Below are 57,671 nucleotides of genomic sequence, written 5' to 3'. Positions count from 1 at the left end.
CCGCGACCGCGCCCGGAACCGGGCTCCCCCGCGCAACCCCCGCCGCACGCGTTTCCGCCCGCCCACGGAGAACGCGGAGAACGCAGGGCACGACGGGACCGGGAAGCCGCCCCCGTCGCCGGAGCGGAGCCGGGCGACGACGAGGACCTCGCCGGCACCACCCCGCGCAGCGTCGCCCTGGCCGCCCGTATCAGCGCCGCGGTGGCCCGCGAGGCAGCGGCGGCCACCGCGCGGGCCGCGGCGGCCCCGGCCGCGAGCGCTCCGACGCCCCCGACGGGTCCGGGCACCCCGATCACCCCGGCCCTGCCGCCCGCGCCGACGGACCCCGCTTTCCTCCGGGACGACCGGGCGCTGCCCCTGCTCCCCCTCCAGCCCTCGCGCACCGGCCGCGAACTGCTCGCCGACCACATCACGGCGATGGTCTGCTGTGCCGCCATGGACACCGCGGGCGCGACCCCCGGGCTCGACTGGCTCGACGGACCGTCCCTCCTCGTGGGCGGCGTACGCGTCACGGACCTGCTCGCGCAGGTCATGACGCTGATCGAGGAGGGTGACCCCACAGCCCTCCGCCTGTGGCTGGCCCGGCAGGGCATACGCCCGGAGAAGCCGGTCCGGCTCGTCTGAGCCGGACGGGCGGGGAAGCCGGCTCGCCCTCCCGGCCCTCACCGGAACCGGATCTTCCGCTTTTGGCCGGTTCACGACGAAGGGTGACGCGGCGCGTGCGCAATGTGATGTGCTTGGGCTGATCGAGCTCCTTGGCCAGGGCTTGCGACACACGACAAGCACATTGCTGACCGCCGGCGACGGGGCCTGCGGGAGGGGAGCGACCATGGGCGTGCAGCAGGGGCACCGCCGGATCGAGGGGTTCAGTTCCACCGGCGGGGTGGCCCCCGGAGAGACGATCGACTTCCACGTCGCCGTCGACCCGCCCCAGGAGTTCCGCGTCGACGTCCACCGCGTCGGCCACTACGACGGCCGGGGCGCCACCCGGATCATGTCCAGTCCCCGGCTCGCCGGCATCGCGCAGCCCCCACCGCTCACCGCCGACCGGACGGTCTCCTGTCACCACTGGTGGCTGTCCTGGCGGCTGCCGGTCCCGCCGGACTGGAACACCGGCGCCCACGTGGCCGTCCTGACCACCGCCGACGGCCGCCACCGCTCCCGGATCCCCTTCACGGTCCGCGACCACCGCCCGGCCGACCTGCTCGTCGTCCTGCCCGACATCACCTGGCAGCTCCACAACCGGTACCCGGGGGCCGACGGGTCGGGCACGACCGACGCCGAAGCCGACGCCGACGCCCGCATCACGACCACCGTCTCCTTCGACCGTCCGTACGCGGGTGCCGGCCTGCCCCCGTACGCCGGTCACGCCTACGACGTCATCCGCTGGGCCGAGCGCTACGGCTACGATCTCGCCTACGCGGACGCCCGCGACCTGCACGCCGGCCGGGTCGATCCCACCCGCTACAAGGGCCTGGTCTTCCCCGGCCCCGACGCGTACTGGTCCCAGGCCATGCGCGGCACCGCGGAACACGCCCGCGCCCACGGCACCTCCCTCGTCTTCCTCTCCGCCCGGACCCTGTACGGACGGGTGGAGCTCGCGCCCTCTCCGTCCGGAGCCCCCGACCGCCTGCTGACCTGCCGCAGCGGCAGACGCCGGGGTCCGGACCGCAGGGCCCCGGACCGCGGGGCCCCGGACCGCGGGGCCCCGGACCGCGGGGTGCCGGACCGCGGGGTGCCGGACCGCGGGGTGCCGGACCGCGGGGTGCCGGGCAGACCTGCGCTGTGGCGGGAGACGGACCGCGCGGAACAGCAGCTGATCGGCGTCCAGTACGCCGGAGAGGTCCCCGTGCCGCACCCGCTCGTCGTGCGCAACGCCGGTCACTGGCTGTGGGAGGCGACCGGGGCCTTCGAGGGCGACGGGATCGAAGGGCTGGTCGCCGACGGGGCCGACCGTTACTTCCCGCGTACCCCGCTGCCCGAGCACGAGGAGCGGGTGCTGCTCGCACACTCCCCGTACACCGACCGGGCGGGCGCCGGACGGCACCAGGAGACCTCGCTCTACCGGGCGCCCTCCGGTGCCTGGGTCTTCGCGTCGGGCACGCTCGCCTGGCCCCCGGCCCTGGGCCGCCCCGGCCGGACCGACCCGCGCATCCAGCGCGCCACCGCCAACCTCCTCGACCGCATCTGCAAGAGCGACTGACCCGACCGCACGAACCACCCCGCCCCGACCGGCGGGCGCCGCGGTTCGTGCGGGACAATCGGAGGCACCCGTCCCGCCGTCTCCCACCCCGTGCGAGCCCCGCGGGCGCCCTGTCTGTTGCTGTGAAACACGCGGAGGAACCGTGTCCGGATTCGTCGAGAAGCCCGAGCCGATCCAGGTTCCGGGTCTGGTGCATCTGCACACCGGAAAGGTGCGCGAGCTGTACCGGAACGAGGCGGGTGACCTCGTGATGGTCGCCAGTGACCGCGTCTCCGCCTACGACTGGGTGCTGCCGACCGAGATCCCGGACAAGGGCAGGATCCTCACCCGGCTCTCCCTCTGGTGGTTCGACCAGCTCGCCGACCTGGTCCCGCACCACGTCCTGAGCACCGAGCTCCCCGCGGGTGCCCCCGCCGACTGGGAGGGCCGCACCCTCGTCTGCAAGTCGCTGCGGATGGCTCCCGTGGAGTGCGTGGCCCGCGGCTACCTCACCGGCTCGGGCCTCGCCGAGTACCAGGAGACCCGTACGGTCTGCGGCCTCGCGCTCCCCGAGGGGCTGGTGGACGGATCGGAACTGCCCGCCCCGATCTTCACCCCGGCCACCAAGGCCGCCGTCGGCGAGCACGACGAGAACGTCTCCTACGAGGAGGTCGCCCGCCAGGTCGGCGCGGAGACCGCGGCGCGGCTGCGGCAGACCACCCTCGCCGCGTACACCCGGGCCCGCGACATCGCCCGGGAGCGGGGGATCATCCTCGCGGACACCAAGTTCGAGTTCGGCTTCGACGGCGACACACTGGTCGTCGCGGACGAGGTGCTCACCCCGGACTCCTCCCGCTTCTGGCCGGCCGAGCAGTGGGAGCCGGGCCACGCGCAGCCGTCGTACGACAAGCAGTACGTGCGGGACTGGCTGACCTCCGCCGAGTCGGGCTGGGACCGGGCGGGCGAGCAGCCCCCGCCGGCGCTGCCGCAGCACGTCGTGGACGCGACCCGGGCGAAGTACGTGGAGGCGTACGAGCGTCTGACGGGCGTCCCCTGGAGCTGACGCCCGGAGCCGGGCCGTCCCCGTGCGTGCCGCACCGCCCGGCCCCCGCGCCCGGTGCGCACGAGGAAGACCCCGGTCCATTGGACCGGGGTCTTCCTGTTGCCCGAGCGGACGACGAGGTTCGAACTCGCGACCTCAACCTTGGCAAGGTTGCGCTCTACCAGCTGAGCTACGTCCGCATGCGCCGTGGCGCGAGAGCAACTATACCCAACCCCGCTCGCGTGCGAGCCGCACTGCGGCGTGCCGGTTCTCCGCACCGAGTTTCGTGACGGCGGACGACAGGTAGTTCCGTACGGTCCCCTGGGACAGCGCGGCCCGCTCCGCGATCTCCGTCACGGGTGCCCCGTCGGCCGCGAGTTCCAGCACCTCGGCCTCACGCGAGGTCAGCGGCGAGTCACCGGCGGCGATCGCGTCGGCCGCCAACTCGGGATCCACGTAACGGTTTCCCGCGTGCACGGTGCGGATGATCTCCGCGAGGTGCTGTGCGCTGACGGTCTTGGGGACGAAGCCGCGCACCCCTGCCGCGAGGGCCCGCTTCAGATGTCCGGGACGCCCGTGACTGGTCACGATCAGCACGCGGCAGCCGGGGAGTTCCGCCCGCAGCGTTGTGGCGACCTTCACACCGTCCGCGCCGGGCATCTGCAGGTCCAGTACGGCGACGTCGGGGGTGTGCGCCCGCGCCATCGCCAGCGCCTCCGGTCCGGAGGCCGCCTCGGCGACGATCAGGAGGTCGTCCTCCAGGGACAACAGGGTGGCGAGCGCCCCCCGGATCAGATGCTCGTCGTCGGCGAGCAGCAGCCGGACGGGCCCGGGCGGTGTCGTCGTCATGGGGTGACCTCGTTTCCAAAGTCCGTGGAGCCGGGTGCCGCCGTCCGTGCCCCAGGACCCGTGGGCGCAGGGGATCCGGCGGTCCTCGGCGCCACCACCCCGGCCCTCGGTCCCGCCGCCGCTCCTGGCCCCGCGGGCGCCGACGACGGCACCTCCGCAGTCAGCAGGAACCGCCCGTCCCCGGTCGGTCCGGCCCGCAGTGTGCCGCCGATCTCCGCCAGCCGCTCGCGCAGTCCGACGAGGCCGGAGCCCTTGCCCGGCCCACCGGCGCCGTCCGGCACCCCGTCGTTGTCCACCGTCAGCACCGCACGCCCCTCCCGTACCCGTAGGTCCACCGCGCACTGCCGCGCGTCGCCGTGCCGCAGCACGTTGGTCGCCGCCTCCCGTACCACCCAGCCCAGCGCGGACTGCACCTGTGCCGGGAGTCCGACCGGGGGGCCGGTGACCGTGCAGTCGATGCCGGCCGCGGTCAGCACCCCCTTCGCGCCCGCGAGTTCGCTGTTCAGATCGGCCTCGCGGTAGCCGCGTACGACCTCACGCACCTCCCGCTGGGTCTCCTGGGCCAGCCGCTGCACCTCGACCATCTGTGTCACCGCCTCCGGCCGTTCGCGCTGGGCCAGCTGGACGGCCAGCTCGCTCTTGAGCGCGATCACGGCGAGGTTGCGGCCCATGACGTCGTGCAGGTCCCGCCCGAACCGCAGCCGCTCCTCCGCGACGGCGAGCCGGGTACGGGTCTCGCGGGCCTCGTCGAGCTCGTGGACGACGTTGAGCAGCCAGAGCGAGAGGACGTAGGTGGCGGTGACGAACCCGGCGCTGAGCAGGACCACCGCCGCGACGATCAGCGCGCTGGGGGCGGCCATGCCGAAGGCGGAGGCTACCAGTCCCGAGCCCGCGGCGAAGCCCGTGGGAGAGGCGAGCATCCGCCGTCGGTCGCGCAGGCCGAGCGTGATCGTTCCCGCGCCGAAGGCCAGGACGACCACGTAGACCCCGAGGGCCGTTCCGTCGGCGTCCCGGCCCGCCCGGTCGTGTTCGACGAGCGAGACGGCCGCCGTCGCGACGGCCGCGGTGACGACCCCGAGGGCCCACAGCAGCCGCACCGGCTTCGCCCGCCGCCCGCGCTGCCAGTCCAGCGACCGCGAGGCGATCACGCCGCAGAGCACGCAGTGCCCGGCGACGAGCACCATCAGCGCAGTCGCCGCTCCCGGCCCGCCCGCTCCGGGGTGCTCGCCCCGCACGAGCAGTCCGAGAAGCTGCCCGCCGGCCGTCACGAACTCGACCAGCACCATGAAGTGGAACGACCACCGCGTGTACGCCTCGACCTTCGCCGGGGTGCTCTTGCGCCGCCACCAGCGCCCCGGCCCGCGGATGTCCCCGCCCGGCCTGCCCATGTCCTCGCCCGCCCCGCTCTCCGGTCCGCCCTCGCGCCCGCGTCCTTCGTGTCCGCGTGCCTCAGCGCCGCGGTTCCCAGCGGAACCACCGGCGTACAGCAAACACCGACACCAGGGTCCAGGCCACACCGGTCGCCAGGGCGAACAGCGTCTCGGAGCCGGACAGGTTCCCGGTGAGGCCGCCGCGCACCAGGGTCATGACGGGGGTGAAGGGCAGCAGTTCGCAGAGGGAGGCCAGCCGTTCGGGCAGGATCTCCAGAGGGACGGTCATGCCGGAGGCGAGCATCGAGACCAGGATCACCGGCATCGAGGTGACCTGCGCGCTCTCGGTGGTCCGGGTGAAACTCGCGGTGGCGGCGGCGAGTGCCGCGCTCAGCACCAGACCCAGCAGCAGCCCGAGAACGGCCAGATGGACGGCGTTCGGCGCCGCCATGTCCAGGAGGAGCGTGCAGCCGACCGCCAGCAGCAGCGACTGCGCCAGTCCGATCGCGGCGGACGGCAGCGAGGACGCGGCCAGGATCTCGACGTCCCGCAGCTCCCCGGTGCGCAACCGCTTCAGCACGAGCTCCTCGCGCCGGGTGACGAAGACGCCGACGAGCGCCGCGTAGACGGCGAACAGCAGGGAGAAACCGATGGTGGCGGGCAGGATCAGTGTGCCGACGCTCAGCCCCGCTCCGGCGAGGTCCATCTCGTCGGCCGCCGTGCGGAGGCTGAACGGCACCACCGCCGGGACGAACAGCGCGGCGAAGAGCGTGCCCTTGCTGCGCCCGAGCAGGGTCAGCTCGGCGCGGGCGAGGGCCCGTACGCGGCCCGCGGGGGTGCTGACCCCTGTGCCCCCGCCGCGTGTTCCCTCGGCCGCCCCCTCGGGCGTGATGACCGTGCCGCTCATGCCGCGTACTCCCTTCCGGTGGTGGTGGACGCCTCGCCTGCCGAGGCTCCGTGCGCGTCCTCACGCGCGGAGACGTCGTGGGCGATGCCCAGGAAGGCCTCCTCCAGCGACGCCGAGCGCACGTCCAGCCCCTTCAGTTCCGTTCCGGACCGCTCGGCCCACACCAGCAGGCGGGTCGCCGCCCGCTGCAGCTCACGGGTGTGCAGCTTGACGGTCCGTCCGTCCAGTTCGTGGCCGGTCACGCCCAGCTCGTCGAGCGGCGGCAGGTCGCCGGGGAAGTAGCCCTGGGGCAGTTCGAAGGTGATCCGGGACGGCTGCGCGGCGGTCACCTCGGCGGGTGTGCCGGTGGTGGCGATGCGTCCCTTGTGCATGATCGCGAGGTGGTCGGCCAGTGCCTCGGCCTCCTCCAGGTAGTGGGTGGTCAGCAGCACGGTGGTGCCGTTGTCACGCAGCTCCCGCACCAACCGCCAGGTGTCGCGGCGCCCTTCGGCGTCCAGGCCGGTGGTCGGCTCGTCGAGGAACAGCACCTCGGGGTCACCGAGCAGCGCGAGAGCCAGGTCCAGGCGGCGCCGCTCACCCCCGGACAGCTGCTTGACCCGTACGTCGCCCTTGCCGCCCAGCCCGACCAGCGGCAGCACCTCCTGCGGCGGACGGGCCCCGCTGACGGCGCCGGCCCACATCCGCGCGGTCTCCGTGACGGTCAGGTCGGACGGGAAGCCGCCCTCCTGGAGCATCACGCCGGTGCGGGGCCGTACGGCGGCGCGGTCGGTGTACGGGTCGTGCCCGAAGATCCTGACCTGCCCGGCCGTCGGTGCCGCGAGACCCTCCAGCAGTTCGAGGGTGGAGGTCTTGCCCGCGCCGTTGGTGCCCAGCAGCGCGAAGACCTCCCCCCGCCGTGCGGAGAAGCTGACCCCGCGCACGGCCTCGAACCCGCCCCCGTACACACGGCGCAGGTCGGTGACCTCAATCACGTGTTCGTGTCCGTTTGCTCGCATGCTTCGATCATTCCGCCCGTACGGGCCGGACAGCAGTGCACGCTGTCATCACCCGGGATGACAAATGTCAGACGGCCGGCACCGCCGGGAGCGCGGAGGACGCGGGCCGGTGACACGGGGCACACGAAAAGACCCCGGTCCCATGGACCGGGGTCTGATTCCCGAGCGGACGACGAGGTTCGAACTCGCGACCTCAACCTTGGCAAGGTTGCGCTCTACCAGCTGAGCTACGTCCGCATTGCCTCCGACCGGCTTCACCGGTCGGTGCGAGCACCAGCCTACCTGATCGACTCGGCCGACCGGTACGGCTGCGCAGAGCGGGTGACAGGAATTGCACACTGCGCCTTCCCCCTGGAAGGGGGATGTTCTACTACTGAACTACACCCGCATGTACTCCGTGAGCCGGGCCTTTCGGCCTTGCCCCTCGGCGTGCTCCAGACTCTAGCTGATCAGCGGGGGTGTTGCGCAAGTCGGCTGTTCCGGGGGGCCGATGGCCGGCCGGGTCCCGGCGCGTCGGGACCCGGCCGCCCGCCCCGGGGGGCCGCCCCCGGGCCCCGCCCCCCCGGCGGGGGGGCCCCCGCCCGCCCGCCCGGGCGGGCCCGCCCGGGCCCCGACCACCGGAGGTGATCACGGCCCGGCCCGCAGGGCGTTCACCGCGCCGCGGCGAACGCCTCGTAGACCCGCTTGGGGATCCGCCCGCGCGCGGGGACGTTCATCTGGTTCGACTGGGCCCAGGCGCGCACGGCCGCCGGGTCGGGGGCGACCTCCGTCTGCTTGTACGTCCGTCCCGAGCGGGAACGCTTGCGGCCGGCCTCCACGTAGGGCGCGAGCGCCTTCCGCAGCCCGTCGGCGTTGTCTTCGTTCAGGTCGATCTCGTACGACTTGCCGTCGAGTCCGAAGGCGATCGTTTCCGCCGCTTCCGAGCCGTCGATGTCGTCAAAGAGAGTGACCACGACCTTCTGCGCCACGAATATCGGTCCCTTCGTGCGACACCTCTGTCGACGTCCGTGATGACGTGCCGGGGCGTCGCTGAGATGTCGGCTGTTCGCCTGTTATCGGGCAAAGTATCTGCTAATGACAATTCATTTGTACAGTGCCCGGCATTGCATGGTGGAGCTCGACTAAATCTGTCCGCGTGTCCTGTGCGCAATAGAGATGCGCGACAGAACGCGGATCTTTCCCGGATCTTTTCCCGCAGGCCTCCCCGAGATGCCGAATCGTGATCGGGGTCACGTAGATTCCTCCAACTCTACTCGCGTAGAAATTTTGTACGGGTAGTCTGAAGGAACCTGCTCAGCACCACACACCGGGAGTGCCAGTGGCACGCGTCGTAGTCGACGTCATGCTCAAGCCGGAGATCCTCGACCCCCAGGGCCAGGCGGTGCAGCGCGCACTGCCGCGGCTGGGATTCGAAGGGATCTCGGACGTCCGCCAGGGAAAGCGATTCGAACTGGAAGTTGACGGGCCGGTCGACGAGACCGCGCTCGCCCGCATCCACGATCTTGCGGAATCCTTCCTCGCCAACACCGTGATCGAGGACTTCACCGTCAGGGTCGAGGAAGTCGCGGAGGCCGTGAAGTGACCGCTCGTATCGGCGTCGTCACTTTCCCGGGCAGCCTCGACGACCGTGACAGCCGGCGCGCGATCCGGCTCGCGGGTGCCGAGCCGGTCGCCCTGTGGCACAAGGACAAGGACCTCCACCAGGTCGACGCCGTGGTGCTCTGCGGCGGATTCTCCTACGGCGACTACCTGCGCGCCGGGGCCATCGCCCGTTTCTCGCCGGTGATGGACACCGTCATCGAGCAGGCGAAGGCGGGACTGCCCGTCCTCGGCATCTGCAACGGCTTCCAGATCCTCACCGAGGCGCACCTGCTCCCCGGCGGCATGCTGGGCAACGACCACCTGCACTTCATCTGCCGTGACCAGAAGCTGCGGGTGGAGAACGCGGACACCGCCTGGACCGGCGACTACACCGCCGGGCAGGAGATCAGCATTCCGCTGAAGAACATGGACGGCCGCTACGTCGCCGACGCGCGCACGCTGGACGAGCTCGAGGCCGAGGGCCGCGTCGCCTTCCGCTACGTCACCGGCGGCGAGGCCGCCGACGGCTACGGCAACCCCAACGGCTCGCTCAACGACATCGCCGGCATCACCAACGCGGCGGGCAACGTCGTCGGTCTGATGCCGCACCCCGAGCACGCCGTCGAGCCGCTGATCGGCACCGGCCGCACCGACGGCCTCCCGTTCTTCACCTCGATCCTCAAGAAGCTGGTCAACGCATGAGCCGGACGCCTCTGGACACGGTCGAGCACGCGGCGAAGACCCCCGACGTCGAGCTGCCCTGGGCCGAACTCGGCCTCAAGAAGGACGAGTACGAGCGAGTGGTGGAGATCCTCGGCCGCCGCCCGACCGGCGCCGAGCTCGCCATGTACTCGGTGATGTGGTCCGAGCACTGCTCGTACAAGTCCTCCAAGGTCCACCTCCGCCAGTTCGGCGAGAAGGCCCCGCAGTCCGACGCGATGCTCGTCGGCATCGGCGAGAACGCCGGTGTCGTCGACGTCGGCCAGGGCTACGCGGTGACCTTCAAGGTCGAGTCGCACAACCACCCGTCCTACGTCGAGCCCTACCAGGGCGCCGCGACCGGCGTCGGCGGCATCGTCCGCGACATCATCGCGATGGGCGCCCGCCCGGTCGCCGTCGTGGACCCGTTGCGCTTCGGCGCCGCCGACCACCCGGACACCAAGCGCGTCCTGCCCGGCGTCGTCGCCGGCATCGGCGGCTACGGCAACTGCCTGGGCCTGCCGAACATCGGCGGCGAGGTCGTCTTCGACGCCTGCTACCAGGGCAACCCGCTGGTCAACGCCGGAGCCATCGGCGTCATGCGGCACGAGGACATCCACCTCGCCAAGGCGTCCGGCGCGGGCAACCAGGTCATCCTGTACGGGGCCAGGACCGGCGGCGACGGCATCGGCGGCGCCTCCATCCTGGCGAGCGAGACCTTCGACGCTGCATCCGACGGTGCCTCCGGCACGGGGAAGCCCGCCAAGCGCCCCGCCGTGCAGGTCGGCGACCCCTTCCAGGAGAAGCTCCTCATCGAGTGCACTCTGGAGGCGTTCCGCGAGAAGCTGGTCGTCGGCATCCAGGACCTGGGCGCCGCGGGCCTCTCCTGCGCCACCTCCGAGCTGGCCTCCAACGGCTCCGGCGGCATGCGCGTCACCCTCGACGACGTGCCCCTGCGCGACTCGACCCTGTCTCCCGAGGAAATCCTCATGAGCGAGTCGCAGGAACGCATGTGCGCGGTGGTCGAGCCGGGGAAGGTCGACCGTTTCCTCGAGATCTGCGAGAAGTGGGACGTCATCGCCACCGTCATCGGTGAGGTGACCGACGGCGACCGCCTGGAGATCTACTGGCACGGCGGCAAGATCGTCGACGTCGACCCGCGCACCGTCGCCCACGACGGCCCGGTCTACGAGCGCCCCTACGCCCGCCCCGACTGGCAGGACGCGCTCCAGGCCGACGACGCCGGCAAGCTGCCCCGCCCGGCGACCTCCGAGGAGCTGAAGGACCAGGTCCTGAAGCTGGTGGGCTCGCCCAACCAGGCCTCGAAGCAGTGGATCACCCAGCAGTACGACCACTTCGTCCAGGGCAACACCGTCCTCGCCCAGCCCGAGGACTCCGGCATGATCCGCGTCGACGAGAAGACCGGCCTCGGTGTCGCCATCGCCACCGACGGCAACGGCCGGTACGCCAAGCTGGACCCGTACACGGGCGCGCAGCTGGCGCTCGCCGAGGCCTACCGGAACGTGGCGACGACCGGCGCGAAGCCGCTCGCCGTCTCCGACTGCCTGAACTTCGGCTCGCCCGAGGACCCGGCCGTCATGTGGCAGTTCGCCGAGGCCGTCCGCGGTCTCGCCGACGGCTGCCTGCAGCTCGGCACCCCGGTGACCGGCGGCAACGTCTCGCTCTACAACCAGACCGGCGAGGCCGCCATCCACCCGACCCCGGTGGTCGCGGTCCTCGGCGTCATCGACGACGTGGCCCGGCGCACGCCGGTCGCCTTCCAGGAGGAGGGCCAGCTGCTCTACCTCCTCGGCGACACGCGTGAGGAGTTCGGCGGCTCGGCCTGGTCCCAGGTGATCCACGACCACCTCGGCGGCCTGCCGCCCGAGGTCGACCTGGAGCGCGAGCGGCTGCTCGCCGAGATCCTGATCTCCGCGTCCCGCGACGGCATGATCGACTCCGCGCACGACCTGTCCGACGGCGGTCTGGTCCAGGCCGTGGTCGAGTCGGCGCTGCTGGGCGGCAAGGGCGCGCGGCTCGTCGTACCGGACGGGCTGGACGCGTTCACCCTCCTGTTCTCCGAGTCGGCCGGCCGCGCGGTCGTGGCCGTGCCGCGTTCCGAGGAGACGCGCTTCACCGACATGTGCGGTGTGCGCGGCCTCCCGGCGACGCGCGTCGGCGTCGTCGACGGGGACACGGTGGAGCTCCAGGGCGAGTTCACGCTCACCCTCGCGGAGCTGCGCGAGACCCACGAGGGGACGATCCCGGCCCTGCTGGCCTGATTCCCCCGCCTTCCGCCGTTCCGCTCCCCGTACGAAGCCCTCCGCCCGGTCCGCCGGGCGGAGGGCTTCGGCGTGCGCGGGGGCGGACGGGGCGGACGACTCTTGCGCGGGGTTACGTAATTACGTAATCTCGAACGCGTGGAACTCGAAGAGCGCCTCGCCGACCTCGAACGCCGGCTGACGGACCTGGAAGCGGAGCGCCGCGGCGCACCCCGCCTCGGCGAGGGCGACTTCTGGGCGCTGGAGGGGCTGAAGAACCAGCTCGCCGAGCTGACGGCGGCCGACGGGGGCGTGCTGTTCACCGGCGCGGTCCGGCTGCCGACCGGTGAGCAGTACGAATGGCAGCACGCCGCCCTCACCGGGGGACTGCTCGACGACGACTGGCCGGCCGCCGCCGAGCCGCTCGCCGCCCTCGGCCACCCGGTCCGGCTGCGGCTGCTGCGCGAGATCCTCGGCGGCCGGCGCACCGCCGCCGAACTCGCCGAACTGGACGGGGTCGGCACGACCGGCCAGATCTACCACCACCTGAGCCGGCTCACCGGCGCCGGCTGGCTGCACACCTCCGGCCGGGGCCGTCACGAGGTGCCGCCCGGCCGGGTCGTACCGCTGCTGGTGGTGCTGTCCGCGGCGCGGCCCTGACGGGCCGGCCGCGCCGCACCCACGACGACCAGGGGGAACCATGTCCGCACGCAAACTCGCCATGACCGTCTTCCGCGGTCTGCAGCTGGGCTTCATCGCCCTGGTGACCGCCCACATCTGCCTCGGCTGGGGCTACCCGGTCCTGTGGAACCTGCTGCCGCTGCTCCTGGCCTACGTCCTGATCACCGTGGTCAACCGGTGGGGCGGCGGCGCCCCGGACGACCCGCGCGTCGCGCGTGCGCCCGTCGAGGTCGAGCCGCCCGTGACCGGCCGCTGGTCCGCGCTGAACAGCCCCGCCGACCGCACTCCGAGCCACGGCGTCCACGCCTACGGGCAGACGTACGCCATCGACGTCGTCGCCGAACCCGAGCCGGGAGCCCGCCCCGCGTTCTCCCCGCTGCGGCCGCTCGCCCGCCGCCCCACCGACTTCCCCGCGTTCGACGCCCCGTTGCGGGCGGTCGCCGACGCCACGGTCGTACGGGTCTCGGACGGGCAGCGCGACCACCTCGGCCGCACCTCGCTGCCCGCACTGCTGTACCTGATGCTCGTCGAGGGCTCGGTGCGCGAGATGGGCGGCGTCCACCGGATCATCGGCAACCACCTGGTGCTGGACCTCGGCGACGGGACGTATGCCGCCTACGCGCACGTGCGGCGCGGCTCGTTCACCGTCCGCGAGGGCGACAGGGTGCGGGCCGGACAGGTGCTCGCCCGCTGCGGCAACTCGGGCAACTCCTCCGAGCCCCACCTGCACTTCCAGCTGATGGACGGGCCCGACCCGGACACCGCGCGGGGCGTCCCGTTCACCTGGCGCGGCATCGGCGTCCCCCGGGGCGGCGAGGTGTTCGACGTCCCCGGACCGGCGCCGGTCACCCCCGCATAGGCTGCCGCCATGCCCCCGGCCAAGAAGCGCACCCGCTCCTACGACCCCGCCAGGACCCGGGCCGCCGTACTGGCCCAGCTCAAGAACGTACGACAGGCGGTCCACTCCCTGGACGAGCAGCAGCTCGCCCTGCCCACCCGCCTCGGCGACCGGACCGTGCGGGAGCTGATCGCGCACCTGTCCCTGACCGTCGCGAGCGTCGGCCGGGCCCTGGAGCGGGACGAGCCGGCGAAGCCCCGACTCGCGCTGCCGGACCACCCCGCCGCGACCGCCGCCCACGCCGGTGCCGCCGCCGGGGAATCCCGGGAGCTCGCCGGGGCGACCCCCGACCTCGACGCCCTGCTCGCCCGTACCGAGGAGGACCTGGCCCGGCACCTCGCCGCCGCCCCGCCCCACCGCCTCCTCGCGCTGCCGGCCGGCGCCATGACCCTCACCGACTACCTGGTCACCCGCGCCGTCGAGCTCGTCGTCCACACCGACGACCTGGACGCCGCCGTGCCCGGCCTCGACGTCCGCTACGACCGGCAGGCCCTGGCCACGTGCACCCGGCTGCTGGCCGACACGCTCGCCGCGAAGGCGCCCGGCGGTTCGACGGAGGTGCGGATCCCGCCGTACGCGGTCGTCCAGTGCGTGGAGGGGCCGCGGCACACCCGGGGCACCCCGCCCAACGTCGTCGAGACCGACCCGCTGACCTGGATCCGCCTGGCCACCGGGCGCACGGCATGGCGGGACGCGGTGGCGGACGGCACGGTCGGCGCGAGCGGGGAGCGGGCGGACCTCGGGCCGTACCTGCCGCTGACCCGGTGAGCCCGCCGGGCTCACCGGGAAAGGGGAGCCGGCTCCTCCCTCCTCCCGTCGAATCAACATGTACAGGCAAAAGCAGCAGCAGCGCATGCCCCTGGCGGTGGCCGCAGCCGTGCTCGTCCCGTTCGCGGCGGCCTGTGGCAACGAACAGGCGGGCGCGGGCAGCGGGTCCGCCGGGGCAGAGAAGCCGGTCACCGGCATCCGCTGGACCGTCGACAGCGTCACCGTGGACGGCACCACCCACCGCGCCACCTCCGACGCGTACATGACCCTGAGCGAGGGCGGAAAGGCCGAGGGGCACTACGGCTGCAACGGCTTCCGGGCCGATGCCGCCCTCGACGGCGACCGCGTCCGGTTCGCCGCCGTCGAGACCACCGTCAAGGCCTGCGACGAACCGCTCATGGACTTCGAGCACCTGCTCGGGAAAACCCTCACGGACGGGGCCCTTCGGACCGAGCCCGGCAACGACCGCCTCACCCTCACCTCCGAGGGCGGCGACACCGTCCGCCTCAGCAGGGGCGGCGGGAACACTCCGCTGTACGGCACGGAGTGGAGGATCACCTCCCCCGACGCCGCGGGCCGTGCCCACCTCACCTTCGACGAGGAGAAGGGCACCGTCTCCGGCAGCCTCGGCTGCAACCGGGCGAACGCCGACGCCACCGTCCGCGACGGCCATATCACCCTCGGCACGCCCGCCACGACCCGAATGGTGTGCGAAGACTCACTCATGGAGGCCGAGAAGCGGCTGCTGCGGCTTTTCGACACCACGCTCAGCTATCGGGTGGACCACCGGAACATGACGCTGACCAGCGAAAACGGGACAACCGTCGAAGCCTTCGCCACCGGATGACCCGCAGAGGGGGCCGCGTAGCCAATTCGGACCAGCACTCGACCTCGCCTACACTCGGTGGCGTGCCACGTGGTGACGGACGACTCAACCACGACCTGCTCCCCGGAGAGAAGGGCCCCCAGGACGCCTGCGGCGTCTTCGGTGTCTGGGCTCCGGGCGAAGAGGTCGCCAAGCTCACGTACTTCGGGCTCTACGCCCTCCAGCATCGGGGCCAGGAATCCGCGGGTATCGCGGTCAGCAACGGCTCCCAGATCCTCGTCTTCAAGGACATGGGCCTGGTGTCCCAGGTCTTCGACGAGACCTCGCTCGGTTCGCTCCAGGGTCATATCGCGGTCGGTCACGCCCGCTACTCGACCACCGGTGCCTCCGTGTGGGAGAACGCCCAGCCCACCTTCCGCGCGACCGCGCAGGGATCCATCGCGCTCGGTCACAACGGCAACCTGGTCAACACGGCGGAGCTCGCCGAACTGGTCGCCGACCTCCCCAAGGAGAACGGCCGCGCCCCCCGGGCGGCGGTCACCAACGACACCGACCTGATCACCGCCCTGCTGGCCGGCCAGCGCGCCGCCGACGGCGAACCGGTGACCGTGGAGCAGGCCGCGCACGCGGTCCTCCCACAGGTCAAGGGCGCCTTCAGCCTCGTCTTCATGGACGAGGACACGCTGTACGCGGCCCGTGACCCGCAGGGCATCCGCCCGCTGGTCCTCGGCCGCCTGGAGCGCGGCTGGGTCATCGCCTCCGAGTCCGCCGCCCTCGACATCTGCGGCGCCAGCTATGTGCGCGAGATCGAGCCGGGCGAGTTCGTCGCCATCGACGAGAACGGCCTGCGCTCCTCCCGATTCGCGGATGCGAAGCCCAAGGGCTGTGTCTTCGAGTACGTGTACCTGGCCCGCCCGGACACCGACATCGCCGGACGCAACGTCTACCTGTCGCGCGTCGAGATGGGCCGCCGCCTCGCCAAGGAGGCGCCCGCCGAGGCCGACCTGGTGATAGCGACGCCGGAGTCCGGCACCCCGGCCGCCATCGGCTACGCGGAGGCGTCCGGCATCCCCTTCGGCGCCGGCCTGGTCAAGAACGCGTACGTCGGACGGACGTTCATCCAGCCCTCGCAGACCATCAGGCAGCTCGGCATCCGCCTGAAGCTGAACCCGCTCAAGGAAGTCATCAAGGGCAAGCGCCTGGTCGTCGTCGACGACTCGATCGTGCGCGGCAACACCCAGCGCGCCCTGGTCCGGATGCTCCGCGAGGCGGGCGCCGCCGAGGTCCACATCCGGATCTCCTCGCCTCCCGTGAAGTGGCCCTGCTTCTTCGGCATCGACTTCGCGACCCGCGCGGAGCTCATCGCCAACGGCATGTCCGTCGAGGAGATCGGTGTGACGCTGGGCGCCGACTCCCTGGCGTACATCTCCCTCGACGGCATGATCGAGGCGACGACCATCGCCAAGCCGAACCTGTGCCGCGCCTGCTTCGACGGCGAGTACCCGATGGAGCTGCCCGACCCGGAGCTCCTCGGCAAGCGGCTGCTGGAGACCGAGCTGGCCGCCGGCACGGCCGCACCGGCCGCGGTCGACGCGATCCGCCGCCCGTAAGCCCCTGCCCTGCCGTAACGAGACGAAGGCTCTCCCCGTCATGTCTGAGAACACCGGCGCCGGCCCCGCCGCGGCGTCGTACAGGAACGCGGGCGTCGACATCGACGCGGGCGACCGTGCGGTCGAGCTCATGAAGGAATGGGTGAGGAAGACCCGGCGCCCCGAGGTCCTCGGCGGCCTCGGCGGCTTCGCCGGTCTCTTCGACGCCTCCGCGCTGAAGAACTACGAGCGCCCCCTGCTCGCCTCCGCCACGGACGGCGTAGGCACCAAGGTCGACATCGCCCGCCGGATGGGCGTCTACGACACCATCGGCCACGACCTGGTCGCCATGGTGATGGACGACATCGTGGTGTGCGGTGCCGAACCGCTGTTCATGACCGACTACATCTGCGTCGGAAAGGTCCACCCCGAGCGGGTCGCCGCGATCGTCAAGGGCATCGCGGAGGGCTGTGTGCTGGCCGGCTGCGCCCTGGTGGGCGGTGAGACGGCCGAACACCCGGGTCTGCTGGGCGAGGACGACTTCGACGTCGCCGGCGCCGGTACGGGCGTCGTGGAGGCCGACCGGCTGCTCGGCGCGGACCGTGTCCGCGAGGGCGACACGGTCGTCGCCATGGCCGCCTCCGGCCTCCACTCGAACGGGTATTCGCTGGTCCGGCACGTCCTGCTGGACCAGGCCGGACTCGCTCTGGAGAGCCACGTCGACGACCTGGGCCGCACCCTCGGCGAGGAGCTCCTGGAGCCCACCCGGATCTACTCGCTGGACTGCCTGGCCCTGACCTCCGTCACCGGGGTGCACGCCTTCAGCCACGTCACCGGCGGCGGCCTCGCGGCCAACCTGGCCCGTGTCGTCCCCGACGGGCTGCACGCGGTCGTGGACCGCTCCACCTGGACCCCGGGCCCGGTCTTCGACCTCGTCGGCCGGACCGGTTCGGTCGAGCGCCTGGAGCTGGAGCGGACCCTCAACATGGGCGTCGGCATGATCGCGATCGTGCCGCAGGAGTCCACGGACGTGGCGCTGACGACCCTGGCCGACCGCGGGCTGGACGCCTGGGTGGCCGGCGAGGTCACCGGCCGTGGCGACCGGACGGCGGGCGCGGAACTGGTGGGGGACTACGCGGGCTGAGCGAGCCGGGTGCGCGGAGCATGCGAAGGACACCGAGCATGCCGAGCACACCCGGTACGGTGCCGGACCGCGCGGGCGGGCAGCACAGAACCCGGTCGGTGACCGGAGTCACCGACCGGGCTGGTGGTTCAGTGCAAGGTCAAGCGCCACGACGCTGTGGCGAGGACTGGCCGTCCTCGTCATCGTCGTCCTCCTCATAGAGGTCGGCGTACCGTGCGTACAGGTCGTCGTCCTGCTCATCGTCCTCAACAGGGTCACCGATGACATTCGGTGACGTGTTCGAAGGCGATGCACCCAGCTCCTCGGCCAGACGTGCGAGGTCCGTGCCGCCGCTGTTGTACTTCAGCTGGCGGGCGACCTTCGTCTGCTTGGCCTTGGCCCGGCCGCGCCCCATGGCTCGACCCCCTCAACGACGGGGCTCGACGGCCCCAGAGTCTTGACACGCGTTCATGGTCTGGCACGGACTCTCCATGGAGAGGCCGGTCCGTAGGGCTCCCACGGTACCTGAGCCCACGCCCATACGGTACGTCGCCCGCATGACGTGCCCTCGCCCGGGGTCCTCCATGCACCCTGTTCTCCCTGGTCAAGTGCGTTTTCAAGCACTTGTCGAGGGCCGACCCGCCGGGAGAAGTGAGAGTTCTCTCGAAGGGCGCCTCCGCGGGTACCGGCCATACGTGCGAACGGCGCGGGGGCGGGCTCACCGGCCCGTCCCCGCATGCGCCGCACGGACGTCCGTACGCGCCGTGCACGCGTCACGCGGGCACGCCGTACGCGTCCCGCATGTGTCGCGTGCACGCCCCGTACACGGCCCGTACACGCCCCCTGTGCGCCGGACGCCGCTCAGCGTGACGCGCGTGCCTCCGCCATCCGCTGCTCGGCGATCCGGTCGGCCGCCGCAGCCGGCGGAATCCCGTCCGACTTCGCACGTGCGAAGATGGCGAGCGTGGTGTCGAAGATCTTCGCCGCCTTCGCCCTGCACCGGTCGAAGTCGAAGCCGTGCAGCTCGTCGGCGACCTGGATGACCCCGCCGGCGTTCACCACGTAATCCGGCGCGTAGAGGATCCCGCGGTCGGCGAGGTCCTTCTCGACGCCCGGGTGGGCGAGCTGGTTGTTGGCGGCGCCGCAGACCACCGTGGCGGTCAGCACCGACACGCTGTCGTCGTCCAGCGCGCCGCCCAGCGCGCACGGGGCGTACACGTCCAGACCCTCGGTGCGGATCAGCGCCCCGGTGTCGGCGGCGGCCGTCACGCCCTGCGGGTGCCGGTCCAGGACCCGTCGCACGGCGTCCTCGCGCACGTCGGTGATCACCACCTCGGCACCTTCCTCGCGCAGGTGGTCCACCAGGTGGTGGCCGACCTTGCCGACGCCCGCCACACCGACCTTGCGGTCGCGCAGCGAGGGGTCGCCCCACAGGTGCTGGGCCGAGGCCCGCATCCCCTGGTAGACGCCGAACGCGGTGAGCACGGACGAGTCGCCGGCGCCGCCGTTCTCGGGGGAGCGGCCGGTGGTCCAGCGGCACTCGCGGGCCACGACGTCCATGTCGGCGACATAGGTGCCGACGTCGCAGGCGGTGACGTACCGGCCGCCCAGCGAGGCGACGAACCGGCCGTAGGCGAGCAGCAGCTCCTCGGTCTTGGCCGTCTCGGGGTCGCCGATGATCACGGCCTTGCCGCCGCCGTGGTCGAGACCGGCCATGGCGTTCTTGTACGACATCCCGCGCGCGAGGTTCAGCGCGTCGGCGACGGCCTCCCCCTCGGTCGCGTACGGGTAGAAGCGCGTACCGCCGAGGGCGGGGCCCAGAGCGGTGGAGTGGAGGGCGATGACGGCCTTGAGGCCACTGGCACGGTCCTGGCAGAGCACAACTTGCTCGTGACCGCCCTGGTCCGAATGGAACAGGGTGTGCAGGACGCCGTCAGATACGTCGGTCACGGTGGTGACTCCTGAGTAAGTAGCGGCGGGTGGAAACAGTTCCCGAGACTCCCCCGCGCTTGTGGCTGTGGGGGCGGTGGCGGAGGCTGTGGGCACGAGATTAGAGCCTGTCGCCCGCGGGGACGGAACCGTGTCCAGGATCACCTCCGCGCACCTCGTCCCGGAGGAACGGCGTGCGACGATTCGCGTGGATTACCCGTACGTGCGATCCGTCCGTCCGCGGCCCGCGCGCGGTCGGCGGACCCGCAGGTTTTCGCGCCGGTGCGCGGGGGAGGGAGCAGGCGTGCCCAAGGTCTCCTCGGTGGTCGTTCCCTATGCGGCCTACCTGCGCGTGTACGAACCGCTGGCCGCCTTCCCCGAGCCGGAGCGCGGTCACTGGGCCCGTTACGCCCGCCGCCCCGGCCTTCCCTCCTACCAGGACGAACTGCGCCGGTCCCTGGCCGACGTCGTGCCGACCCCGCCGGTCCCGGTCCCGGTACGGGAGAGCGACGACGCGTTCGTGCTGGAGGTCGACGGCACGGTCTGCGTCTGCCCCTGGCGCACCCGGCTGCGCGGCTGGCAGGCCCTGGGGGAACTCGCCGAGGACTTTCCCCTGCCGGTCCTGGACGCGCTGCTGCCCCCGTTCGTGCGGCGCCAGGCCGCCGAGGACTACGAGCGCTGGCTGACCGCCCACCCCGACGCCCGGCCGTGGATCCGCACCGCGACCTGGCAGGTACCGATCAACTGGTTCGTGCTGGTCTCGGACGAGGAGCGCGAGTACGACAAGGGCTCCCGGGGCTCCCCGGGGTCCGGCGGCTCCACGGGCTCCGCCGGCGAGGCCCCCGTGCTGCGGTACCGCACCCCCATGGTCGAGGCGCGGCGGCGGGTGGCGCGCGGGCTGCGGGCACTGAAGACCGCCATGGACGAGGGGCCGCTGATCGACGGCCTGGTGGACGTGGGGCGCTGGCTGGAGGAGTTCCATCCGCGTTCACTGGTCGAACTGGACTACGGCGGCCTGGTGCACGCCCTGCCGGCCGGCGCGCTGGAGGACGACCACTCCGCGGCGGACGTGGCCGAGGGGATCGCGGCGCTGCGCCGCGGTGACGGGACGGCCGCGGGGGAGGCGTACGGGCGGCTGGTGGAGCGCTGGCGCTCGGTCCGGGACCTGCGGTCGGCCAACTGACACCTGGTCGCGGAGGGGTGACGAGCCGTGGCGGGATAACGAACTGGCGTTTGACCCAAAGCCCTTCTTGGGGTTTTGTCGTCGCCCTGAGGTCCAGTCAACCGGGACCCGGCAACGGACGTAGGTGTCGATCCGGGCGTATGCGTCAAGCCGGTCAAGGGTGACGGACCGCACGTACGAGGGCCTTGCGCCGCTTGCCCCCCCTCGTGCCAAAATAGGACAAGGAGTCCGGGGAGGGCTCCTCCGTCCTGCTGTGCTCGACTATGGGCGGAATCTCAGCATTGCACGCTTTGGGGGGTCCGGTGCCTCCTGATCGCGGCTGTGACTGATCGTCACAACCGCGTGACTGTCCGCTATGGCATGGTCCATCGGCTTCCGCGGCTGATGAACACCTGGGAGGGCAATTCCATCGGTTTGGCCGACGTGGCTGGACGGATGGTGTAGTTGTAGTGCCGAGGACAAGCCGTTCGTCCTATAACCGACTCGACTCGCGTCCGCCATTTCGGGCAACGCGGGTCAAGGTGCAGAATTTAGAGGAAAGAACCGAGAAGGTTCGGTTCTCCCGAGGAGGCCGCTCATGACCGCTCGCACCCCTGATGCCGAGCCGCTGCTGACCCCGGCTGAGGTCGCCACCATGTTCCGCGTCGACCCGAAGACGGTCACGCGTTGGGCGAAGGCCGGCAAGCTCACGTCGATCCGCACGCTCGGCGGGCATCGCCGTTACCGCGAAGCCGAGGTCCGCGCCCTGCTCGCGGGCATTCCGCAGCAGCGCAGCGAGGCCTGAACAACTGAATAACCCGGACAAACCGGCTGGTCCCCCAACTGGCCGAGGTGTTCGGACCCACAGCTCCACACGACGCGGGGACTGCCCCAACAGGCCCTTCGCCCAAGCCGATCAGAGCTTTCCAGGCAGCTGAACCGGGTGCGTCGTCGATCGCGCTGGACTCCGCCGAGTCCGGCGCGATCTTTTGTGTGCGGGGACGGTTGCGGTGTGCCGGCGCGGTGCTCCCCGGGCGGGTCTGCGCGGGATCCGTGCGCGGGCCTGTCGGACTCCGGGAGCGGCCGTGCGGTCGCCCGCGCGGAGGTTCGGGCGGGCCTCCGGGGGCAGTGCAATTGCACATATTAAATTGACTTGGCGTAGGGGACGGGTAAGTACCGGACTTTCCGAAATTCATGCGGTGACACCCGTCACACACCGGTCGCCTTGTTGGGTCACCGGCATATGCGCTAGAGCGGCGGCGGGTGGGCCCGATACGCAGCAACTCGGCGGCAGGGCCCGGGAGCTGGGGCGGTCGGGTCGGCCGGGCTAGGCGGTGGAGGCGCCCTCGCCCCCGACGCCTCCCGGGGGGCGCCCCGTGGGCTCGGCGGGGTGCGCGGGCTCGGTCGGCCCGGTGGGCCCGGCGGGGCGCGCGGGCTGCTGGGTGGTTTCGGAGGGCTCGGCGGGCTCGGCGGGGCGCGCGGGCTGCTGGGTGGGTTCGAGGGCTTCGGGGGTGCGGGGTGCGGAGTCCATCGCCAGACGCAACAGGCGGTGGCAGACCGGACAGTGGCGGGTGTGGTGCCCGAACGACGAGGCAGCCGACAGATGTGCGCGGAGCAACGCCCGCGTCTCGTGCCTGGCCGATGCCGGCATACGCCACCTCCATGGCCGCACCGGGAGCGGCCCTGCTGTCCGGGGTACCGAGGCGAGCCCGCCCCGTCAAGACCCCGGGCCTTCGCCGGGAAGCCCCAGGGGCGCACGAAACGGAGCGCGGCCTCCCCGAACCCCAAGAACCACCTGAAAGGCCCTCAGTCACCCGGTGAGGCGCGTGGAGCGGCGGGTACGGGCGACGGGGGAGGGCGGATGTACGGGGTGGGGGCGGGTGCGTCCTCCGCCTGGGTGGGGCGAGGTGGGGCGGGGTGAGGGGTGGGGTGGGGCAGGCGAAGAGGTCCCGTCGTCACGACGGGACCTCGCGTTGATGCGGTCCTGAAGGGATTTGCCGTATCGGATCGCGGCTGCGCCGCGGGCGCGGCCTCCGCTCCGGTGAGGCGGCGTGGAGGGTGGGGCAAGAGAAGAGGCCCCGTCGTGACGACGGGGCCTCTCGGCAATGCGGTCCTGACGGGATTTGAACCCGCGGCCTCCACCTTGACAGGGTGGCGAGCACTCCAAACTGCTCCACAGGACCAGGTTTCGCAGTGCGATTGCTGCCTTGCGCTGCGAAAAGAGACTCTACAGGAGCGGTGGCCCGCTGGTCGAACTCACTCCGCGTGCCGCTCGCGTCACGGAGCGGCGGCGTCGATCGCCTTCACGATCCGCTTGTCCGAGACCGGGTACGCGGTGCCCAGCGCGTGGGCGAAGTAGCTGACCCGGAGCTCCTCGATCATCCAGCGGATGTCCAGCACCTGCTGCGGCACCGGACGCCCCTGCGGCATCTGTTCCAGCAGCCAGGCGTACTCGTCCCGCATCTCGTGGACCTTCTCCATGCGGGTCGTGTCCCGCTGGACGTTCGCCGGCATCTGCTGGAGGCGGCGGTCCACGGCCACCAGGTACCGCATCAGGTCCGGCAGCCGCCGCAGCCCCGTCTCCGTCACGAACCCCGGCTTCACCAGGGCGTCCAACTGCGTGCGCACGTCCTGGAGGTTGGCCAGCAGCGCGGGGCTGCGTACGCCCTTCAGCCGGCGCTCGCAGGCCTGCCAGGCGGCCAGGACCTGCTGCACCTGGCCCACCGCGCGGACCGTCGTGTCGACGATCTCGGCGCGCACCCTGTCGTACAGCTTGCGGTACGACTCCTCGTCCCACACGGGCCCGCCGAAGTCCGCGATCAGCCGGTCCGCCGCCGCCGTCGCGCAGTCGTCGAACAACGCCTGGACGGAGCCGTGCGGATTCGCCGACAGGGCGAGCTTCTGGGCGTTCGTCAACTTCTCGGATGCGAACTTCGCGGGGTTCACCGGGATATTGCGCAGGATCAGACGACGCGTGCCCTTCCACATCGCCGGCTGCTGCTCCGCCTCCGTGTCGAAGAGCCGCACGGAGACCGTGTCGCCGTCGTCGACCAGTGCGGGGAACGCCTTCACCGGCTGGCCGGCCCGACGTGTCTCGAAGACACGGGTCAGCGTGCCGACGGTCCAGTCGGTCAGGCCCGTCCGCTCCAGCGACTCACCGCCCTCGCGTTGAGCCGTGGCGGCCGCCGCCTGGGAGAGGGCCTGGCGGGCCTTCGGCTTCAGCCGGAGCCGGAGCGCCTCCAGGTCCTTGTCCTCGGCGATCTTCCGGCGCCGCTCGTCGACGATCCGGAAGGTGACCTTCAAGTGGTCGGGGACCTTGGACCAGTCGAAGTCGTCCGCGTCGAACGGCACCCCGACCATCCGCCTCAGCTCGCGGGCCATCGTCGTGGTCAGCGGCTCCTGGAGGGGCACCGCCCGCTCCAGGAACGCCTTCGCGTAGTTCGGCGCCGGCACGTAGTTGCGGCGGACCGGCTTGGGGAGGGAACGGATCAGCTCCGTGACGACCTCCTCCCGCAGCCCCGGGATCTGCCAGTCGAAGCCCTCGTCCGTGACCTGGTTCAGCACCTGGAGCGGCACATGGACCGTCACCCCGTCCGCGTCCGCACCCGGCTCGAACTGGTACGTCACCCGGAACGTGAGGGCACCCTGCCGCCAGGAGTCCGGATAGTCGGCCTTGGTGACAGCCTCCGCCGACTCGCGGATGAGCATCTCGCGCTCGAAGTCGAGGAAGTCCGGCTGCTCGTGGCGCTTGTGCTTCCACCACGAGTCGAAGTGCGCCCCCGACACGACATGGCCGGGCACCCGCTGGTCGTAGAAGTCGAACAGGGTCTCGTCGTCGACCAGGATGTTGCGGCGCCGCGCCCGGTGCTCCAGCTCCTCGACCTCGGTGAGCAGCCGGCGGTTGTCCGCGAAGAACTTGTGGTGCGTGCGCCAGTCGCCCTCGACCAGCGCGTTGCGGATGAACAGCTCGCGGGAGACCTCGGCGTCGATCCGGCCGTAGTTCACCTTCCGCTGGGCGACGATCGGTACGCCGTACAGCGTGACCTTCTCGTAGGCCATCACCGCGGCCTGGTCCTTCTCCCAGTGCGGCTCGCTGTACGTGCGCTTCAGCAGGTGCTCGGCGAGTGGCTCGACCCACTCCGGCTCGATCTTCGCGTTGACCCGCGCCCACAGCCGGGACGTCTCGACCAGCTCCGCCGACATCACGAACCGCGGCGGCTTCTTGAACAGCGCCGAACCCGGGAAGATCGCGAACCTGGCGTTGCGCGCGCCCACGTACTCGCTGCGCCCACCGCCGTCCTTGCGGCCGCTCCCGTCCTTGCGGGCGGTCTGACCGGAGTCCTTCGACTCCTTCACGTCCTTCATCCCGACGTGGGAGAGCAGGCCCGCGAGCAGCGAGACGTGGATGCGGTCCCCGGGGGCGTCCTCCTCGTTGAGGTGGATGCCCATCTGCTTGGCGACCGTGCGCAGCTGGGTGTAGATGTCCTGCCACTCGCGGATCCGCAGGAAGTTCAGGTACTCCTGCTTGCACATGCGCCGGAAGGACGAGGAGCCCCGCTCCTTCTGCTGCTCCCGCACATGGCGCCACAGGTTGAGGTAGGCGAGGAAGTCGCTGGTCTCGTCCCGGAACCGGGCATGCTGCTGGTCCGCCTGGGTCTGCTTGTCGGCCGGCCGCTCGCGCGGGTCCTGGATGGACAGCGCCGCCGCGATCACCATGACCTCGCGGACACAGCCGTTGCGGTCCGCCTCCAGCACCATGCGCGCCAGCCGCGGGTCGACCGGCAGCTGGGCCAGCTTCCGCCCGGTCTCCGTCAGCCGCTTGCGGGGGTCCTTCTGCGTGGCGTCCAGCGCGTTCAGTTCCTGGAGCAGCTGCACGCCGTCGCGGATGTTCCGGTGGTCCGGGGGGTCGATGAAGGGGAACTTCTCGATCTCGCCGAGGCCCGCCGCGGTCATCTGCAGGATGACCGAGGCCAGGTTGGTACGGAGGATCTCCGCGTCCGTGAACTCCGGGCGGTTCTCGAAGTCGTCCTCGCTGTACAGCCGGATGCAGATGCCGTCCGACGTACGCCCGCAGCGGCCCTTGCGCTGGTTGGCGCTGGCCTGCGACACCGGCTCGATCGGCAGCCGCTGCACCTTGGTCCGGTGGCTGTAGCGGGAGATCCGCGCGAACCCGGGGTCGATGACGTACTTGATGCCCGGCACCGTCAGCGACGTCTCCGCGACGTTCGTCGCCAGAACGATCCTGCGGCCGCTGTGCTGCTGGAAGACACGGTGCTGCTCGGCGTGCGAGAGCCGCGCGTAGAGCGGCAGCACCTCGGTGCTGCGCCAGCCAGCGCCTCCGGCGCGGGGGTACGCCTTCTTCGTCAGCGCGTCCGCCGTGTCCCGGATCTCCCGCTCGCCGGAGAGGAAGACCAGGATGTCGCCGGGCCCCTCGGCCATCAGCTCCTCGACCGCGTCCGTGATCGCGGTGATCTGATCGCGGTCGGCGTCCTGCGAGTCCTCCTCGAGCAACGGCCGGTAGCGCACCTCGACGGGATACGTACGACCGCTGACCTCCACGATGGGAGCATCGCCGAAGTGCCGCGAGAACCGCTCCGGGTCGATGGTCGCCGAGGTGATGACGACCTTCAGGTCCGGGCGTCTGGGCAGCAGCTGGGCGAGATAGCCGAGCAGGAAGTCGATGTTCAGCGACCGCTCGTGGGCCTCGTCGATGATGATCGTGTCGTAGGCGCGCAGCTCACGGTCCGTCTGGATCTCGGCGAGCAGGATGCCGTCGGTCATCAGCTTCACGAAGGTGGCGTCCGGACTCACCTGGTCGGTGAACCTGACCTTCCAGCCGACGGCCTCCCCGAGTGGGGTGTCCAGCTCCTCCGCGACCCGCTCCGCGACCGTGCGGGCGGCGATCCGGCGGGGCTGCGTGTGCCCGATCATCCCGCGGACGCCCCGGCCCAGTTCCATACAGATCTTCGGGATCTGCGTCGTCTTGCCGGAACCCGTCTCACCCGCGACGATCACCACCTGGTGATCGCGGATCGCCTCGGCGATCTCGTCCTTCTTCTGGCTGACCGGCAACTGCGGTGGATACGTGACCGCCGGCACCCGCGCCCGGCGCCCGGCCATCCGCTCCTCGGCCCGGGCGACCTCCGCCTCGATCTCGCCGAGCACGGCGGCCTTGGCCTCCGGCTTACGGATCCTGCGCGCGCCCTCGAGCCTGCGCCCGAGCCGTTGCGCGTCGCGCAGCGAGAGCTCGGTCAGGCGGGAGGCGAGAGCGCCGAAGGTCGGGGCGCCGGGGGAGATGTTGGCGGGGGCGCCGGAGGAGGGGGCGGAGGCAGGGTGCGTGGACATACGGGAACCAGGATCTCATCCTCGGGAAATCAGTGGCGAACGGTTTTGCCCCTGTGGGTGCACGAGAACACCCCCTCCGGAATCCCGGAGGGGGTGTCTGTGGTGGCTGGGGCCGGGGTCGAACCGGCGACCTATCGCTTTTCAGGCGATCGCTCGTACCAACTGAGCTACCCAGCCACGAGGTCTCACGTGAAACCTCAGCGGTCCTGACGGGATTTGAACCCGCGGCCTCCACCTTGACAGGGTGGCGAGCACTCCAAACTGCTCCACAGGACCAAGCTTCGTACGACAGTGTCGCACAGGGTGGTGCGTGCCCCCAACGGGATTCGAACCCGTGCTACCGCCTTGAAAGGGCGGCGTCCTAGGCCGCTAGACGATGAGGGCTATCGGCCCGCCTGGGCGCTTCTCAGCGCGTCGGGGACGTCCGAAGCATATGTGATGCCGGGAGGGATCGCCAAAACGGTTTACGGGGCGGTCGTGGACGGGGAGCTGGATGCGGTGCCGGACGGAGAGCCGGAGGGGGAGCCGGACGGAGAGCCGGAGGGGGAGCCGGATGCGGTGCCGGAGGGCGAACCGGACGGAGAGCCGGAGGAGGACGCGCCCGGTTGGTTCTCCTCCGGGAGGTGCCTGCTGACCTCCGCCGTGGTCAGGCCCAGGCCGCCCAGCCTGATCGAGTCCCAGGCCTGGAGGCGGCGGGTGGCGCGGTCGAAGTAGAGGATCGAGGCCTCGATGGGGTCGGGGTGCTTGCCCTCGACGGCGCGCAGCCCGCTGCCCCCGGTGGAGCCTTCGACGCGGAGCCGGGTGCCGTACTTCATGACCTCCGTCTCCTGGCGGTGGACGTGCCCGGCCAGGACGAGGGGCACCGTGCCGTCGACCTCGCGGGCCGCCGACGGTTCGTGGGCGACGGCGACGTCGACCGGGGTGCCGGCGGCCCGCTGGTCGCGCAGGGCGGAGGCCAGGCGGGCGCCCGCGAGTTCCTGGGACTGCTCGGCGCCGGGCTTCCTGGAGCGGTCCGGGGTGAACTGCGGGTCGCCGATGCCGGCGAAGCGCAGGCCGGCGACCGTCTCGGCCCGGCCGTTGTCCAGGACGTGGACGTTCTCGAGGCCTTCCAGGTAGCGCTGGGTGACGGCCGAGTCGTGGTTGCCGCGGACCCAGACGTAGGGGGCGCCGAGGCCCTCGACAGGGTCGAGGAAGCCGTTCTCGGCGGCGGTGCCGTGGTCCATGGTGTCGCCGGAGTCGACGATGACGTTCACCTGGTACTGCTCGACGAGCGAGGCGATGATCGCCCAGCTCGCGGGGTTGAGGTGGATGTCGGAGACGTGCAGGACCCGGAGGGTGGTCGGGTCGGACTGGTAGGCGGGGAGCGTGGAGGTGGCGTCGTAGAGCTTCGTCACGTTGGTGACCAGGCGGGCCAGCTCCTTCTGGTAGACGTCGAACTCCGTGACGATGCTGCGGGCGTTGCCGACCAGGGAGGGCGCCGAGGAGAGCAGGCCGGAGAACCTGGGCTCGAGGACGGAGTCCGGGTTCCAGGAGGCGTACGCGGTGCCGCCGGACGCGGCCAGCAGGGTGAGGGCGAGGCCGCCGGCGGTCAGGGCCCGGCGCGGTCGGCGGTAGACGGCGAGACCGAGGGCGGTGGCACCGGTGACGACGGCGACGACCGAGCGCACGGCGAGGTCGGCGGTGCCGCGGGCGACGTCCTGGGTGACCTCGTCCTGGAGTCCGGAGAGGCGCTCGGGGCGGTCGACGAGGGCCTGGGCGCGGACCGGGTCGAGCTGGTCGACGTTGACGTCGAGGCGGACGGGGGCGTGGTGGCTGTCGAGCTCGAGGGCGCCCAGGGGGGAGACGTTGATCTTCGTGCCGCCCGTGAGGGACGGGCGCAGGGTCATGGTCGTGTCCATGGGGCCGACGGGGACGCGCACGTTGCCCACGATCAGCAGCCCGAGCCAGGCGCCCAGCAGAACGACGGCGAGCAACCCCACGACGCGCTTGAAGGGGTGGGGCGGCCGGGCGGCGAGGGTGGTGGTGACGGCCGTCGACGTGGCGGCGGGGCGAGGGGAGCGATGACGGCGGGTGAGGGCTCGCGGGACCCTTCGGATGCGGTGCCGGAGGGTCCTGACCGTGGAGGGGACGCGTGCCATTGGTCGCGTATGCCCGTGCGGGGCGCCGGATATGCGGGGTGCCCGGCGGGGCTCGTGCGGAGGGGGCGCGGTCGGCGACGGCTCTGCGCCGGAGCCGACGCGGCCGAAGGGCGCGGCGGCTGGACATCGCCGGTGCTCGTACGGACCGCCCGTCTCGCACGGCCGCGCGGATCAGCCCCAGCCCAGTTCGTGGAGCCGCGCGTCCTCGATGCCGAAGTGGTGTGCCACCTCGTGGACGACCGTCACGGCCACCTCGTCCACCACGTCTTCCGCCGTCTCGCAGTAGCGCAGGGTCGGCCCCATGTAGATCGTGATGCGGTCGGGGAGGACCCCGGCGTACCACTCCCCGCGTTCCGTGAGCGGAGTCCCCTCGTACAGGCCCAGCAGCTCCGGATCGTCGGCGGGAGGTTCGTCCTCCACGAACACGGCCACGTTGTCCATGACCCGCGCCAGCTCCCGCGGGATCTGGTCCAGGGCTTCGCTCACCAGTTCTTCGAACCTGTCACGCGTCATCTCCAGCACAGGACCATTGTCAGGGACGATCGTGCGGAGCGGCGGTACACGCGGATCCCGTGGACGACGGGGAAGTGGGCGACGGGCCCGGTCCCGGGGGCCGTGCGTCTGCTGTGGGCGCGGGACCGGGGCCGGGACCGGGGCCGGACTCCATGGGGCTTCGGCACGGGGAACAGGTCAACGGCAGGTCACCGGTCTGTCACTGGTCTGCTGCTGACGGGGTGCCGGCGTGTCCTCCCGCGGGCGGCGGGAGTTGGGCACGTCGACCCAGCATCACGACCGGAGGTGGCCTCGTGCGCCCCTTGTACGTACCCGCCCGCCTGGCTGCCACCGTCGTGGCCGTCGCCGCCGCCGCCGGATGTATGAGTGTCGGTGGGGAGGGGGCCGGCGGGGCCGGGCCGTCGCACTCCGCGGGCCGTTCGGGCGGTGAGGCGCCCGACGGGGGCCCCGCGGTACCGGGCGGCGAGGGCGGGCACGGTGCCGCGGTGGCCGAGGACGGGAGTGAGCGCCGCGCGGGCGGTGGCGAGAGGGGCGAGCGGGTCGAACGGAAGAAGGGCGGGGCGGAAGCCTCGTCCGTCGCCGAGGCGTCGCCCTCCCCGGGGGCGAGCGGGCCGGTCCCGGACGACGGCGGGCCGGGCGAGCCGGCGGTTCCGGCCCCCGACAGCCCGCCGGAACCGCCGGAGCCGACCGGGCCGGCCGATCCGGAACCCACGCAGGTGCCGCCCGAGCCCACGGTCCCGCCCGAGCCGACGGCCGCGGAGCCGTCCTCGTCGGCGCACGAGCCGCCGGAGGCCCAGCTGGCGCACCGGGCGCCCGCGCCGGAAGCGGGGGCCCCCGGCTAGGGACCGGGACCTGTTCCACCGCCCTGTTCCCCCTCCCGACCCCTGCTGACCTGCCGGTTTGCTTTTGGGGGGACAGAGTGCGTATGGTGGCAGATCGTTTGATCCTATTTGCCCGGCGCCACTGCAGAGCGCGCCGTGTGGCGCGTACTCTCCCCTTACCGTGGTGGACCGCATCGAGGCGGTCATATTGCGATTGCGAATCACGGAGTTGACGGGCGCGTGCCGAAGAGACTCCGGAAGGTTTCGCATTCGTATGCCCATCGCCAGTACTGATCACGTCGTCGTGCCCGAGAACACCGAGGACACCGACACCACTGCTGTCATCACCGACATCACCGACATCACCGACGTCATCGCCGACGCCGAGGCCGATGTCACGGACGACGGCGACACCGACGCCGACGGCACCCCCGAGCTCACCTTCGCCGCCCTCGGTCTTCCCGAGGGTGTCGTGCGCAAGCTCGCGCAGAACGGCGTGACCAGCCCCTTCCCGATCCAGGCGGCGACCATCCCGGACGCCCTGGAAGGCAAGGACATCCTCGGCCGCGGCCGCACCGGCTCCGGCAAGACCCTCTCCTTCGGTCTGCCGACGCTGGCCACGCTGGCCGGCGGCCGGACCGAGAAGCACAAGCCGCGCGCCGTCATCATGACGCCGACGCGTGAGCTCGCCATGCAGGTGGCCGACGCGCTCCAGCCGTACGGGGACGTCCTCGGGCTGAAGATGAAGGTCGTCTGCGGCGGCACCTCCATGGGCAACCAGATCTACGCCCTCGAACGCGGTGTCGACGTCCTGGTCGCCACCCCCGGCCGCCTGCGCGACATCATCAACCGCGGCGCGTGCTCCCTGGAGAACGTGCAGATCGCCGTCCTCGACGAGGCCGACCAGATGTCCGACCTGGGCTTCCTGCCCGAGGTCACCGAGCTGCTCGACCAGATCCCGGCGGGCGGTCAGCGGATGCTGTTCTCCGCGACCATGGAGAACGAGATCAAGACGCTCGTCGACCGGTACCTGAAGGACCCGGTCCACCACGAGGTCGACGCCGCCCAGGGTGCCGTCACGACGATGTCGCACCACATCCTGGTCGTGAAGCCCAAGGACAAGGCGCCGGTCACCGCGGCCATCGCCTCCCGCAAGGGCCGCACCATCATCTTCGTCCGCACCCAGCTGGGCGCGGACCGGGTCGCCGAGCAGCTGCGCGACGCGGGCGCCAAGGCCGAGGCGCTGCACGGCGGCATGACGCAGGGTGCGCGCACCCGGACGCTGGCCGACTTCAAGGACGGCTACGTCAACGTCCTCGTCGCCACGGACGTGGCCGCGCGCGGTATCCACGTCGACGGCATCGACCTGGTGCTGAACGTGGACCCGGCCGGCGACCACAAGGACTACCTGCACCGGGCCGGCCGTACGGCGCGGGCCGGCCGCACCGGCACCGTCGTGTCGCTGTCCCTGCCGCACCAACGGCGCCAGATCTTCCGGCTGATGGAGGACGCGGGCGTGGACGCCACGCGTCACATCATCCAGGGCGGCGCGGCCTTCGACCCGGAGGTCGCCGAGATCACCGGCGCCCGGTCGATGACCGAGGTCCAGGCCGAGTCGGCGGGCAACGCGGCGCAGCAGGCCGAGCGTGAGGTCACCCAGCTCACCAAGGAGCTGGAGCGGGCGCAGCGCCGCGCCTCCGAGCTGCGCGGCGAGGCGGACCGGCTGGTCGCCAGGGCCGCCCGCGAGCGCGGCGAGGACCCGGAGGCGGCGGTGGCCGAGGCGGCCACCGAGGCATCGGCCCAGGCCGAGGTCTCGCTGCCGGAGCAGCCGACCGCACGCGACACCGAGCGCCCCGAGCGCCGGGACGGCTTCCGTCGTGACGACCGCGGTGACCGGGGTGGCGACCGTGGTGGCCGTTCGTTCGAGCGTCGTGACGACCGCGGTGGCTTCAACCGCGACCGTGACCGCCAGGGCGACCGTCCCGGCTTCCGCCGCGACGACCGCGGTGACCGGGGTGGCGACCGTGGTGGCCGTTCGTTCGAGCGTCGTGACGACCGGGGCGGCTTCAACCGCGACCGTGACCGCCAGGGCGACCGTCCCGGCTTCCGCCGCGACGACCGCGGTGACCGGGGTGGCGACCGTGGTGGCCGTTCGTTCGAGCGTCGTGACGACCGGGGTGGCGACCGTGGTGGTCGTTCCTTCGAGCGTCGTGACGACCGCGGTGGCTTCAACCGCGACCGTGACCGCCAGGGCGACCGTCCCGGCTTCCGCCGCGACGACCGCGGCGAGCGCGGCGGCCACCGTGGCAGCGACCGCCCGTTCAACCGTGACCGCCAGGGCGACCGTCCCGGCAGCGACCGCCCGTTCAACCGTGACCGTCAGGGCGACCGCCCCGGCAGCGACCGTCCCGGTTTCCGCTCCGGTGCCTCCCACGACCGCCCGTACGGCCGTCGTGACGAGCACCGCGGCGGCGGCTCCTTCGGTCGCCGCGAGGACAAGCCGCGCTGGAAGCGCAACGGCTGACCCCGGTACGCCGGACTGACGTGACAGGGCCCGCACGACACCCGTCGTGCGGGCCCTGCCGCATACGGACGGAACCCGTCCGGACCCGCCGCACCGATACCCGATCAACACCGCGCCCACGTCCCGCTATGCTCGTGGGGGGCGACATCGCCTGGGGCCCTTAGCTCAATTGGCAGAGCAGTGGACTTTTAATCCATTGGTTGTGGGTTCGAGTCCCACAGGGCCTACCGAAGCAGGGAAGGGGGGGACCCCCTCCGACCTGCTGTTCAGCGCCCCGACCGGTTCAACACGGTCGGGGCGCTGCGGTGTTCGGGGGTGACGGAGCCGTTCAGGCGGGTTCGTTCCGGCGGGCGGCCGGTGCCCTGTCGGGCCCGGTCCGCAGCAGTCGCCGGCGCCTGGGGCCTCCCGGGACGCGGTGCAGGCTGTACGAGCCGGGCTTGCGTGCCTCCTCGGACAGGTGCTTCACGATCCCCCTGCACACGAGCTCCTTGAGCTTCGCGCCGGGGCGGCCGTCGATGTGGAACCAGACCGCGACGTCGTACCTGTGGGCGAACTGGAAGATGCCGCCGCGGCGGCCCAGGCTGATGCACTGGCCGGCGAACACCTGGTTGAGGGGTGACGGCTGCTCACCCGCGATACGGCTCAGCACCGTGTCGGCGGCCCGTGCGCCCAGCGGCATCGCGGCCTGGCAGCTCATCCGCAGCGGCAGGCCCGACGGGGCCGCCGAGTCCCCGGCCGCGACGATGCGCGCGTCGTCCACGCACGTCAGTGTCTCGTCGGTGAGCAGGCGGCCCACGGCGTCGGTGCTCAGCCCGCTGCGGGCGGCCAGGTCCGGTACGGCGAATCCGGCGGTCCAGACGGTCACCTCGCTCGGCAGCTCCCGGCCGTCGCCGAGCCGTACGGTGCCGCGCGTCACCGCCGTCACCCTCGCGTCGGGGCCTTCGAGTACGGTCGCCCCGAGTGCAGCCAGCCGCCCGGCCACCGAGCGCCGGCCCCGAGGGTGCAGGTAGGGGCCGAGGACCCCACCGCACACCAGGGTCACGGCGCGGCCGGCCTCCGCCAGTTCGGCGGCGGTCTCGATGCCGGTCGGACCGGCTCCGACCACCGTCACCGCGGCCGTCGCGGGAGCGGTGGCGATGACCGGCCGCAGCCGCTCCGCCGTCTCCAGGGTGGCGATCGGGTACGCGAGTTCGGCCGCTCCGGGCACACCCGGGTCGGCGCTGCCGCTGCCCACCGCGTAGATCAGATAGTCGTAGCCGACCGTGCCGCCGGTCGCCAACGCCACGCCGCGCCCGGCCGCGTCGATCCGGGTCACGGTGCCGACCACCAGCCGGACGCGGTCGGCCAGGACGTCCCGGTAGTCGACGACCGCGTCGTGGGACCCGCCCACCAGTTGGTGCAGGCGGACCCGCTCGACGAAGTCCGGGCGGGGGTTGATCAGGGTCACTGCCACGTCGTCGCGCCGCGTCAGGCGGTTGGCCGCCATGACGCCGGCGTATCCGCCGCCGATCACTACCACGTGGGTGTTCTCAGTCATGGTGTCTCCGTCGTCTCAGAGGTCCGACCGTTTTCAGGGGCCGACCTCAGGACACCGCCCGGTCGTTCGCTGTGACAGCGGACCGACGGGGGCTGCGGGGACTGCGGGAGCTGCGGGAGCTGCGGGGGCTGCGAAGGCTATGGGGGCGGCGGAGCCAGGCGCCCATGCCCGTCGACCCGCCGGAGGATGGGGCCCCGGGTGCGGAGGTGGCGGGGGGAGGCGGGGTGGTGGTGCCTCGTTCCGGCGCACCGGACGTCCGCGGGCGGGTTGTCCGGTCCTCCGCCGTGTCGGTGGTCAGCCGCTCGCGTGGGCCGGTTCCGACCGGTCGACCGGGGTGGTGGTCTGTGACGTGTCCGGCGAGGGGCGGCGGATGAGGCGGGTGGCCAGCGGTTCGGTCCAGCGGGCGGTGAGAGGGCCGAGGACGACCAGGAGCAGGACGTACGCCGTGGCCAGCGGGCCGATCCGGGGCTCCGTGCCGACGGCGAGACCGGCGATGACGATCGAGAACTCGCCGCGCCCCACCAGAGCGCCGCCGGTCCGCCAGCGGCCCTTGGACAGGATGCCCGCACGGCGGGCGGCCCACCAGCCGGTGGCGATCTTCGTCAGCGTGGTGACGACCGCCAGGGCGAGCGCAGGGAGCAGCACCGGCGGGATGGCGGACGGATCGGTGTGCAGCCCGAAGAAGACGAAGAACACCGCCGCGAACAGGTCCCGCAGCGGGGACAGCAGGCCGTGGGCGCCCTCGGCGACCTCTTCGGACAGGGCGGTGCCGACCAGGAACGCGCCCACCGCGGCCGACACCTGGAGGTGCTGGGCGACGCCCGCGACCAGCAGGGTCAGCCCCAGCACCGCCAGCAGCAGCATCTCGGGGTTGCCGGAGGGCACCGCGCGGCTGATGACGCGTCCGTGGCGCAGGGCGACGTAGAAGACGACGCCGACGGTGGCCAGGGAGACCAGCAGGGTGACGCTGCCGCCCGCGAGACTCGCACCGGTCAGCAGGGCGGCGAGGATCGGCAGGTAGACGGCCCTGGCGAGGTCTTCCATGACCAGGACGCACAGGATGACCGGCGTCTCGCGGTTGCCCGTGCGCCCGAGGTCGCCGAGCACCTTGGCGATGACCCCGGAGGAGGAGATCCGGGTGACTCCGGCGAGGGCACCGACGGCCCTCGAGAACTCGGCACTCCACCATCGGGCCGACTCTGGGAGTCTGCCCGTGCGCCGAGGTCATCACCCGTCCGGTACGGGGTCGTTCGGCGGGGACGGGCCTGACCCCGCTTCAAGGACCTTCCGCCCGGCACCCCGGGGCCATCAGGGGCAGCCCTCATCCTCGCGGGGGCCCGGCTGCCCGATCCGGGCCCGGAGCCCGAACCGGTCCTCTACCGGGTGTCCCAGGAAGGGCTCACCGACATCGCCCGGCACGCGCACGCCCGCCGCGCGGAGATCTCCCTGTGCCGCACCCCCTCCGGAGTGGAGCTGCGCGTCCGGGACGACGGCCGGGGCATCGGTGTGGCGTCCGAGGGCGCCGGCATGCTCGGGATGCGCGAGCGGGCCCTGCTCGTCGGCGCCGACCTCGATGTGGGCCCGGCCGCCGGAGGCGGGGCCCTCGTGCGCCGCGCCGTCCCCGCTCCGGGGCGGGGGCCCGTGCCCGTGCGGACCCCTCCGTCCCTGACCGCCCTCCCCGACCGGAAAACCCGGACATGACCGACCCCGGCTTCCCCCCCCCGCACCCCGTCCGGCACACCCGCCGGCGCCGGGACCGGGACCCCGGCCGGTGCCGGGAGCGACGGCGCGCCGACACGCATCCTCCTCGCCGGCGACCACGACACCACCCAAACGAGGGGGGCGGAGGACACCCACGAGGTGGGGGAAGGGCCTTCGTCACGGGCCGGCCGCCGGGTGTGGCGGGGCCGCCGGGTGTGGCGGGGACACCGCCGTTTCCACGCCGCACGGTTCCGCGCCACGTGGCGGTGGCACACCGCACGGCTTCCCCTCCGCGCGGGAGCGCACCGGGTGCAAGACTCTCTTCACCCGGTCCGGTCCGGCCCTGCCCTGTCCCGCCCTGTCCCGTCCGCCGTCCCCGTCAGGAGCGCCGTCGATGCCCCACCCGTACGTCCTGCTGTCCGCCGCCGTCTCGCTCGACGGGTATCTCGACGACACCGGCCCCGAGCGGCTGCTGCTGTCCGGCCCGGAGGACTTCGACCGGGTCGACGAGGTACGGGCGTCGGTGGACGCGATCCTGGTCGGCGCCGGCACGATCCGGGCCGACAACCCCCGGCTGCTGGTCAACGCGCCCGAGCGGCGTGCCGCCCGGGTCGCCGAAGGCCGGCCCGCCTACCCGCTGAAGGTCACCGTCAGCGGCTCGGGCGACCTGGACCCGGAGGCGCGGTTCTGGCACACCGGTGGCGCGAAGGTCCTCTACACGACCGGCAGGGGCGCCGAACGCGCCCGCGCCCACGGTCTCGCCGCCGACATCGTGCCCCTCGGCGCCGAGCTCGACTGGCGCCGCCTCCTGACACACCTGTACGACGCGTACGGCGTCCGGCGGCTCATGGTCGAGGGCGGCGGCCTGATCCACACCCAGCTCCTCACCCAGGGCCTCGCCGACGAGCTCCAACTGGTCCTCGCCCCGCTCTTCGTCGGTGACCCGGACGCCGCCCGTCTCTTCGGCCCCGGCACCTACCAGGGCGGCCGGCTGCGGCTGCTGGAGACCCGCCCGGTCGGCGACGTCGTCCTCATGCGCTACGAACCCACCGCTCCCGGCGCCGGTCCGCTCCCTGTCGCCGCCGACCACCACTGGCTGGCCCTCGCCTGCGAACTGGCGAAGCGGTGCCCGCCCTCGGAGACGGCGTTCAGTGTGGGCGCGGTGGTCGTCGCCGCCGACGGCACCGAGCTGGCGCGGGGCCACTCCCGCGAGGGCGGTGATCCGGTGGTGCATGCCGAGGAGGCCGCCCTCGCCAGGACCGACCCCGCGGACCCGCGGCTCGCGACCGCCACCGTGTACTCCAGTCTGGAACCCTGTGCCCGCCGCGCCTCCCGTCCGGTGCCCTGCGCCCGGCTGGTCCTGGACGCGGGAGTACGGCGGGTGGTCACCGCGTGGCGGGAGCCGGACACCTTCGTGGCGGGCGCCGACGGCAGCGGAGTACTGGCGGCGGGGGGCGCCCTGGTCGTCGTCCTGCCGGAGCACGAGGAGGCCGCCGAGGCGCCGAACGGCCATCTGATCGGCCGGTGACGCGAGGGCGGCGGCAACGCGTGTGCGGAGTGTCCCGCGGATGCCGTATGCTGGTGAACACAACGACGCGGGGTGGAGCAGCTCGGTAGCTCGCTGGGCTCATAACCCAGAGGTCGCAGGTTCAAATCCTGTCCCCGCTACTGAAGGCCGAGGGCCGGAATCCGAAAGGGTTCCGGCCCTCGGCCGTTTCCGTCCGCCCCGTTTCGAGAGTGCGTCCCAGGGCCCTTGCGCACAGATGTCACGCCAGGTGATCGAGTCGCCCCGCTGCGCATAACAATTGACGTACCGTCAGCTCGGGTGTGACGAGAGCGGTGAAGCCAACTCGCCCGGTTTTGACCGGCGCTGGCGCTTAAGTCCGTGCGGAAATCGTTAACGATCAAGAGGAACGGCTTGGAATACGGTCCTCGCGTCTATTAACGTTCGATAACGCAGCGCGGTCGTCCCAGCCGGCACACGAGTCGGCTCCGTGCGCACGCGCCGAATCCCGCAAGGGAACCGGGGAACCAACATCTTGGGGTGAATCGCGCGGATGCACCCGTGGAGACACGGGCGGTATACGCGCGTAGGAGACCTTCCTGCTCCGAACCCGTCAGCTAACCCGGTAGGCGAGAAGGAAGGAAAGGAGTGCGCCCCACGTGGCGTCCAACCGGCCTGCCCCCGAGGCCCCCTTCATGCCGAGCCAGCACGAGAGCGACACCTTCGGCTACGGCGGCATCCGCACCGACGAGGGCCCCTTCGAGGAGTGGAACCCCACCGCGGAGTCCGTTCGCCCCGTGCGCGGCCGTCATCGTGTCGGCAAGCAGCGCGGCGGAGGCCTCGCCCGTAGCTCCACCGTCCTGGGCGTCGGTGTCATAGCCGCTGTCGCCGGTGGCGGCATGGCCAGCGCCCAGACCGGCAAGCCGCCGGTCTCCATCTCCGTGCCGGACCTTCCCTCTGTTGGTTCCCTCATCTCCGACGAGGAAACCCCCCAGGGCTCCGCCACCCCGCTCAGCAGCATCGGCACGGTCGCCGACGAGGCCGAGCAGGGCAGCACCTCCGACGCCGGCGAGGTGCTGCGCGCCCGGATCATGGCGCAGGTCGAGCAGCAGCAGAGCCAGGCCGAGGAGCAGGCCGCCGCCGAAGCCGCCGCGAAGGCGGAGAAGGAGGCCGAGGAGCAGGCCGCCGCCGCGAAGAAGGAGGCCGAGGAGAAGGCCGCCGCGGCGAAGAAGAAGGCGGAGGAGGAGGCCGAGAAGAAGGCCGAGGCCGAGCGTCTCGCCGAACTGGCCAGGCAGTACGCGCTGCCCACCTCCTCGTACACCATCTCCTCGACCTTCGGTCAGGCCGGCGCCTACTGGTCCTCCGGCCAGCACACGGGCCTGGACTTCGCCGCCCCCACGGGCACGCTGATCAAGGCGGTCCACACCGGCACGATCACCTCCGCCGGCTGGGACGGCTCGTACGGCTACAAGACCGTGCTGACCCTCGACGACGGCACCGAGATCTGGTACGCCCACCAGTCCTCCATCAGCGTCAGCGTCGGCCAGCAGGTCAACACCGGCGATGTGATCGGCCGCGTCGGCTCCACCGGCAACTCCACCGGCGCCCACCTCCACCTGGAGGTGCACCCGGCCGGTTCCGCCTCGGGCATCGACCCGATGGCCTGGATGCAGTCGAAGGGCCTCACCGTCTGAGCCCCCGGCCCCGGCCGGCCTCCGCATCCTGCGCCCCGCACAGCCACAGCCCCGGCAGTCCTGACGACGCCCCCCGACGTCAGGACTGCCGGTCCGGCGTTTCCGGGGCGGTGTCAGGGGCGGTACGGGTGCGCGTACGGGTTCGGCCCGGGCGCCGGGCGACCGGGGTCCACGGCGCCGTACGGGCCGTACACGCGGTGCCCCCCGTACGCCTCGGGCACGCCGTACGGACCGTGCGCCGGCCGGGGCGGGGCGGGCGGTGCGACGGCTCGGGCCGCGTGCTCCAGGGCCGGGCGGGCCGTGTCGCGGCGGTGCCACATCTCGCGCAGCAGTTCGTGCTCCCGTACGACGAAGTCCGCACCCGCGCGGCCGCGGCGCCCCCGGTGGCGCAGGAACGCCAGCGACGTCGCGTACGCCCCGTACTGGGCCACAGCGCGGGCAGCGGTCCGGCCGCCGTGCCGGTGCGCGTACCGCCGGGCGATGCGCCGGGCCCGCATCGAGCCGAGCGCGTAGGGCTGGGCCGGGGTCAGCCAGCCGGCCCTGACGTACGCGGGCAGCTCCTCCCGTACGGTCCGCAGCTCGCGCTGCCGGGTCCACACCACCAGCCAGGTCAGCAGGCCGAACGACGGCACCATGAACGCCGCGTACACGGCGAAGAAGCCGTACTCCCCGAGGGTCGAGGAGGCGTTCCACAGGGCGTGCATGCCCATCGCGAGCAGCAGGCCGCCGAGCGGGAGCAGGAAGCGCACCGGGCGGCGCCGCCGGGTGGCGAGCGCGGCCATTCCGAAGCCGATGCCGGTGAGGACGGTGAAGAGCGGATGCGCGAACGGCGACATGACGACGCGGACGAAGAACGTCGCCGCGGTGACGGAGGAGACGCCGCTGCCGCCGGTGAGCTGGTCGGTACCGAAGGCGGTGCCGAGGTAGAGGACGTTCTCGGTGAAGGCGAAGCCGGTGGCGGTGACCCCGGCTATCACCACGCCGTCGAGGATCCCGGTGAAGTCGCGTCTGCGGAACAGGAAGACCAGCAGGACGGCGGCGGCCTTCGCGGACTCCTCCACGACCGGGGCTATGACGGTCACGCCGAGCGTGTCCGCGCGGGACGGGTCGGCCGTCTCCGTCGCTATCCACCGCGTGGCGAAGCTGTTGGCGACGATCGCCATGAGCGCGGCGGCGCAGGCACCCCAGGCGAAGGCGAAGACGAGGTTGCGCCAGGGGCCCGGCGCGACGCGCTCCAGCCAGCGGAAGGCGGCGACGAGCAGCGGCACCGGCAGCACGGCGAGGCCGAGCCCCACCAGGAAGCCCTGCGTGCCGGTCTGCTCGCGGACCAGGCCCAGGATGACCAGACCCGAGAGCGCGAGGAGGGCGGTCAACGCCCCGTAACGCACCCGGGACCGCTGCCACCAGTGCGCGTGCCGCGGGGCTGGCCGGGTCGGGTACGGACGGCTGATGGCCACGACATTGACCCTAACGAGGGAACGGTGCTGCCCGCAGGAGCACCGGCTGGGATCAGGTCCCGGCGGCGTCCCGGTCATCCCGGTCGGCCCGGTCGGCGGGCTGGTCGAGGTGCTGTACGCGGCGGAAGAGCAGGTCGTTCACCACATGGCCCTTGTCCAGTCCCTGCCCCTCGAAACGGGTCAGCGGCCGGAACTCCGGACGCGGCGCGAAACCGCCGTCCGCCACGGTGTTCTCGAAACCGGGGTGCGCGGTCAGCACCTCGAGCATCTGCTCGGCGTACGGTTCCCAGTCGGTGGCGCAGTGCAGGAGCGCGCCCGGTGCGAGGCGGGCCGCGGCGAGGTCGAGGAAGGCGGGCTGGATCAGCCGGCGCTTGTGGTGCCGCTTCTTCGGCCAGGGGTCGGGGAAGTAGACGCGCAGCCCGCCCAGCGCGTCGGGGGTGAGCATCTCGCGCAGCAGGATGATCGCGTCGCCGTTGCCGACGCGGACGTTGTCCAGGCCGTGCTGGTCGGCGAGGCCGAGCAGATGGCCCTGGCCGGGGGTGTGGACGTCCACGGCGAGGATGTTGGTGCCCGGATCGGCGGCGGCCATGCGCGCGGTCGCCTCGCCCATGCCGAAGCCGATCTCGAGGACGACCGGGCGGTCGTTGCCGAAGAAGGCGGCGAGGTCGAGGCGCTGCCTGCCGTCGACGTCGAAGCCCCACCGGGGCCACAACCGCTGCAACGCGTCCGCCTGACCGGCGGTGACCCGGCTCCGGCGCGGCTGGAAACTCCGGATCCGGCGCTCGAAGTGCGACCCGGCGGGATCGGCCTTCGGCCCGTCCGGGAAGCGGGGCTCGCCCTTCTCCCGGTTACGGCGGACCGACACACCGGGCGTGTGCCCGGGGTGCGGGGCGAGGGCTTCGGGGGTGTTCACGGAGTCAGACACAGTGCTGTCGATTTTACGGGGGCCGCGCGGAGGGCTCCGCGGTCGGCTCCGGGCCGGTCATGCGGCCGGTTCCGAGTGGCTCCGGGGGTCGGGTGTGTGGCCGGGGTCGGTCGCGCGGGTGGTTTCGTGACCGGTTGCGTGGGTGGGGGGACCGGCGGGGGTGGCTGGCTCGGTGGGGTGTGCCGTCCGGGGTGGCGAGGGTGGTCGGGGCCCGGCGGGTGGTCTCGCGGCTGCTGGGTGGGGGTGCCGTCGTCGCTCCGGGGGTCGGGTGTGTGGCCGGGGTCGGTCGCGCGGGTGGTTTCGTGACCGGTTGCGTGGGTGGGGGGACCGGCGGGGGACCGGCGGGGGTGGCTGGCTCAGCGGGGTGTGCCGTCCGGGGTGGCGAGGGCGGTCAGGGCCCGGCGGGCGACCTCCCGGCCGATGGGCAGGCACGCCGTCGCCGCGGGCGAGGGGGCGTTGAGGACGTGGACCGCGCGGGGTGTCTCCCGGATCAGGAAGTCGTCGGCCAGGGTGCCGTCGCGCAGGACCGCCTGGGCCCGTACGCCCGCCGGGGCCGGGACCAGGTCGGCCTCCCGGACCGCGGGCACGAGCCGGCGGACCGCCTCGGTGAAGGCACTCCGGGACAGGGAGCGGTGCAGCTCGCCGGTGCCGTGCCGCCAGTGGCGGCGGGCCAGCTGCCGGAAGCCCGGCCAGGCCAGCATGGCGGCCAGCTCGCGCGGGCGGACCGTGCGCCAGGCGTAGCCCTCGCGCGCCAGGGCCGGTACGGCGTTGGGCCCGACGTGGACGCCCCCGTCGACGCCGCGCGTGAGGTGGACGCCGAGGAACGGGAACGCCGGGTCGGGCACCGGATAGACGAGGCCGCGGACCAGTTCCGGGCGGACCAGCTCGTAGTACTCGCCGCGGAACGGCACGATGCGCATGCCGGGGTCGTCGCCGGTGAGGCGGGCGATCTCGTCGCAGTGCAGACCCGCGCAGTTCACCAGTACCCGGCCGCGCACGACGTCCCCGGCGGCGGTCAGGGCGGCCACGCCCAGGTCCGCACGGCGGTCGACGCGGGTGACCCGCGCGCCGTAGCGGATCTCCGCGCCGGACGCGGACGCCAGCCGGCGGGCCACCGCCGCGTAGTCGCAGACGCCGGTGGCGCCGACGCGCAGGGCGGCCAGGCCCTCGACCTCCGGCTCGTACGCGGCGATCTGCGCGGCGCCCAGTTCACGGACCGCCAGACCGTTCTCCCGGCCGCGCTGGGCCAGGGCGTGCAGGCGGGGCAGCTCCTCCCGGCCGGTGGCGACGATCAGCTTGCCCGTCACCGCGTGCGGGATGTCGTACTCCGCGCAGAACTTGACCATCTCGGCCGCGCCCCGCACCGCGTACCGCGCCTTCAGGGAACCGGGGCGGTAGTAGATGCCACTGTGGATGACGCCGCTGTTGCGGCCCGTCTGGTGCCGGGCGGGGCCGGGCTCCTTCTCCAGCACCGTGACCCGCGTGCCCGGCGCCGCGCGAGTGATCGCGTACGCCGTCGACAGGCCGACGATGCCGCCGCCGATCACCAGCACGTCGCAGTCGTACGCCCGCCGCGCCACCCGCACCACCTCCCGGTCCCGATAGTGCACTGCGCCACTGACAACGCTCGTAAACCCCGGAAGCGGCAGGGGTCTGCCGCGGGCTGCCGATACGGGGCGGTCGGGATGACGTCGGGGTGACGCCGGCGTGAGGCCGGGGTGGCGGCCGGGGTCAGGCGGGAGTCATCAGCAGCGGCCGGGCGCGCTCGCGCAGTTCGACCACGCGGGGTTCGTCGCCGTAGGGCTCCAGGCGGTGCAGGAGGTCCCTGACGTACTCCGTGGTGCGCGCGGACGAGATACGGCCGGCCACCTCCACCGCGCGCACGCCCTGCTCGCAGGCGGCGTCCAGGTTGCCCGACTCCAGTTCGGCGACCGCCGAGACGACGAGCCGCAGCCCGTGCGAGCGGACGAACTCCTCCGTCGGCCGCGACAGCGCCTGCTCGGTGAAGCGGCGGACCTGGCGGGGCGCCTTCAGGTCGCGGTAGCACTCGGCGGCGTCCGCGGCGAAGCGGTCGTAGGAGTAGAAGCCCAGCCAGACCGGGTCGCTGTCGCCCGGGCGGGAACGTTCCAGCCAGCCCTCGGCCGCCTTCAGGGCCGCGCCGGCCGCCGGAGCGTCACCCGCGCGGGCGTGCGCGCGTGCCTCCACCAGCCGGAAGAAGCTCATGGTGCGGGCCGTGGCCAGGCCGCGGTTGCGTTCCAGCGCGGCCTGGGCGAGGTCGACGCCCTCGTCGCCGAAGCCGCGATAGGTGGCCTGGAGGGACATGGAGGCCAGGACGTATCCCCCCAGGGGGACGTCGGCCGCCGCGCGGGCCAGGCGCAGGGCCTGGATGTAGTAGCGCTGGGCGGCCTCCTGCTGGCCGGTGTCGAAGGCCATCCAGCCGGCCAGCCGGGTGAGTTCGGCCGACGCGCCGAACAGGGAACGGCCCACGTCGTCGGCGTACGAACCGAGCAGCAGAGGTGCGGCCTCCACCCGCAGGCACTCGGGGACCATCGACGAACGCCAGTCGCCGCCGCCGTACTTGGAGTCCCAGCGGCGCGCGTCCTCGGCGGCCTCACGCAGCTTGCGCACATCGCTGTGGCCGACTCTGGCCGGTGCGCCGGAGCCCTCCGCGGGGCTCACCTCGCGCGCGACCGAACTGTCGGCCGGGGTTATCAGCCAGCGTGAGGCGGGCGTTGCATATGCGCTCACTGCGAACGATCCGGCGAGCGACTGCCAGATGCCGCCGGACCCGGCGCGGCGGCCGGCCAGGTCCAGCCGGTACAGCTCGGTGGCGGACTTCACCGCCTGTGCGACGTCCCGGGGGAAGGCCAGGCCGACTTCGGGCGCGGGATCCGCGTCCGCCAGGCCGATCTCGTGGAGCGGCACCGGGCGGCCGAGCTTCTGGCCGATGGCGGCGGCGATCAGGTGCGGCGCCGCACCCTGCGGCACCATGCCCTTCGACACCCAGCGCGCCACCGACGTCTTGTCGTAGCGCAAGGTCAGCCCGCGTTGTGCGCCAAGGTCGTTGACGCGCCGCGCGAGGCCCGCGTTGGAGATACCCGCGAGGGCGAGAACGGTGCCGAGCTTTTCGTTCGGCCCGCGTAGCTCCCTGGACATGCGCCACCCCTCGACACAGACGGCTGCCGCTCTGGCATAACCGTGCGGCATTCGTAAACCCAGCGTAGTTCGCCGCATCCCAAGCGTTAAGGGGCATTCTTCCGGATGGCGGGATTGTGGTCCGTACTGAAGTGCGGGTCCGATACGCGCAGTTGCGGCATGCTCCCGGCGTGTGGCCGTGCGCCCGTGCGTGCGCTCTCCTTCGGCCGTCGCGGGAGCGATTCCATGGTCCGTGCGTGGGTCGGCCCGCTGTACTGGATCCAGCGGGCTGGGGGACACCGCCGCCTTCATCCCCGCGGGCGGCGGAACGGTCCGGGAGGCGCACTCCGTCTCCCGGGCCGCGCGACCGCCGGGCGGTGCGCAGAGCCTGTACGGAGCGTGTTCGAGGTTGTTCTCACTTCTCCGAATTGGCTGAAAATCGACCCCACTGTTCCGAAGGTATCAGCACATCTACCATGACAGTTGAGGGCGCGTTAGAGGTTCTTGGGGCGCGCTGGGGGGCGCATTCGCGTCGCAGCGGTGCAGGCGGGTGCATGGCCGAGGGCGGACGATCTCCTCGCCTCGGGCGGGTGTTCGGAACGGGGTGGGAGTATCCGCCGGGGCGCATCCGACGGGGCACATGCGGTACCGGCACCCCTCCTGAGCGCCTCCGTCATGGCAGCATGGGTGAACCGGTGCGTACGGTGCGCCGGTTGTCCACAGCCTGTGGAGGCGTCGATGCGGTGGTTGGTGGGATGGAGCAGCGCCGCCGCGGGTGCCCCGGCGTTCGACTCCGTCGGCGCCACCGGCTCCGTCGGCTCCGACGGCGAGACACTGCAACCGGTGGGCTCCCACCCGCTGTGGGGCGACCCCGATCCGCTGTGGGCGGTCGGCGACTGGCGCCCCGACGAGGTGCGGGTGGTGACCGGCGACGCCGACACCCGGATCGCCGTCCTCGGCACCTGTGGTGCCACCGACGAACAGCTGCGCGTCGCCCTGTTCGCCGCGCGCGGCGGCGCGCTGCGCCATCTGACCGCCTGGCCGGGCAGTTACACCGCCGTCGTGCAGGTGGGCCGCCGGGTCACGGTCTGCGGCGACCTCGCGGGCGCCCGGCCGGTGTTCCACACCCCCTGGGAGGGCGGCACCGCGTACGCGACCGCCGCGCTGCCGCTCGCCGACCTCGTCGAGGCCAACCTCGACTTCGGCCACCTCGCCGCGCTCCTGGCCGCCCCCGACGTGCCGGCCGCGCTCCACGACTCCACCCCGTACGACGGCGTGAAGCGGGTTCCGCCGGGGCATGCGCTGATCCTGCGCGCCGGGGCGCGCGAGATCGCCGGGTACGAGCCCGTCGCCTCACTCGCCGTCGCCGCGCCGCCCGCCGACCCGGACCGCGCGGTGGACGCCGTCCGGGACGCGCTGATCGAGGCCGTCCGCACCCGGCTCGCCGCGCCCCGGCACGTCCCCGGCGCCGACATCGATCCCGGCCCCGTGCCGGGCATGGGACCCGCCGAGCGGCGCGCGGCACGCGGGATGCCGGTGCCCGGGATCGGGGCCGACCTCTCCGGCGGGCCCGCCTCCGGGACGCTGGCGCTGCTCGCCGCCGGGCTGCCCGGCATGCCGGGGACCGTGCTGGGGCACGGCACGGGCGCGGGGGAGCGGCTGCTCGCCGTCACCTTCAACGATCTCGCGGGAGGCGCGGGAGGCGCGGGAGGCGCAGGCGGTGCGGGCGGCGGCACGCGAAGCGGTTCGGCCGGCGGGCCCCATGGCGGGCGGGAGGACGAGATGGCGCGCGCCGGGGCGCTGGCCGCCAACCCCCGGCTGCACCACGTGGTCGTCCCCGGCGGCGAGGACACCCTGCCGTACGCCGACCTCGACGGGCCGCTCACGGACGAACCGGCCCCCTCCCTGGTCACCGCCGCCCGGCACCGGGCACGGCTGGCCGCGGGCAGCGCCGACCACTTCACGGGGTACGGAGCCCGGCAGGTGCTCGACGCACATCCCGCGCGTCTCGCCGACCTCCTCCTGGACCGCAAGCGTCGTCATCTCGTGCGGCCCGTCGCCGCGCTGGCGAAGGCCGACGGGTCCGTGATGGTGCCCGCGCGCGTGTACGCCGCGGCCCGGCGCCTGGCCCGCACGCCGTACCGCACGGGGCTCGAGACCCTCGCGGACCAGCTGCTGCGCCACCAGCTGGACGACGGGGCCCCCTGGGGCGCGGCGGACGCCTCGCTGGCCTTGCTGACCTGGGGAAGACCCGGGCCGGCGGCGCGCTGGCTGACCGGCGAGGCGCTCGCTGAAGTATCGGTTCGCCTCCAGGCGTCCACCCGCCGGTCCGACGTGGGGCCGGGGCAGCGGCCCGGTGACTTCCGCGCGCGTGCGGCACTGACCCGGCACGCGGCCGATGTACGGGTACTGGAACAGGCCGCCGAGATCCGCTTCCAGCGGCTGCACACACCGTTCCTCGACAACCAGGTCGTCCGCGCGTGCCGGGCGCTGCCCGAGGCGCTGCGGGTGAAGCCGGGGGCACGGGCCTCCGTGCTGCGGACCGTCCTCGAAGGCGCGGGGGTACGGGACCTGCCCGCCGGATGGGGCGCGCCGACCCAGGCGAACACCGCCGCCGCGACGAGGATCGGGCTGCGGGTCGCCGCGGACACCCTGATGACGTTGTTCGACACGCCGCTGCTCGCGGAGGCGGGGCTGGTCGAGGCCCGCGTGGTGCGCAAGGCGCTGCGGGCCGCCGCCGAGGGGGAGCCGCTGCCGCTGGACGGGCTCGCGGATCTGGTCGCGCTGGAGCTGTGGCTGCGGCGGCTGCTGGCCCGCCGGGGGACCTGCTGGACGGGGACGCCCGGGCGGCAGCGGGCGGTGCCCGGGGGGATCGCTCCGGAGCGGGGGGCGTTGGCGCGCGGGGTTTGAGCGGGGGCGGGTGCCTGCGGTGTGGGTGCCTGCGGTGCTCGGGCGGGTTTGGTTCGGGAGCGGGTGGTGGGCCTGTGCCGGATGGCGGGGGTGCGCGTCCGTGCCGGCGGCGCCTCTGCGGCTCCGGTGAGGGTGCGCGTAGCACCCGCGGTGCGTCGTGGGTCGGCGCCGGGGCGGGGCGCCCGTCCTCGGTCCGGCGCGGCACCGGGTGACTGCGGAGGGACCGGCGTCGACGCGCCGGCCGCTGCGGGCGGGCACCCCGCCCCGTCACCTTCGCGCCGTGGGCGGCTGGTTCACGCGCGCCGGCCGGTGGGCACGCGCGCCGTGCGCGGTGGTGGGCCGCCGGGGCCGGCCGCGGTACGCGGCTGAGTCGTCCGGGGGACACCTACGTGCAGGTGAAGCGGGACCGGGCCCAGTCGGCCAGGGCCAGGTGGTCGAAGTGGGTGTGGGGTTCCACCACCAGGCGTACGGTCTTGCGGCCCGTCAGGTCCACGTGGACCGGGACCACCGGGTCGCCGCCCTTGATCCGGCCGGAGTTCCACAGGGGGACGCCGTCCGCGTGGACGGAGAAGGTGGCCTTGCCCAGCCTCATCGTCGGGTCGTCCACGCCGACCACCGCGTCGTGGGCGGTGCACGGGTGGTTCAGGTCGATGGTGACGGAGGAGCGGCCGTGGACCGTCACGCCGGGGGAGTAGCTCCGGCGGGCGATGGACAGGGCCGGCCTCCGCCAGACCCAGCTGCTCTCGCCGATGCGTGTTTCGGGGGCGTCGCCGTCACCGCTGATGTCGCGGGCGAGCTCGCTCCGCTGGTGGACCGTCGGGGTGGGCGGGGGCGGTGGGGGTGAGGTCGGCTTGGGCGTCGGGGGCGGTGTGGGAGTCGGCGTGGGGGTCGGAGGCGGCGTGGGGTCGGGGGGCGGGGGTGGCTCGGGAGGAGGAGCGGGGGGCGGGGTCGGCTTGGGTTCTGGGGCTGGTGTGGGCGGTGCGGGGGCCGGAGCGGGGGGTGGGGGCGCCGGTTCCGGGGTCGGCTTCCGGGGGGACGGGGGTTCCTCGCGGACCACGGGGGACGAGGCGGGCGGGGCGGCCTTCGGCTCCTCGGGGGGCTTCTCGTTGCCCGAGAGGGCGAAGACGACGACCGCCGCCGTCGCCACCGCGGTCACGCCGGCCGCCAGGCCCGCCTTCACCGGGGCGGCCAGGCCCTCCGGGGCCGCCACCGCCCCGCCCGGGCCACCGGTACCGGCTGCCGCTCCGGCTGCGGCCGTTCCTCCGGCGAGGAGACCGGCCACCTTGGCGTACCCGGCGGCGCCGAACCAGCCGATGACGGCGACGGGCACCAGGGCGGGGATACCGCCGGCGACTTCCTGGACCTGGACGGCCGCCAGCCGGCACCGCGCGCAGGCGTCCAGGTGCCCCCGCAGCCCCCGTTCGGCGCGGGTGCGCAGCCGGCCGCGCGCGTACGTGCCGAGCTGGTCGGCGTAGCGGGCGCACTCCTCGTCCTCGGTGAGGGCGGTGCTGACGTGCGCCTGGAGGTACGCCTGCTTCAGGCCCTCACGCGCGCGGCCGGCCAGGACGCGGGTGCCGTTGGCGTCCAGGCCGAAGAGCGTGGCGACCGCGCTCGGCGACTCGTCCTCGACCTCGGTGTGCCACAGCACCGCCTGCCAGCGCTCCGGCAGCGACCTGAACGCCTGCATGACCATGGACTGTTCGGCCTCGTGCATCGCCCGTACGTCGGCGCCCAGTTCCAGGGCGTCGGCGCCGGAGACGGCCGACAGGCCCGCGGCCCGGGCGGCGAAGGCCGCGAAGTCGTCGACCAGTTGCTCGCGCTTCGCCGACTGTGTCCAGGACGCCGCCACCCGTCGTACGGAGGTGAGCAGGTACGCGCGTACGGCGTGCTCGGGGCCGGAGCCGCCGCGCACCGCCTGGAGCACGCGGGCGAAGACCTCGGCGGTCAGGTCGTCCGCGGTGTGGGCGTCCCGGCAGCAGGTACGGGCGTACCGGCGCACCGCGTCCGCGTGACGCCGGTACAGCTCCCCGTACGCCGAGTCGTCCCCCGCGCGGAGCCGGGCGACGAGGTCGGCGTCGGACGGCGGCAGTTCGCGCGGGGGCAGCGGGACGCCCTCCTCGCGCCGGTCGCGCTGGGCGGGGACGACACCGTCCGGGTCGTCCCTGTCGTCGGGTGGCACGCTCGCGCGCCACCCCTGGCCCGGAACCCGCGGTGGGTTCTGTGCCAGGGGGTCGTCGTCCCCGTACGGCTCGTCCCGCCCGTCAACGCTCATCGCGGAAGCCCCCGCCACCTGCACCATCAGTCCTGACCACGGGTCAGGGTGCCATATTGGCTTTTGGTCAGGACAGCTCTGGGCGCCCCATCCACCCGTCCGAGGGTTTCTGTCGCACAGGAGTGTGGACAGTCACCCGTTCAGGAGGAGGGTGGGGCCCGTCCGGTGCGGACGGGCCCCGTGGGCCGCGCTCACCCTCACGCCGGGCGCGAGCGCAGGCCCTCCAGCAGGATGTCCAGCAGCCGGGCCGAGGCCGCCGCCTGCTGGGCCGGGTCCGGGAGCGAGGGCGCGGCCGTGGCGATCACCAGGAGCACGTCCGACACCGACACGTCCGGCCGCAGCGCACCCGCCTCACGGGCCCGCTCCACGAGCCGGCCGACGACCTCGAGAAGCTGCGCCGCACCGGTGTCGTCCTCCCCGGCGGAGGCCGGTCCCTCCTCGGGCACCAGCCGCAGCTCGGCACCGGCCGGCTGCGACCGCTGCTGCGGCACGCGCGCGTGGTCGTGCTCGTCCGCCACGCCCACCCGCAGCACCTGCGGCGGCAGCAGCCGCCCGGCGCCCGAGGCGACCGACGTGCGCAGGAAGCGGGAGAGCGCCGACCACGGCTCGTCCTCCTGACCGAGCGCCGTCCGCGCCTGGTCGGTCAGCCGGGAGGTCTCCTCCTCGGCTATCCGCCGCACCAGGACGTCCTTGCTCGGGAAGCGCCGGTACACCGTGCCCACACCGACCCGGGCCCGGCGCGCCACGTCCTCCATCGGCGCGCCGTAGCCCAGCTCGCCGAATACCTCGCGTGCCGCGCGCAGCACGTGCTCCAGATTGCGCTGCGCGTCCACGCGCAGCGGTGTCGTGCGCGGCCCTCCCACCCGTCCGTGCCCCGGCGACGCGCTCAACGCGGTGCCGGGCGCCACGGTGGACGCGGACGACCAATGAGAATCCTGAACATGCATACGTATTCCCCCGGTGATGACGTCTCCCCCCGGAGACTCCCCGCCACAGATGGCCGGGGCTCGAGGAACGTGCCCGGTGGCCGGTTCCGCCCGTCGCGGACCCGAATGAGCGCATCCCCCTACACCCCGTCGACGTACGAACATAGTTGAGAGGGAGTCAATTCAGAAGGGGCAGGTTCCGCACGGAGCGCCCCCCGATCGGAGTACGAGGCACATTGGTCCCGTATATACCCCGGGGGAAGCGTCGGAAAAGTGCAGCTGACCTGCGCACACGCCGTCCGTGAGGGCGATCCGGCCCGTTCGGCGCGCTCACGGCCTCCAGTCACACAATTCGTCGGGGCTGTGGACAAACGCAAGCGGCGGGTGCGTCATGGGATGGTGAAGGAACGTGCGCGCATTCTCGTTGTCGGCGGCGGTTACGTCGGGATGTACACGGCCCTGCGCCTGCAGCGGAAGCTGAAACGGGAGATCGCCCGGGGCGCGGCCGAGATCACCGTCGTCACCCCCGATCCGTACATGACGTACCAGCCGTTCCTCCCCGAGGCGGCCGCCGGTGCCATTTCCCCCCGCCACGTCGTCGTACCGCTGCGTCGTGTCCTGGACCGGTGCCGCATCCTCATCGGCGAGGCCTCCGCCATCGACCACGCCGCACGTGTCGCCACCGTCACCACCCTCGCCGACGGCGAGGCGGGCAGCAGCGGCGGGAAGGGCGGCGGCCGCGCGGTGGTCTACGACGAACTCGTCCTCGCGCCCGGCTCCGTCTCGCGCACCCTGCCGGTCCCCGGTCTCGCCGACCACGCCATCGGCTTCAAGACCGTCGAGGAGGCCATCGGGCTGCGCAACCACGTCCTCGAACAGATGGACATCGCCTCCTCCACCCGCGACCCCGCGATCCGCGACGCCGCCCTCACCTTCGTCTTCGTCGGGGGCGGCTACGCGGGGGTCGAGGCGCTCGGCGAGCTGGAGGACATGGCCCGCTACACCACGCGGTACTACCACAACCTCCGCCCCGAGGACATGAAGTGGCTCCTCGTCGAGGCCTCGGAGCGCATCCTGCCCGAGGTCGGCGAGGAGATGGGCCGCTACACGGTCAGCGAACTGCGCCGCCGCAACATCGACGTACGCCTGGAAACCCGCCTGGAGTCCTGCGCCGACCGCGTCGCCCTGCTCAGTGACGGCGCCCGCTTCCCCACCCGCACCGTCGTGTGGACCGCCGGCGTCAAACCGCATCCGGTCCTCGCCGCCACCGACCTGGCGCGCGACGAGCGCGGACGGCTGCGGTGCACCGCCGAACTCGCCGTCGAGGGCGCCCCGCACGCGTGGGCCGCGGGCGACGCCGCCGCCGTCCCCGACGCCACCGCCGGGGAACCCGGCCGGGAATGCGCACCCAACGCCCAGCACGCGCTGCGCCAGGCGAAGGTCCTCGCCGACAACATCGCGCACTCCCTGCGCGGCGAACCCCTCCAGACGTACGCCCACTCGTACGCCGGGTCGGTCGCCTCCCTGGGGCTGCACAAGGGCGTCGCCCACGTCTACGGGCGCAAGATCAAGGGCTACCCCGCCTGGTTCATGCACCGCACCTACCACCTGAGCCGCGTCCCCACCTTCAACCGCAAGGCGCGCGTGGCCGCCGAATGGACCCTCGCCGGGCTCTTCAAACGGGAGATCGTCTCCCTGGGTTCACTCGAACACCCGCGGGCCGAGTTCGAACTCGCGGCCGGTGGAAAGCCTTCTCAGGACCCCCCGGACAACCCGAAGGGGTCGTCCTGAGCGCACCCAGGAACTCCACGGACCGGCCCGACGTCTGACGGATGTCGGCCCGGTCGGCAGCCTGCCAGACTGGTCCACCACCGAGGGCGGGCCGCTGCCCGTTCCCGGTGCGGCCCAGGGGCCCCGGCCGGTCCCGTTTCCCGGCCGCCGACAACTACACGAGGCAAGGATTCGTGAACTTCACCCGCTGGAGCGCCCGGCTCCCCGGAACGCAGCGCCGCGCCGCAGCGCGCAGCGAGCACGCGGTCTCTCCGGACCGGCGGGGAGAGGGCTCCGTGCCCACGGCCCGCGCCGAACAGCTCATCGAGGATCCACGGCCCGTGCCCGCCGTCGACGACCTCAGGGTGCGCGAGGTCCTCGACCACGTCCCCTCCCTCGTCGCCCTGGTGCACGGCCCGGACCACCGCATCGCCTACGTCAACGACGCCTACACGGTCCGCTTCGGCGCCCGCCCGGTCGACACCCCCGCGCGGGGAGCGCTCCCGGAGCTCGACGAACTCGGCCTGCTGCCCCTCCTCGACCAGGTCCTGCGCAGCGGAAAGTCCCGCACGGTCAAGTCCCGCAAGGCGCCCGACGGCCGCTCCTACACCTTCACCTGCACCCCGGTCACCCAGGGCGACGGCAGCGGTGTGCTGGTCTTCGCCACCGACGTCACCGACCACGCCGAGGCCGCCGAACGCCTGCGCGCGAGCGAGCGCCGCCAGCGCGAGACCGCCGTCACCCTCCAGCGCTCCCTGCTCCCGCAGGAGCTCGAGGAACCCGACGACCTACGGGTCGCCGCCACCTACCACCCCGGCGGCACCGAGGCCGCCGTCGGCGGCGACTGGTACGACGTGATCACCCTCGGCGGCGGGCGCACCGCCCTGGTCATCGGCGACGTCATGGGCCGGGGTGTGCGCGCGGCGGCCGTCATGGGCCAGCTCCGTACGGCGGTGCGCGCCTACGCCCGCCTCGACCTCCCCCCGCACGAGATCCTCCAGCTGCTCGACGGCCTCGCCACGGAGATCGACGCCAACCAGATCGCCACCTGCGCGTACGCCATCCACGACCCCAACGAGGGCACCCTCGTCTACGCCTCCGCCGGCCACCTGCCCATTCTGGTCCGCGACGAGCACGGCACCGTCCAGCGCGCCGACGAACCCACCGGCCCCCCGCTCGGCACCGGCGGCTGGATGCACTCCTCCGGCTCGGTCCCCCTGGCCCCCGGTTCCACCGCCGTCCTCTACACGGACGGCCTGGTGGAGCGCCGCAACGAGGACCTCGACGAGGGCATCGCCGCCCTGGAGCGCGCCCTGGCCGGCGCGACCGGCACTCCCCAGGTGATCTGCGACCGCCTGGTCCGTTCGGCGGGCGTGACCCCGGAGCACGACGACGACGTCGCCGTACTGGTGCTCCAGCACCCCGCCCGCGAGGGCCCGGAGAGCGAGCTGTTCCACAACGCCGCCCTGGACCTGCTGGGCGGCGTCGAAGCGGCCCCACGCGCGCGTGCCTTCGCCTCCGGCGTGCTCACCAGCTGGCGCTTCCCCACCGACCTGCACGACCTGGGTGTCCTGGCCACCAGCGAACTGGTCGCCAACTCCCTCCAGCACGGCATCCCGCCCATGCGGCTGCGGCTGCGCCGCACCGACCGCCGGCTGATCGTCGAGGTCACCGACGGCGACGACCACCTGCCGAGGCGCCGCCGCGCGGAACCCGCCGACGAGTACGGCCGGGGTATCGCGATCGTCGCGACGATCGCCTCCAACTGGGGAAGCCGGCGCACCCCGGGTGGAGGCAAGTCCGTCTGGTGCGAGTTCGCCCTGCCGGAACCGGTCGCCCGGTAGCGAGCGGGGCGCTGTGCGGGGTCGTTGTCCTCAGGCGTGCGCCGGGGACTGGCCCGCCGGTGCGGTACCGCCCTGGGTGACGACCAGGCTCCGTGCCGTCGACGGCCGGTCCTGCACCTCCGTGAGCTGCCGGCCCAGCCGCAGCGCGAGCACCGTGATCCCCAGTGAGAACAGCACGAAGACCACGATGTACGGCCCGTGCAGCGAGGCCCCCATTGGCCCGCCCACCGCCGGACCGAGGGCCAGCGCGAGCTGTTTCACCAGGGCGAACGCCGAGTTGTACTGACCCGCCAGCCCTTCCGGCGCGAGATCCGCGACCAGCGGCGCGAGCGTCGGCGACAGCATCGACTCACCGAGCCCGAACAGGGCGTACGTCGAGACGAAGGCGGCGGTCGCCATCGCCTGGCTGCCGTTCCCGAGGCCCGCGTACCCGGCCACGGCCCATGCCACGGCCCAGAGCAGTCCCACCGACGCGATCACGCGCGTGCGGCTGCGGCGCTCCACGAACCGCAGCACCACGAACTGCGCGACCACGATGACCAGCGTGTTCGCCGCCAGTGCCGTACCCAGCGTCGACGTCGAGATACCGGCCGCCTCGACCCCGTACGCGCTCAGCCCCGACTCGAACTGTCCGTAGCAGGCGAAGAACAGCACGAAGCCCAGCACGCACAGCTGCACCATGGCCCGGTTGCCCGCCAGCTGCTTCCAACTGCCCTTGGCCGACGGAGCGGGCGCGCCCGCGACACGCGGTGAACGCGGCATCCGCACCGTCGCCATCACCACGACCAGCAGCAGGAACATCGCCGCCTCGATCGAGAACAGCACGGTGAAGGAGGAGGCCTTGCTCGTGTCGACGAGGTGTCCGCCGATGAGACCGCCGACCCCGAGTCCGAGGTTCTGCAGGAAGAACTGCATGGCGAACGCACGTGACCGGGTCCGGGCCGTGGAGCAGTCCACGATCATCGTCGCCAGTGCCGGCTGCATCACGGCCTGCCCGGCCCCGAGTGCCGCCGCCGACACCAGCACGCTCGCCGCGCCGCTCGACAGGCCCAGGCTCAGCGCCCCGACGGCGGCCGTGACCAGGGCGACGAGCAGCATCGGCAGCGGACCCCGCCGGACGATGACCCGCCCGGCGAACGGCAGCACGATCAGCGCCGCCACAGCGAACACGGCGAGCACCAGCCCCGCCGTCGTGGCACCGAGTCCCCGCACCTGCGCCACATAGACGTACAGGTAGGGGACGGTGAAGCCGAGCCCGAACGCACTGAGTGCGTTGCCCACGTGGATCCGGCGCATCGCAGCGCCCATCGCCCTGGTCACGTTCACCTCTCTCAGGAGTTAGGAGTGAAGGCTTAGAATCTAAAGTTCAAAGGTGAAGATTACACGTCGAACGGCTTTAACACGAAGGGCTTCGAGATGAAGGGGGCGTGCCATACTGCGGCCATGGGCGAGACCTCCGGCCTCAACGAGCCGACCCTCGAAGAGCAGATCGCCGCGTACCAGCGCGAGTTCCAGGACCTCGACCCCCAGGTCGAGAAGATCGTCAGTGCGCTGTCCCGGCTGAACCGCCGCATGAACGTCGCCTACGGCCGCCAGACCGCCGAGCTCGGCATCACCAATGCCGACTGGGAGGTCCTCAAGGTCCTCGTCCTGGCCGGCGCCCCGTACCGCATGGGTCCCAGCGACCTCGCCAAGCGCCTCGGGCTCACGCCGGCCGCCATGACCCACCGGATCGACCGCATGGTCGCGGAGGGGCTCGTCAACCGGGAACGGGACGAGACGAACCGCGTGCGGGTCATCGTCGAGGCGACACCCGCCGGCCGCGAGAAGTGGCTCGAGGTGATGCGCATGGCGACGGTGTTCGAGGAGGACCTGCTCCAGGACCTCTCCTCGGAGGAGCGGATCGCCCTGGGCGAGGTGCTCACCCGCCTCCTGCGCAGGGTGGAGGACGCCCAGCCCGACGCCGGCGGACGCCTCACCGACCTGGACTGACGTCCTCGATCCGCAGACCACGGACGGTCGAAAAGATCTTGACAGGGATCACTTGACTTCCCCCTCCCCGATCCGTAGGGTTCTTCGAGTTGCCATCGGGACGTAACGGTTCTTCGGCAGCACTTCCGCCGCGAGAGCGGCACTCAAAACCCCAGCACGACCTCCCCAGCGGACAGCTTTCGGCATGTCCGAATTCAATTCGCACGGGATGCCGCTGCTCGATTCGGATCCGAACGGCTCCGATTTGAGAAGCGGCGAGAGGGTCCGCTAAGGTTTGAGGCGTCGGAACGGCCCAACAGCCGGAAAGACAAACCCCGCTGACCGGGGGTCAGATCGAAGGAAAAAGATCTGATAGAGTCGGAGCCGCCGGAAAGGGAAACGCGAAAGCGGAAACCCGGAAGGCGAAACCCCGAGGACATCGGATCGGAAAGATCTGATAGAGTCGGAAACGCAAGACCGAAGGGAAGCGCCCGGAGGAAAGCCCGAGAGGGTGAGTACAAAGGAAGCGTCCGTTCCTTGAGAACTCAACAGCGTGCCAAAAATCAACGCCAGATATGTTGATACCCCGTCTCCGGCCGTTCGGCCGGGACGAGGTTCCTTTGAAACAAACACAGCGAGGACGCTGTGAACGGCCGGGCTCATTCCGCCCGACCGTTCCGCTCTCGTGCGTGTCGTTCCCGATCACGGGAAAACATTCACGGAGAGTTTGATCCTGGCTCAGGACGAACGCTGGCGGCGTGCTTAACACATGCAAGTCGAACGATGAACCACTTCGGTGGGGATTAGTGGCGAACGGGTGAG

Annotated in this window: 42 protein-coding genes, 9 tRNA genes, 1 rRNA gene, 1 pseudogene and 1 riboswitch (1 of these 54 running past the window's edge); of the genes and pseudogenes, 26 read left to right on the top strand and 27 right to left on the bottom strand. The window is 72.5% G+C overall.

The features are described from left to right. From ORI94_RS00265 to ORI94_RS00255, 3 genes are all read left to right on the top strand, one after another. A protein-coding gene (locus tag ORI94_RS00265; protein WP_266071621.1) for a hypothetical protein crosses the window boundary here: on the top strand, positions 1–624 show its 3' portion. Its footprint begins 1,296 nt before the window's first position; the window shows 624 of its 1,920 coding nt (coding positions 1,297–1,920); its start codon lies off the left edge, out of view; the stop codon is at positions 622–624. A gap of 205 nt (positions 625–829) precedes the next feature. Beyond that, complete coding sequence (locus ORI94_RS00260) at positions 830–2,203, top strand: N,N-dimethylformamidase beta subunit family domain-containing protein (protein ID WP_266071620.1); 1,374 nt, start codon at positions 830–832, stop codon at positions 2,201–2,203. 142 nt (positions 2,204–2,345) lie between these two features. Further along, on the top strand, positions 2,346–3,245 hold the full coding sequence (locus ORI94_RS00255) for a phosphoribosylaminoimidazolesuccinocarboxamide synthase (protein WP_266071619.1): 900 nt from the start codon (positions 2,346–2,348) through the stop codon (positions 3,243–3,245). A gap of 106 nt (positions 3,246–3,351) precedes the next feature. Here the strand turns inward: ORI94_RS00255 and ORI94_RS00250 are convergent. The 8 genes from ORI94_RS00250 to ORI94_RS00215 all read right to left on the bottom strand — a co-directional run bounded on the left by ORI94_RS00250 (position 3,352) and on the right by ORI94_RS00215 (position 8,313). Beyond that, positions 3,352–3,424: transfer RNA gene (locus ORI94_RS00250), tRNA-Gly, on the bottom strand. 22 nt (positions 3,425–3,446) lie between these two features. Then, positions 3,447–4,073: a response regulator transcription factor gene (locus ORI94_RS00245; protein WP_266071618.1), complete on the bottom strand. Its 627-nt coding sequence runs from the start codon at positions 4,071–4,073 to the stop codon at positions 3,447–3,449. Next, positions 4,070–5,440, bottom strand: coding sequence for a sensor histidine kinase (locus ORI94_RS00240; RefSeq protein WP_266071955.1), 1,371 nt, complete (start codon positions 5,438–5,440; stop codon positions 4,070–4,072). The genes ORI94_RS00245 and ORI94_RS00240 overlap by 4 nt, the downstream gene beginning before the upstream one ends. Before the next feature lie 82 nt (positions 5,441–5,522). Next, positions 5,523–6,350, bottom strand: a complete 828-nt coding sequence (locus tag ORI94_RS00235; RefSeq protein ID WP_266071617.1) for an ABC transporter permease — start codon at positions 6,348–6,350, stop codon at positions 5,523–5,525. Beyond that, positions 6,347–7,345, bottom strand: coding sequence for an ABC transporter ATP-binding protein (locus ORI94_RS00230; RefSeq protein WP_266071616.1), 999 nt, complete (start codon positions 7,343–7,345; stop codon positions 6,347–6,349). Before ORI94_RS00230 ends, ORI94_RS00235 begins: the two co-directional genes overlap by 4 nt. Before the next feature lie 164 nt (positions 7,346–7,509). After that, positions 7,510–7,582 (bottom strand) — tRNA-Gly (locus tag ORI94_RS00225). Between the two features lie 79 nt (positions 7,583–7,661). Then, positions 7,662–7,733 (bottom strand) — tRNA-Gly (locus tag ORI94_RS00220). Positions 7,734–7,995: 262 nt separating this feature from the next. After that, the gene (locus ORI94_RS00215; protein ID WP_266071615.1) at positions 7,996–8,313 is read right to left on the bottom strand and encodes a histone-like nucleoid-structuring protein Lsr2; all 318 of its coding nucleotides are present in this window, start codon (positions 8,311–8,313) and stop codon (positions 7,996–7,998) included. A 350-nt stretch (positions 8,314–8,663) separates the two neighbouring features. Between ORI94_RS00215 and purS the strand changes: the two genes are divergently transcribed. The 9 genes from purS (at position 8,664) to purM (ending at position 17,792) form a co-directional block, all read left to right on the top strand. Next, positions 8,664–8,927, top strand: coding sequence for a phosphoribosylformylglycinamidine synthase subunit PurS (purS, locus tag ORI94_RS00210; RefSeq protein ID WP_042175198.1), 264 nt, complete (start codon positions 8,664–8,666; stop codon positions 8,925–8,927). Further along, positions 8,924–9,628: a phosphoribosylformylglycinamidine synthase subunit PurQ gene (gene purQ, locus ORI94_RS00205; protein WP_042175201.1), complete on the top strand. Its 705-nt coding sequence runs from the start codon at positions 8,924–8,926 to the stop codon at positions 9,626–9,628. The genes purS and purQ overlap by 4 nt, the downstream gene beginning before the upstream one ends. Beyond that, positions 9,625–11,907, top strand: a complete 2,283-nt coding sequence (purL, locus tag ORI94_RS00200; protein WP_266071614.1) for a phosphoribosylformylglycinamidine synthase subunit PurL — start codon at positions 9,625–9,627, stop codon at positions 11,905–11,907. Before purQ ends, purL begins: the two co-directional genes overlap by 4 nt. A gap of 138 nt (positions 11,908–12,045) precedes the next feature. Then, entirely contained in the window at positions 12,046–12,546 is a 501-nt protein-coding gene (locus tag ORI94_RS00195) for an ArsR/SmtB family transcription factor (RefSeq protein ID WP_266071613.1), read from the top strand. Between the two features lie 40 nt (positions 12,547–12,586). Then, positions 12,587–13,426 (top strand): M23 family metallopeptidase, encoded by an 840-nt coding sequence (locus ORI94_RS00190; protein ID WP_266071612.1) that lies wholly within the window; start codon positions 12,587–12,589, stop codon positions 13,424–13,426. A gap of 9 nt (positions 13,427–13,435) precedes the next feature. Next, positions 13,436–14,233 carry a maleylpyruvate isomerase family mycothiol-dependent enzyme gene (locus ORI94_RS00185; protein ID WP_266071611.1) on the top strand — a complete coding sequence of 266 codons (798 nt, stop codon included), beginning with the start codon at positions 13,436–13,438 and terminating at the stop codon, positions 14,231–14,233. 58 nt (positions 14,234–14,291) lie between these two features. Beyond that, entirely contained in the window at positions 14,292–15,080 is a 789-nt protein-coding gene (locus ORI94_RS00180; protein WP_266071610.1) for an META domain-containing protein, read from the top strand. A gap of 62 nt (positions 15,081–15,142) precedes the next feature. Beyond that, a complete protein-coding gene (purF, locus tag ORI94_RS00175) occupies positions 15,143–16,669 on the top strand; it encodes an amidophosphoribosyltransferase (protein ID WP_266071609.1) in 1,527 nt (508 codons plus the stop codon). A gap of 40 nt (positions 16,670–16,709) precedes the next feature. Beyond that, complete coding sequence (gene purM, locus ORI94_RS00170) at positions 16,710–17,792, top strand: phosphoribosylformylglycinamidine cyclo-ligase (protein WP_266071608.1); 1,083 nt, start codon at positions 16,710–16,712, stop codon at positions 17,790–17,792. A 139-nt stretch (positions 17,793–17,931) separates the two neighbouring features. Here the strand turns inward: purM and ORI94_RS00165 are convergent, their stop codons facing one another. Further along, positions 17,932–18,186 carry a DUF3073 domain-containing protein gene (locus tag ORI94_RS00165; RefSeq protein ID WP_042175219.1) on the bottom strand — a complete coding sequence of 85 codons (255 nt, stop codon included), beginning with the start codon at positions 18,184–18,186 and terminating at the stop codon, positions 17,932–17,934. Positions 18,187–18,632: 446 nt separating this feature from the next. Then, the gene (locus tag ORI94_RS00160) at positions 18,633–19,721 is read right to left on the bottom strand and encodes a Leu/Phe/Val dehydrogenase (protein ID WP_266071607.1); all 1,089 of its coding nucleotides are present in this window, start codon (positions 19,719–19,721) and stop codon (positions 18,633–18,635) included. Between the two features lie 283 nt (positions 19,722–20,004). On the opposite strand from ORI94_RS00160, the gene ORI94_RS00155 reads away from it, so the two are divergent. Together ORI94_RS00155 and bldC are read left to right on the top strand one after the other, a co-directional pair. Next, positions 20,005–20,883, top strand: a complete 879-nt coding sequence (locus tag ORI94_RS00155) for a hypothetical protein (protein WP_266071606.1) — start codon at positions 20,005–20,007, stop codon at positions 20,881–20,883. A 577-nt stretch (positions 20,884–21,460) separates the two neighbouring features. Next, positions 21,461–21,667, top strand: a complete 207-nt coding sequence (bldC, locus tag ORI94_RS00150; RefSeq protein ID WP_003949541.1) for a developmental transcriptional regulator BldC — start codon at positions 21,461–21,463, stop codon at positions 21,665–21,667. A gap of 522 nt (positions 21,668–22,189) precedes the next feature. Here the strand turns inward: bldC and ORI94_RS00145 are convergent. From ORI94_RS00145 to ORI94_RS00110, 8 genes are all read right to left on the bottom strand, one after another. Further along, positions 22,190–22,513, bottom strand: a complete 324-nt coding sequence (locus ORI94_RS00145; protein ID WP_266071605.1) for a DUF6274 family protein — start codon at positions 22,511–22,513, stop codon at positions 22,190–22,192. A 457-nt stretch (positions 22,514–22,970) separates the two neighbouring features. Beyond that, positions 22,971–23,045: transfer RNA gene (locus ORI94_RS00140), tRNA-Asp, on the bottom strand. A 94-nt stretch (positions 23,046–23,139) separates the two neighbouring features. Continuing rightward, positions 23,140–27,207 carry an ATP-dependent RNA helicase HrpA gene (gene hrpA / locus ORI94_RS00135; protein WP_266071604.1) on the bottom strand — a complete coding sequence of 1,356 codons (4,068 nt, stop codon included), beginning with the start codon at positions 27,205–27,207 and terminating at the stop codon, positions 23,140–23,142. Positions 27,208–27,307: 100 nt separating this feature from the next. Continuing rightward, positions 27,308–27,384: transfer RNA gene (locus ORI94_RS00130), tRNA-Phe, on the bottom strand. 24 nt (positions 27,385–27,408) lie between these two features. Further along, a tRNA-Asp gene (locus tag ORI94_RS00125) sits at positions 27,409–27,483 on the bottom strand. Between the two features lie 35 nt (positions 27,484–27,518). After that, positions 27,519–27,591 (bottom strand) — tRNA-Glu (locus ORI94_RS00120). Positions 27,592–27,671: 80 nt separating this feature from the next. Beyond that, on the bottom strand, positions 27,672–29,345 hold the full coding sequence (locus ORI94_RS00115; protein WP_266071603.1) for a metallophosphoesterase family protein: 1,674 nt from the start codon (positions 29,343–29,345) through the stop codon (positions 27,672–27,674). A 171-nt stretch (positions 29,346–29,516) separates the two neighbouring features. Beyond that, the gene (locus ORI94_RS00110; protein ID WP_042175235.1) at positions 29,517–29,867 is read right to left on the bottom strand and encodes a metallopeptidase family protein; all 351 of its coding nucleotides are present in this window, start codon (positions 29,865–29,867) and stop codon (positions 29,517–29,519) included. A gap of 284 nt (positions 29,868–30,151) precedes the next feature. Here ORI94_RS00110 and ORI94_RS00105 point away from each other — a divergent pair, with 284 nt between their 5' ends. From ORI94_RS00105 to ORI94_RS00095, 3 genes are all read left to right on the top strand, one after another. Next, positions 30,152–30,700, top strand: coding sequence for a hypothetical protein (locus tag ORI94_RS00105; protein WP_266071602.1), 549 nt, complete (start codon positions 30,152–30,154; stop codon positions 30,698–30,700). Between the two features lie 253 nt (positions 30,701–30,953). Beyond that, a complete protein-coding gene (locus ORI94_RS00100; RefSeq protein ID WP_266071601.1) occupies positions 30,954–33,203 on the top strand; it encodes a DEAD/DEAH box helicase in 2,250 nt (749 codons plus the stop codon). Positions 33,204–33,357: 154 nt separating this feature from the next. Then, positions 33,358–33,430, top strand: a tRNA-Lys gene (locus tag ORI94_RS00095). A gap of 101 nt (positions 33,431–33,531) precedes the next feature. On the opposite strand, the gene ORI94_RS00090 is transcribed toward ORI94_RS00095, so the two are convergent. Together ORI94_RS00090 and ORI94_RS00085 are read right to left on the bottom strand one after the other, a co-directional pair. After that, the gene (locus tag ORI94_RS00090) at positions 33,532–34,740 is read right to left on the bottom strand and encodes an NAD(P)/FAD-dependent oxidoreductase (protein ID WP_266071600.1); all 1,209 of its coding nucleotides are present in this window, start codon (positions 34,738–34,740) and stop codon (positions 33,532–33,534) included. A gap of 294 nt (positions 34,741–35,034) precedes the next feature. Further along, positions 35,035–35,904: pseudogene (locus ORI94_RS00085) on the bottom strand (cation:proton antiporter); the annotation flags it as partial. A 219-nt stretch (positions 35,905–36,123) separates the two neighbouring features. Here ORI94_RS00085 and ORI94_RS00080 point away from each other — a divergent pair. The 4 genes from ORI94_RS00080 to ORI94_RS00065 all read left to right on the top strand — a co-directional run bounded on the left by ORI94_RS00080 (position 36,124) and on the right by ORI94_RS00065 (position 39,639). Further along, positions 36,124–36,441: a sensor histidine kinase gene (locus ORI94_RS00080; protein ID WP_416237746.1), complete on the top strand. Its 318-nt coding sequence runs from the start codon at positions 36,124–36,126 to the stop codon at positions 36,439–36,441. 394 nt (positions 36,442–36,835) lie between these two features. After that, the gene (locus ORI94_RS00075) at positions 36,836–37,969 is read left to right on the top strand and encodes a dihydrofolate reductase family protein (protein ID WP_266071599.1); all 1,134 of its coding nucleotides are present in this window, start codon (positions 36,836–36,838) and stop codon (positions 37,967–37,969) included. Positions 37,970–38,035: 66 nt separating this feature from the next. Next, positions 38,036–38,109 (top strand) — tRNA-Met (locus tag ORI94_RS00070). A 325-nt stretch (positions 38,110–38,434) separates the two neighbouring features. Beyond that, a riboswitch (cyclic di-AMP (ydaO/yuaA leader) is annotated at positions 38,435–38,592 on the top strand. Positions 38,593–38,604: 12 nt separating this feature from the next. After that, positions 38,605–39,639, top strand: coding sequence for a M23 family metallopeptidase (locus tag ORI94_RS00065; RefSeq protein ID WP_266071598.1), 1,035 nt, complete (start codon positions 38,605–38,607; stop codon positions 39,637–39,639). 113 nt (positions 39,640–39,752) lie between these two features. Here ORI94_RS00065 and ORI94_RS00060 read toward each other — a convergent pair whose 3' ends face one another. From ORI94_RS00060 to ORI94_RS00045, 4 genes are all read right to left on the bottom strand, one after another. Then, positions 39,753–41,096 (bottom strand): PrsW family intramembrane metalloprotease, encoded by a 1,344-nt coding sequence (locus ORI94_RS00060; RefSeq protein ID WP_416237745.1) that lies wholly within the window; start codon positions 41,094–41,096, stop codon positions 39,753–39,755. Between the two features lie 52 nt (positions 41,097–41,148). After that, positions 41,149–42,021 carry a tRNA (guanosine(46)-N7)-methyltransferase TrmB gene (gene trmB, locus ORI94_RS00055; RefSeq protein ID WP_266071597.1) on the bottom strand — a complete coding sequence of 291 codons (873 nt, stop codon included), beginning with the start codon at positions 42,019–42,021 and terminating at the stop codon, positions 41,149–41,151. Positions 42,022–42,377: 356 nt separating this feature from the next. Continuing rightward, entirely contained in the window at positions 42,378–43,631 is a 1,254-nt protein-coding gene (gene lhgO, locus ORI94_RS00050) for an L-2-hydroxyglutarate oxidase (protein ID WP_266071596.1), read from the bottom strand. 121 nt (positions 43,632–43,752) lie between these two features. After that, entirely contained in the window at positions 43,753–45,177 is a 1,425-nt protein-coding gene (locus tag ORI94_RS00045; protein WP_042175260.1) for a hypothetical protein, read from the bottom strand. 717 nt (positions 45,178–45,894) lie between these two features. On the opposite strand from ORI94_RS00045, the gene ORI94_RS00040 reads away from it, so the two are divergent. Then, entirely contained in the window at positions 45,895–48,066 is a 2,172-nt protein-coding gene (locus ORI94_RS00040; protein ID WP_266071595.1) for an asparagine synthase-related protein, read from the top strand. Positions 48,067–48,451: 385 nt separating this feature from the next. Here ORI94_RS00040 and ORI94_RS00035 read toward each other — a convergent pair whose 3' ends face one another. Next, positions 48,452–50,338 (bottom strand): sigma-70 family RNA polymerase sigma factor, encoded by a 1,887-nt coding sequence (locus ORI94_RS00035; RefSeq protein ID WP_266071594.1) that lies wholly within the window; start codon positions 50,336–50,338, stop codon positions 48,452–48,454. Positions 50,339–50,535: 197 nt separating this feature from the next. Further along, positions 50,536–51,285 carry a TetR/AcrR family transcriptional regulator gene (locus ORI94_RS00030; protein ID WP_266071593.1) on the bottom strand — a complete coding sequence of 250 codons (750 nt, stop codon included), beginning with the start codon at positions 51,283–51,285 and terminating at the stop codon, positions 50,536–50,538. Between the two features lie 375 nt (positions 51,286–51,660). Here ORI94_RS00030 and ORI94_RS00025 point away from each other — a divergent pair, with 375 nt between their 5' ends. Both ORI94_RS00025 and ORI94_RS00020 read left to right on the top strand, forming a co-directional pair. After that, positions 51,661–53,055: an NAD(P)/FAD-dependent oxidoreductase gene (locus ORI94_RS00025; RefSeq protein WP_266071592.1), complete on the top strand. Its 1,395-nt coding sequence runs from the start codon at positions 51,661–51,663 to the stop codon at positions 53,053–53,055. A gap of 173 nt (positions 53,056–53,228) precedes the next feature. Beyond that, positions 53,229–54,878, top strand: coding sequence for an ATP-binding SpoIIE family protein phosphatase (locus tag ORI94_RS00020; RefSeq protein WP_266071591.1), 1,650 nt, complete (start codon positions 53,229–53,231; stop codon positions 54,876–54,878). A 30-nt stretch (positions 54,879–54,908) separates the two neighbouring features. Here ORI94_RS00020 and ORI94_RS00015 read toward each other — a convergent pair whose 3' ends face one another. Continuing rightward, positions 54,909–56,186 carry an MDR family MFS transporter gene (locus tag ORI94_RS00015; RefSeq protein ID WP_266071953.1) on the bottom strand — a complete coding sequence of 426 codons (1,278 nt, stop codon included), beginning with the start codon at positions 56,184–56,186 and terminating at the stop codon, positions 54,909–54,911. A 135-nt stretch (positions 56,187–56,321) separates the two neighbouring features. Here ORI94_RS00015 and ORI94_RS00010 point away from each other — a divergent pair, with 135 nt between their 5' ends. Beyond that, complete coding sequence (locus ORI94_RS00010; RefSeq protein ID WP_266071590.1) at positions 56,322–56,870, top strand: MarR family winged helix-turn-helix transcriptional regulator; 549 nt, start codon at positions 56,322–56,324, stop codon at positions 56,868–56,870. Positions 56,871–57,564: 694 nt separating this feature from the next. Then, positions 57,565–57,671: ribosomal RNA gene (locus ORI94_RS00005) — 16S ribosomal RNA — on the top strand; the annotation flags it as partial.

Source organism: Streptomyces sp. NEAU-W12 (assembly GCF_026242095.1).
Lineage (GTDB): Bacteria > Actinomycetota > Actinomycetes > Streptomycetales > Streptomycetaceae > Streptomyces.
Note: the sequence above shows the minus strand (reverse complement) of the source record. Positions and strands in the feature narration are given on the sequence as shown.

Coding starts and splice junctions, on each gene's coding strand:
- ORI94_RS00260 (WP_266071620.1), top strand. CDS start 830: ATGGGCGTGCAGCAGGGGCACCGCCGGATCGAGGGGTTCAGTTCCACC.
- ORI94_RS00245 (WP_266071618.1), bottom strand. CDS start 4,073: ATGACGACGACACCGCCCGGGCCCGTCCGGCTGCTGCTCGCCGACGAC.
- ORI94_RS00235 (WP_266071617.1), bottom strand. CDS start 6,350: ATGAGCGGCACGGTCATCACGCCCGAGGGGGCGGCCGAGGGAACACGC.
- ORI94_RS00230 (WP_266071616.1), bottom strand. CDS start 7,345: ATGCGAGCAAACGGACACGAACACGTGATTGAGGTCACCGACCTGCGC.
- purL (WP_266071614.1), top strand. CDS start 9,625: ATGAGCCGGACGCCTCTGGACACGGTCGAGCACGCGGCGAAGACCCCC.
- ORI94_RS00190 (WP_266071612.1), top strand. CDS start 12,587: ATGTCCGCACGCAAACTCGCCATGACCGTCTTCCGCGGTCTGCAGCTG.
- ORI94_RS00185 (WP_266071611.1), top strand. CDS start 13,436: ATGCCCCCGGCCAAGAAGCGCACCCGCTCCTACGACCCCGCCAGGACC.
- ORI94_RS00180 (WP_266071610.1), top strand. CDS start 14,292: ATGTACAGGCAAAAGCAGCAGCAGCGCATGCCCCTGGCGGTGGCCGCA.
- purM (WP_266071608.1), top strand. CDS start 16,710: ATGTCTGAGAACACCGGCGCCGGCCCCGCCGCGGCGTCGTACAGGAAC.
- ORI94_RS00165 (WP_042175219.1), bottom strand. CDS start 18,186: ATGGGGCGCGGCCGGGCCAAGGCCAAGCAGACGAAGGTCGCCCGCCAG.
- bldC (WP_003949541.1), top strand. CDS start 21,461: ATGACCGCTCGCACCCCTGATGCCGAGCCGCTGCTGACCCCGGCTGAG.
- ORI94_RS00145 (WP_266071605.1), bottom strand. CDS start 22,513: ATGCCGGCATCGGCCAGGCACGAGACGCGGGCGTTGCTCCGCGCACAT.
- hrpA (WP_266071604.1), bottom strand. CDS start 27,207: ATGTCCACGCACCCTGCCTCCGCCCCCTCCTCCGGCGCCCCCGCCAAC.
- ORI94_RS00115 (WP_266071603.1), bottom strand. CDS start 29,345: ATGGCACGCGTCCCCTCCACGGTCAGGACCCTCCGGCACCGCATCCGA.
- ORI94_RS00100 (WP_266071601.1), top strand. CDS start 30,954: ATGCCCATCGCCAGTACTGATCACGTCGTCGTGCCCGAGAACACCGAG.
- ORI94_RS00090 (WP_266071600.1), bottom strand. CDS start 34,740: ATGACTGAGAACACCCACGTGGTAGTGATCGGCGGCGGATACGCCGGC.
- ORI94_RS00075 (WP_266071599.1), top strand. CDS start 36,836: ATGCCCCACCCGTACGTCCTGCTGTCCGCCGCCGTCTCGCTCGACGGG.
- ORI94_RS00045 (WP_042175260.1), bottom strand. CDS start 45,177: ATGTCCAGGGAGCTACGCGGGCCGAACGAAAAGCTCGGCACCGTTCTC.
- ORI94_RS00040 (WP_266071595.1), top strand. CDS start 45,895: ATGCGGTGGTTGGTGGGATGGAGCAGCGCCGCCGCGGGTGCCCCGGCG.
- ORI94_RS00035 (WP_266071594.1), bottom strand. CDS start 50,338: ATGAGCGTTGACGGGCGGGACGAGCCGTACGGGGACGACGACCCCCTG.
- ORI94_RS00030 (WP_266071593.1), bottom strand. CDS start 51,285: ATGCATGTTCAGGATTCTCATTGGTCGTCCGCGTCCACCGTGGCGCCC.
- ORI94_RS00025 (WP_266071592.1), top strand. CDS start 51,661: ATGGTGAAGGAACGTGCGCGCATTCTCGTTGTCGGCGGCGGTTACGTC.
- ORI94_RS00015 (WP_266071953.1), bottom strand. CDS start 56,186: ATGGGCGCTGCGATGCGCCGGATCCACGTGGGCAACGCACTCAGTGCG.
- ORI94_RS00010 (WP_266071590.1), top strand. CDS start 56,322: ATGGGCGAGACCTCCGGCCTCAACGAGCCGACCCTCGAAGAGCAGATC.